Origin of the sequence: Ahrensia marina (assembly GCF_001293565.1) — a bacterium.
Classification (GTDB): Bacteria; Pseudomonadota; Alphaproteobacteria; order Rhizobiales; family Rhizobiaceae; genus Ahrensia; species Ahrensia marina.
This window is the reverse complement of record NZ_JXMU01000007.1, coordinates 173,015-227,281: the sequence shown is the minus strand read 5'-3', so window position 1 is coordinate 227,281 and position 54,267 is coordinate 173,015. Positions and strand designations below refer to the sequence as shown.

Annotated in this window: 46 protein-coding genes; 17 read left to right on the top strand and 29 right to left on the bottom strand. The window is 49.4% G+C overall.

The window, feature by feature from the left end; genetic code table 11:
* Positions 1-60: 60 nt before the first annotated feature.
* From SU32_RS06395 to SU32_RS06385, 3 genes are all read right to left on the bottom strand, one after another.
* Complete coding sequence (locus SU32_RS06395; RefSeq protein ID WP_053998512.1) at positions 61-933, bottom strand: C40 family peptidase; 873 nt, start codon at positions 931-933, stop codon at positions 61-63.
* Positions 930-1,280 (bottom strand): MarR family transcriptional regulator, encoded by a 351-nt coding sequence (locus SU32_RS06390; RefSeq protein ID WP_053998511.1) that lies wholly within the window; start codon positions 1,278-1,280, stop codon positions 930-932. Before SU32_RS06390 ends, SU32_RS06395 begins: the two co-directional genes overlap by 4 nt.
* A gap of 89 nt (positions 1,281-1,369) precedes the next feature.
* Positions 1,370-2,740 (bottom strand): leucyl aminopeptidase family protein, encoded by a 1,371-nt coding sequence (locus tag SU32_RS06385; protein ID WP_483756988.1) that lies wholly within the window; start codon positions 2,738-2,740, stop codon positions 1,370-1,372.
* Positions 2,741-2,879: 139 nt separating this feature from the next.
* On the opposite strand from SU32_RS06385, the gene SU32_RS06380 reads away from it, so the two are divergent.
* Entirely contained in the window at positions 2,880-3,704 is an 825-nt protein-coding gene (locus tag SU32_RS06380) for a tetratricopeptide repeat protein (RefSeq protein ID WP_053998509.1), read from the top strand.
* A gap of 126 nt (positions 3,705-3,830) precedes the next feature.
* On the opposite strand, the gene SU32_RS06375 is transcribed toward SU32_RS06380, so the two are convergent.
* The 12 genes from SU32_RS06375 to SU32_RS06325 all read right to left on the bottom strand — a co-directional run bounded on the left by SU32_RS06375 (position 3,831) and on the right by SU32_RS06325 (position 16,307).
* A complete protein-coding gene (locus SU32_RS06375; RefSeq protein ID WP_053998508.1) occupies positions 3,831-4,832 on the bottom strand; it encodes a type II secretion system F family protein in 1,002 nt (333 codons plus the stop codon).
* 12 nt (positions 4,833-4,844) lie between these two features.
* Positions 4,845-5,858 carry a type II secretion system F family protein gene (locus SU32_RS06370; protein WP_053998530.1) on the bottom strand — a complete coding sequence of 338 codons (1,014 nt, stop codon included), beginning with the start codon at positions 5,856-5,858 and terminating at the stop codon, positions 4,845-4,847.
* The gene (locus SU32_RS06365; protein ID WP_053998507.1) at positions 5,858-7,375 is read right to left on the bottom strand and encodes a TadA family conjugal transfer-associated ATPase; all 1,518 of its coding nucleotides are present in this window, start codon (positions 7,373-7,375) and stop codon (positions 5,858-5,860) included. The genes SU32_RS06370 and SU32_RS06365 overlap by 1 nt, the downstream gene beginning before the upstream one ends.
* Positions 7,376-7,403: 28 nt before the next feature.
* Positions 7,404-8,687: a CpaE/TadZ family protein gene (locus tag SU32_RS06360; protein ID WP_053998506.1), complete on the bottom strand. Its 1,284-nt coding sequence runs from the start codon at positions 8,685-8,687 to the stop codon at positions 7,404-7,406.
* Between the two features lie 51 nt (positions 8,688-8,738).
* Positions 8,739-9,386, bottom strand: coding sequence for a CpaD family pilus assembly protein (locus SU32_RS06355; protein ID WP_053998505.1), 648 nt, complete (start codon positions 9,384-9,386; stop codon positions 8,739-8,741).
* 15 nt (positions 9,387-9,401) lie between these two features.
* Positions 9,402-10,913 (bottom strand): type II and III secretion system protein family protein, encoded by a 1,512-nt coding sequence (locus SU32_RS06350; protein WP_245625494.1) that lies wholly within the window; start codon positions 10,911-10,913, stop codon positions 9,402-9,404.
* A gap of 47 nt (positions 10,914-10,960) precedes the next feature.
* Complete coding sequence (gene cpaB / locus SU32_RS06345; RefSeq protein ID WP_053998503.1) at positions 10,961-11,761, bottom strand: Flp pilus assembly protein CpaB; 801 nt, start codon at positions 11,759-11,761, stop codon at positions 10,961-10,963.
* A 151-nt stretch (positions 11,762-11,912) separates the two neighbouring features.
* The gene (locus tag SU32_RS06340; protein ID WP_342670076.1) at positions 11,913-12,443 is read right to left on the bottom strand and encodes an A24 family peptidase; all 531 of its coding nucleotides are present in this window, start codon (positions 12,441-12,443) and stop codon (positions 11,913-11,915) included.
* Positions 12,444-12,587: 144 nt separating this feature from the next.
* Entirely contained in the window at positions 12,588-12,749 is a 162-nt protein-coding gene (locus SU32_RS17070) for a Flp family type IVb pilin (RefSeq protein ID WP_082376502.1), read from the bottom strand.
* A gap of 223 nt (positions 12,750-12,972) precedes the next feature.
* Complete coding sequence (locus SU32_RS06335; protein WP_053998502.1) at positions 12,973-13,557, bottom strand: DUF922 domain-containing protein; 585 nt, start codon at positions 13,555-13,557, stop codon at positions 12,973-12,975.
* A gap of 3 nt (positions 13,558-13,560) precedes the next feature.
* Positions 13,561-15,369, bottom strand: coding sequence for a translation elongation factor 4 (lepA, locus tag SU32_RS06330; protein ID WP_053998528.1), 1,809 nt, complete (start codon positions 15,367-15,369; stop codon positions 13,561-13,563).
* Between the two features lie 134 nt (positions 15,370-15,503).
* Positions 15,504-16,307: a C40 family peptidase gene (locus tag SU32_RS06325; protein ID WP_053998501.1), complete on the bottom strand. Its 804-nt coding sequence runs from the start codon at positions 16,305-16,307 to the stop codon at positions 15,504-15,506.
* Positions 16,308-16,470: 163 nt separating this feature from the next.
* Here SU32_RS06325 and mbfA point away from each other — a divergent pair, with 163 nt between their 5' ends.
* Positions 16,471-17,454 (top strand): iron exporter MbfA, encoded by a 984-nt coding sequence (mbfA, locus tag SU32_RS06320; protein WP_053998500.1) that lies wholly within the window; start codon positions 16,471-16,473, stop codon positions 17,452-17,454.
* Between the two features lie 24 nt (positions 17,455-17,478).
* Here the strand turns inward: mbfA and SU32_RS06315 are convergent, their stop codons facing one another.
* The 9 genes from SU32_RS06315 to dnaK form a co-directional block, all read right to left on the bottom strand.
* Positions 17,479-18,093, bottom strand: coding sequence for a transglutaminase-like cysteine peptidase (locus tag SU32_RS06315; protein ID WP_053998499.1), 615 nt, complete (start codon positions 18,091-18,093; stop codon positions 17,479-17,481).
* A gap of 205 nt (positions 18,094-18,298) precedes the next feature.
* Complete coding sequence (locus tag SU32_RS06310; RefSeq protein ID WP_053998498.1) at positions 18,299-19,567, bottom strand: polyhydroxyalkanoate depolymerase; 1,269 nt, start codon at positions 19,565-19,567, stop codon at positions 18,299-18,301.
* 462 nt (positions 19,568-20,029) lie between these two features.
* The gene (locus SU32_RS06305) at positions 20,030-20,323 is read right to left on the bottom strand and encodes a DUF1330 domain-containing protein (RefSeq protein WP_053998497.1); all 294 of its coding nucleotides are present in this window, start codon (positions 20,321-20,323) and stop codon (positions 20,030-20,032) included.
* A gap of 16 nt (positions 20,324-20,339) precedes the next feature.
* Complete coding sequence (gene pyrF / locus SU32_RS06300) at positions 20,340-21,044, bottom strand: orotidine-5'-phosphate decarboxylase (protein WP_053998496.1); 705 nt, start codon at positions 21,042-21,044, stop codon at positions 20,340-20,342.
* Between the two features lie 123 nt (positions 21,045-21,167).
* Positions 21,168-21,752: an NADPH-dependent FMN reductase gene (locus SU32_RS06295; RefSeq protein WP_053998495.1), complete on the bottom strand. Its 585-nt coding sequence runs from the start codon at positions 21,750-21,752 to the stop codon at positions 21,168-21,170.
* A gap of 66 nt (positions 21,753-21,818) precedes the next feature.
* Positions 21,819-22,430, bottom strand: a complete 612-nt coding sequence (locus SU32_RS06290) for a class I SAM-dependent methyltransferase (RefSeq protein WP_053998494.1) — start codon at positions 22,428-22,430, stop codon at positions 21,819-21,821.
* A gap of 70 nt (positions 22,431-22,500) precedes the next feature.
* Positions 22,501-23,109, bottom strand: coding sequence for a class I SAM-dependent methyltransferase (locus tag SU32_RS06285; protein ID WP_211097690.1), 609 nt, complete (start codon positions 23,107-23,109; stop codon positions 22,501-22,503).
* Positions 23,102-24,235, bottom strand: a complete 1,134-nt coding sequence (dnaJ, locus tag SU32_RS06280) for a molecular chaperone DnaJ (RefSeq protein ID WP_053998492.1) — start codon at positions 24,233-24,235, stop codon at positions 23,102-23,104. Before dnaJ ends, SU32_RS06285 begins: the two co-directional genes overlap by 8 nt.
* Positions 24,236-24,459: 224 nt before the next feature.
* Entirely contained in the window at positions 24,460-26,394 is a 1,935-nt protein-coding gene (gene dnaK, locus SU32_RS06275; protein ID WP_053998491.1) for a molecular chaperone DnaK, read from the bottom strand.
* 292 nt (positions 26,395-26,686) lie between these two features.
* On the opposite strand from dnaK, the gene SU32_RS06270 reads away from it, so the two are divergent.
* The gene (locus SU32_RS06270) at positions 26,687-28,402 is read left to right on the top strand and encodes a tetratricopeptide repeat-containing sulfotransferase family protein (protein ID WP_053998490.1); all 1,716 of its coding nucleotides are present in this window, start codon (positions 26,687-26,689) and stop codon (positions 28,400-28,402) included.
* Positions 28,403-28,464: 62 nt separating this feature from the next.
* On the top strand, positions 28,465-30,168 hold the full coding sequence (locus tag SU32_RS06265; protein WP_053998489.1) for a tetratricopeptide repeat-containing sulfotransferase family protein: 1,704 nt from the start codon (positions 28,465-28,467) through the stop codon (positions 30,166-30,168).
* Here the strand turns inward: SU32_RS06265 and SU32_RS06260 are convergent.
* Both SU32_RS06260 and SU32_RS06255 read right to left on the bottom strand, forming a co-directional pair.
* Positions 30,152-32,371, bottom strand: coding sequence for a transglycosylase domain-containing protein (locus SU32_RS06260; RefSeq protein ID WP_053998488.1), 2,220 nt, complete (start codon positions 32,369-32,371; stop codon positions 30,152-30,154). The genes SU32_RS06265 and SU32_RS06260 overlap by 17 nt on opposite strands.
* A gap of 128 nt (positions 32,372-32,499) precedes the next feature.
* A complete protein-coding gene (locus tag SU32_RS06255) occupies positions 32,500-33,882 on the bottom strand; it encodes a M20/M25/M40 family metallo-hydrolase (protein WP_053998487.1) in 1,383 nt (460 codons plus the stop codon).
* 452 nt (positions 33,883-34,334) lie between these two features.
* Between SU32_RS06255 and SU32_RS06245 the strand changes: the two genes are divergently transcribed.
* The gene (locus SU32_RS06245) at positions 34,335-37,721 is read left to right on the top strand and encodes an SIS domain-containing protein (protein ID WP_053998485.1); all 3,387 of its coding nucleotides are present in this window, start codon (positions 34,335-34,337) and stop codon (positions 37,719-37,721) included.
* A gap of 26 nt (positions 37,722-37,747) precedes the next feature.
* Here SU32_RS06245 and SU32_RS06240 read toward each other — a convergent pair whose 3' ends face one another.
* Positions 37,748-39,964 carry an AGE family epimerase/isomerase gene (locus SU32_RS06240; RefSeq protein ID WP_053998484.1) on the bottom strand — a complete coding sequence of 739 codons (2,217 nt, stop codon included), beginning with the start codon at positions 39,962-39,964 and terminating at the stop codon, positions 37,748-37,750.
* 262 nt (positions 39,965-40,226) lie between these two features.
* On the opposite strand from SU32_RS06240, the gene SU32_RS06235 reads away from it, so the two are divergent.
* From SU32_RS06235 to SU32_RS06225, 3 genes are all read left to right on the top strand, one after another.
* Positions 40,227-40,709, top strand: coding sequence for a pilus assembly protein N-terminal domain-containing protein (locus SU32_RS06235; protein WP_201454891.1), 483 nt, complete (start codon positions 40,227-40,229; stop codon positions 40,707-40,709).
* 135 nt (positions 40,710-40,844) lie between these two features.
* A complete protein-coding gene (locus tag SU32_RS06230; protein WP_053998483.1) occupies positions 40,845-41,393 on the top strand; it encodes a TadE/TadG family type IV pilus assembly protein in 549 nt (182 codons plus the stop codon).
* 25 nt (positions 41,394-41,418) lie between these two features.
* Positions 41,419-42,033 (top strand): TadE/TadG family type IV pilus assembly protein, encoded by a 615-nt coding sequence (locus SU32_RS06225; RefSeq protein ID WP_053998482.1) that lies wholly within the window; start codon positions 41,419-41,421, stop codon positions 42,031-42,033.
* 28 nt (positions 42,034-42,061) lie between these two features.
* Here the strand turns inward: SU32_RS06225 and SU32_RS06220 are convergent, their stop codons facing one another.
* A complete protein-coding gene (locus tag SU32_RS06220) occupies positions 42,062-42,967 on the bottom strand; it encodes a phosphate/phosphite/phosphonate ABC transporter substrate-binding protein (protein WP_160316295.1) in 906 nt (301 codons plus the stop codon).
* 118 nt (positions 42,968-43,085) lie between these two features.
* On the opposite strand from SU32_RS06220, the gene SU32_RS06215 reads away from it, so the two are divergent.
* The 9 genes from SU32_RS06215 (at position 43,086) to SU32_RS17215 (ending at position 53,124) form a co-directional block, all read left to right on the top strand.
* Complete coding sequence (locus SU32_RS06215; RefSeq protein WP_053998480.1) at positions 43,086-44,333, top strand: phosphopentomutase; 1,248 nt, start codon at positions 43,086-43,088, stop codon at positions 44,331-44,333.
* Positions 44,326-45,207, top strand: a complete 882-nt coding sequence (gene mutM, locus SU32_RS06210; RefSeq protein ID WP_053998479.1) for a bifunctional DNA-formamidopyrimidine glycosylase/DNA-(apurinic or apyrimidinic site) lyase — start codon at positions 44,326-44,328, stop codon at positions 45,205-45,207. The genes SU32_RS06215 and mutM overlap by 8 nt, the downstream gene beginning before the upstream one ends.
* A 56-nt stretch (positions 45,208-45,263) precedes the next feature.
* On the top strand, positions 45,264-46,037 hold the full coding sequence (locus SU32_RS06205; RefSeq protein ID WP_053998478.1) for an enoyl-CoA hydratase: 774 nt from the start codon (positions 45,264-45,266) through the stop codon (positions 46,035-46,037).
* 189 nt (positions 46,038-46,226) lie between these two features.
* Positions 46,227-46,493, top strand: a complete 267-nt coding sequence (rpsT, locus tag SU32_RS06195; RefSeq protein WP_053998476.1) for a 30S ribosomal protein S20 — start codon at positions 46,227-46,229, stop codon at positions 46,491-46,493.
* Between the two features lie 722 nt (positions 46,494-47,215).
* Positions 47,216-48,841, top strand: a complete 1,626-nt coding sequence (dnaA, locus tag SU32_RS06190; protein WP_053998475.1) for a chromosomal replication initiator protein DnaA — start codon at positions 47,216-47,218, stop codon at positions 48,839-48,841.
* Between the two features lie 215 nt (positions 48,842-49,056).
* Positions 49,057-50,175: a DNA polymerase III subunit beta gene (gene dnaN, locus SU32_RS06185; protein ID WP_053998474.1), complete on the top strand. Its 1,119-nt coding sequence runs from the start codon at positions 49,057-49,059 to the stop codon at positions 50,173-50,175.
* Between the two features lie 41 nt (positions 50,176-50,216).
* Positions 50,217-51,386: a DNA replication/repair protein RecF gene (recF, locus tag SU32_RS06180; RefSeq protein WP_053998473.1), complete on the top strand. Its 1,170-nt coding sequence runs from the start codon at positions 50,217-50,219 to the stop codon at positions 51,384-51,386.
* On the top strand, positions 51,379-52,125 hold the full coding sequence (locus SU32_RS06175; RefSeq protein ID WP_053998472.1) for a molybdopterin-synthase adenylyltransferase MoeB: 747 nt from the start codon (positions 51,379-51,381) through the stop codon (positions 52,123-52,125). The genes recF and SU32_RS06175 overlap by 8 nt, the downstream gene beginning before the upstream one ends.
* 78 nt (positions 52,126-52,203) lie before the next feature.
* Positions 52,204-53,124, top strand: coding sequence for an NADH-quinone oxidoreductase subunit E (locus tag SU32_RS17215; RefSeq protein ID WP_144421046.1), 921 nt, complete (start codon positions 52,204-52,206; stop codon positions 53,122-53,124).
* Between the two features lie 50 nt (positions 53,125-53,174).
* Here SU32_RS17215 and SU32_RS06160 read toward each other — a convergent pair whose 3' ends face one another.
* Positions 53,175-54,182, bottom strand: coding sequence for a 2-hydroxyacid dehydrogenase (locus tag SU32_RS06160; protein ID WP_053998469.1), 1,008 nt, complete (start codon positions 54,180-54,182; stop codon positions 53,175-53,177).
* Positions 54,183-54,267: the final 85 nt, after the last annotated feature.

Sequence of the window (54,267 nt, the reverse complement as noted above, 5' to 3'; positions counted from 1 at the left end):
GACATGCGGCAAATCAAAGGGTTAGAGCGTGAATGCGATTCAGCGAAACGCAGACACGCTCTAAGGCCTGCGCAGCGTCGTGGGAAACCCGTAAAGATAACCAATGCGCTCGATTGCATCTTCAAGCGTTTCAATTGCCACATTCATTGTGTGCCCATTGGCATGAATGAGCTCCTGCTCATCGCGCATAATACCGACATGGCCTTTCCAGAACACAAGATCACCGCGCTGCAAGCCACCGTTCATGGTTGCAAAACCAAGTTCCGTGCCGATACCTGCTGCCTGCATATCGGAATCGCGCTGAACCTTTTTTCCGGCCAAAAGCAGAGACAATTGAACAAGGCCGGAACAATCAATACCGAAAGCGGATGATCCGCCCCATAAATATGGCGTGTGGATCAGCGTTTCAGCAATGGATACATAGTCATCGACGGGTTGGTCGATCGGCAAAAGATGTCGCGCGACATAGAATTGACCATCGGCACATTCCAGATAGCGCGTGCCGCGTGTTTCGGCCTCACCAATAATTGCCAATGCAGTGCCCAGCGACAAAGTATTACTGCGCGGTGCTTTCATATCTGCTTCAGGATAGGAACATGTGCGCGGTACACAAACCAGATGTGTTGAAGGCGGTGCCGTTATATCGCGCTTGGCAAGCTGGCTATCATCGACATATCCAACATAATTATCACGCAATGACTGGCACCAGGCCCAGCCTTCCGCCACATCAAACACACGGACAATATCGCCGTAAATGAGCTGTGTATCTATGCCGATGGATTTATCCGGTGCAGGTCGCATATCAACGACAGCAGATTTTACGCGGCGCCTTTCCCCACGCACAAATTTGCCCGCGGTTATTTTTCCTTTGAGCGTTTCGGATGCGAGATCATCACGAAATGCATGAATCCGCCTATCCAGTTCCTCGCTCAATGCGGCAGCTCCTTACCTTTCGCGATAATATTGTCAGCAAAGCGTTCCAGATAGTTTGCACCCTCAACCGTTCTCGAAATGATAACATTCCGGCGATCGCGCGGGTCGCGTTGACGCCGCACCAGTTTCATCGCTCCCATCGTGTCCAGCGCGCGGGTAATGACCGGCTTAGAGACACCTAAATGCGCAGCAAGACCGCGCACCGTATGCGGCGGTGGATCAAGATAAATCGTCAGCAAAATTGCTGCCTGCCGCATCGTTAAATCAGGCGCGCTATCACGCACTTCGGCAAGGTTGACGGAGTGCCAAAGCGTAAGCGCTTGGCTCGGTTTTAGATTTATCGGCATAAAAGCTCAGCCATGTACCATTACGGGGCCGAACTAATATGCGCGAATGATAGACCTTTACGCAAGCATAAGCGGATTAATGCACCGCTTTATGTGTATCGTTTCTGCAATGATGCGAAGATCGCACGAATGCACTGTGCCTCACCGCCTATAGGAGAATGAGGCTTCTTACTTGGGTTCCAGCCAAAGATATCGAAATGCGCCCAGCTTATCGCTGGTTCGACAAAGCGCTCCAGGAACAGTCCGGCTGTAATTGAACCGGCAAAGCCATCGGTGGTGACATTATTAAGATCGGCAACATTTGACGCCAGAGCCTTATTATAACTCTGCCAGAGCGGCATACGCCATAACGGATCCCGTTCAGACAGGGCAGCTTCGTCCACTGCAGAAGCAAAGCTTTTATCATTGGTATAATAAGGCGGCAACTCAGGCCCAAGCGCCACACGCGCTGCTCCGGTCAGTGTTGCCATATCGATGACAAGGTCCGGTTTTTCTTCACAGGCCAGTGCCAGAGCATCGCCAAGCACGAGACGGCCTTCAGCATCTGTATGGCCGATTTCTACCGTTAAACCTTTTCGGCTTCTCAATATATCGCCCGGCCGGAATGCATTGCCGGCAATGGCATTTTCGACAGCGGGGATTAGAACGCGCAGACGCACGTTTAGCTTGGCGTCCATAATGATACGCGCAAGAGCCAATACATTCGCAGCGCCGCCCATATCTTTTTTCATATTACGCATTGAACTCGCGGGCTTGATATCAAGGCCGCCGGTATCAAAAGCGACGCCTTTACCAACCAGTGTTAGCTTCGGTGCTTTTTTATCGCCCCAACTCATGTCAATCAAACGCGGTGCTTTGGTCGCCGCACGTCCAACCGCGTGTATCATCGGGAAGTTTTTCGATAGCAAATCATCACCCTTGATGACTTTTATGGTTGCCTTGTATTTTTTGGCGAGTTTACGACTGGCACCTTCAATCTCGTCCGGCCCCATATCATCTGCAGGCGTATTGATAAGATCGCGGGCAAGGAAGCTTGATTGAACCTGACGCAAAATGTCATCACGGTTGAGCGCATCATCCAATACCAATTGCGGTTGGCGGCGGTTTATTTTTTTATAAACGTCAAACCGGTAACTCCCCAGACCGAATCCGATTGCAGCCAACCGATTATCAAGCCCCGCTAGCGATGCAAAAGAGAACGGTCCGTCAGGCAGTTTATCTGCCAATGCGCCGGTTACAAAAGGATCATCCCCTTCTCCAATCCCCAAAAGAGCTGAATCTAAGCCCTCACCGCTTTGCGCCGGTACCAGCAGCACATAGCCGACAGCACCATCAAATCCGTTCAAATCTGCCCATGATTTCGCATGTTTGGGTATCGCACCAATGTCTTTCTTTGAGACGCAGTGTACCGCCAGTACTTTCTCGTTTTTATGGGCTGCGGTTACAAATAAATTGTCCAATTTAAGGCTCCTACGTTTCAACTTCCACGCCATCGTCGGCTGTTAACCATCCATTAGGGTTAACAGAATATTGATTAAAATGAAGGGGCATTGAGTCCGGATCGCGTGGTTTCGCAAATTAAGCAGCAAGGAGATCATTATGGGGCTTGAAAAACGCACATTGGCATTTCCAACGGCGCGAAAACGTGCATTGTTATCTGTATTTAGTACATTTTTACTCAGTGCAACGATTGCAGGATGCGCAACAGATAGCCGTACAACGGGATCGATCAGCAGCCGCACCAAGCCAGTCGAACAAATGAATGCGGCTGAACTTTCACAATCAGTGGATTCATACGGCAGAATTTATGAACGCGACCCAAAGAACAAAGCCGTCGCGATGCAATATGCCTCAATCCTGCGCGCCAACAATCACAATGAACAAGCTGTCGCTGTCATGCGCAAGACAGCTATTTTACACCCTAACGACCGCGACGTTCTTGCTGCCTATGGCAAAGCACTTGCCGGTGCCGGACAGTTTACGGCCGCACTTGATGCTATTCAACGCGCTCAGGACCCGACGCGTCCCGACTGGCGTTTGATATCGGCAGAAGGTGCTGTTTACGACCAGACCGGTCGCCCCGAAGAAGCGCGCGCTCTTTATCAAAAGGCGCTTCAAATACGCCCGAGCGAACCATCAATTCTTTCCAACCTCGCCATCAGTCATTTGCTGGTCAATGATATGTCGACGGCAGAGCGTTATTTGCGTGAAGCAGTTCAACAGCCAACCGCTGACAGCCGCGTACGTCAAAACCTTGCTATGGTTGTTGGTCTGCAAGGCCGTTTCGATGAAGCAATGGCAATTGCCAAGCGTGAACTTTCTCCGCAGCAGGCACAGGCCAATGTCGAATATTTGCGTAAAATCCTATCGCAGCAAAACGCTTGGAACATGATCAAAGAAGAAGATAAAAAGAGCGCTAAATAAGAACCGTTCTTTTCTTCTATTCTGTAAGCCTAGAGAATTCTCATACGTAAAAAGCCCCTCTTCCGGAAATGCCGGAAGAGGGGCTTTTCGTTTGATTTAGTGATGTTACGGTTGGCTGCTTGTACCTTAGAAGATACCACCGCGCTGAGAAATCTGGATACCTGCCGGCCCGAGGATAACACCGAACAAGACCGGTAAGAAAAACAGGATCATCGGCACTGTCAGCTTTGGCGGCAGAGCCGCTGCTTTTTTCTCGGCAGCATTCAGTCTCATTTGGCGACTTTCATTGGCAAGCACACGTAGCGCCTGGCCCACAGGCGTACCATAACGCTCGGCCTGAATAAGCGCTTGCGAGACGCCTTTTACCGCTTCCAGTCCGGTGCGCATATGCAGATTCTCATAGGCCTTTTTGCGCTCTGAAAGAAATGAAAGTTCTGCGCCAACCAGCACCATTTCTTCTGCAAGCGCGGTGGATTGAGAGCCGATCTCAGTTGCCACCTTGCGAAACCCTGCTTCAATTGACATGCCGGATTCCACACAAATCAGCAGCAAGTCCAGAGCGTCCGGCCATGCTTTACTGATCGATGTTTTACGCTGTGATGCTTTATTATTCACATAAATGTTAGGCGCGTAAAAGCCCGCGGCAGCAAAGCCAAGGCAATATATGATTTTCATATTTGTTGCTTTGTCGGCAAAACCGCCCAGTACGAACGCATAAAAAAGTCCGGCTGAAAATGCTGCAAATGGCAAAACCAAACGCATGAACAGAAACAAATTCAGCGGACGTTGACCGCGAAAACCTGCGGCACGCAAATTCGCAACTGTCTTGTCATCAGCAAGTGCTTTTTTCAGATCCAAGCGTTCAACGATGGACCCAACACCGGTCTTTTTCTTGTCATCCACGCGCAAAGAAACGCGGCCGTTTTGCTTTTCAGATGCCAGACGCGCACGTTCGCGAGCGCGAATTTCATCACGCTCCGTTGCGACCGATTTCATCCGGTTCTTCAATTCATTACCGCCCAAAACAGGCGCTAGAAGTGTAAAAATAGTAGCAAAAACACTGATCGCGACCAGAACAGCAATCAAGAACTGACCGGAAGTTAGTAATTCTACAATATCTGAAGACATCAATTCGCTCCCTTACACTTCAAAGTTGATCATTTGTCGCATCACAAACACACCAATGGACATCCACACAGCGGACACGCCAAGGATCATGTACCCCGTGTTTGTCGTGAAAAGTAAGGCGATATATTCTGGGCTGCTAAAGTGAACCAGGACCATAACAATCGGAGGAAGCGCAGCAATAATTGCAGCGGAAGCTTTTGCCTCCATAGACATCGCGGCTACCTTCGCTTTCATTTGTGCACGGGACCGCAAAACAGCTGAAAGGTTTCCCAGCGCTTCAGACAAGTTACCGCCGGCTTGCGATTGAATCTGAATAACGATCGCAAAGAAGTTCGCCTCTGGGCACGGCATTGTCTGATACATGCGCAAACACGCTTCAGGTACAGACATACCCAGCTGTTGCGATTCAATTATGCGCCGGAACTCGGTCTGTACCGGCTCCCGCGCTTCGGTTGCAATAAGTCGCAATCCATCATTGAGAGGCAATCCGGATTTGATCGCGCGCACGATGATATCAATTGAGTTTGGAAATTCAGCCAGAAAGTTTTTAATACGGCGCTTGCGCAGATATGAAATCACCCAGCGCGGCAAACCCAGCCCTGCTGCAAATGCGATACCAATACAATATATTGGCGGAACGCCAAAAATCAGCGCCGTAAGCGCTGCGCCGCCACCAACGACCGCCGAGTAAATATAAAACATTCGGAGTTCGAGCTTCAAACCTGCTTGCAAGATTTGTGTTTTCAGGTTTGGTTTGGTCGTATTTTTTTCACGTGCTTTGTTGCGTTCATCAAGCTCGTTCAACGATTCAGTGATTTGTTTGCGGCGTTTCTGTCCTTCATTCGCACGGTCAACCTCGGCGCGCTTTGAAGCTGAATCTGTCTTTACGGATTTAACCTTCGACATACGTCGCTTACGGTTTTTCTCTGCCTGAAGGGATGGAAGCATTAACGCGTACATGACGCCGCCGATACCAAATCCGGCAAGCGCCATAACCGCCCATGCAATAGGTGTCAGACCGAAGATCATTCAATCACCTCCATTGCATCCAATGCTTCTGCGAGACGTTTTTCTTCGTTGAAGTAACGTGCGCGCTCCCACATTTGCGGCCGACCAACACCTGTTGAACGGTGCTTACCGATGAATTTTCCATCAGCGTCTTCGCCGGTTATGTCATACAACATCAAATCCTGAGTAATGATGACATCACCCTCCATACCGATAACTTCAGTAATGTGGGTAATGCGCCGAGAGCCGTCACGCAGACGCGCAGCCTGAATGATAACATCTACAGAACCGCAAATGATTTCACGCACTGTCCTTTGCGGGAGTGAATATCCGCCCATGGCAATCATTGATTCCATACGGCTTAGACACTCGCGTGGGGTGTTGGCGTGAATTGTACCCATTGAACCGTCATGGCCGGTGTTCATCGCCTGCAAAAGGTCAAACACTTCCGGTCCTCGAACCTCACCAACGATAATACGTTCAGGGCGCATACGTAGGCAGTTTTTAACAAGGTCAGTCATGGTGATCTGACCTTCGCCTTCCAAGTTCGGGGGGCGCGTTTCCAGGCGCACCACATGTGGCTGCTGAAGTTGCAGTTCGGCAGAGTCTTCGCATGTAATCACACGCTCGTCTCGATCGACATAGTTCGTCAGACAGTTAAGCAGTGTTGTTTTACCCGAACCGGTACCGCCGGAAATAACAACATTACAGCGCACCCGGCCAATGATCTGTAATATCGTCGCGCCTTCGGGCGAGATTGAACCAAACTTGGTCAACTGATCAAGTGTGAGTTTGTCTTTCTTAAACTTACGGATTGTTAGCGCCGCGCCATCAATCGCCAGTGGAGGCGCAATGACGTTAACACGAGAACCATCAGCAAGGCGCGCATCACAAATCGGGCTTGATTCATCAACACGGCGGCCAACTTGGCTTACGATACGCTGGCAGATTGAAAGTAATTGCTGGCCATCGCGGAAGCGAATTCCCGCGTCAACAACCTTGCCGTTGACCTCGATATAGGCCGCATCCGGTCCGTTGATCATGATATCCGCGATATCATCACGAGCGAGTAAAGGCTCTAGCGGACCATAACCAAGCACGTCGTTACAAATGTCTTCGAGCAATTCTTCCTGCTCGGAAATAGACATTGCATAGTTCTTAATCGCGATAATGTCGTTAACGATATCACGAATTTCTTCGCGCGCGCTTTCACCATCCAGCTTGGCAAGTTGCGAGAGGTCAATCGTCTCAATAAGTGCTGAAAAGACTTGTGACTTTGTATCGTAATAAGCATCGTCCCGATTTGAGCGTTTCTTTACCGGCGGCTCCATAGCGACAGGAGGCGCTTGCATTTTTGGACGCGGCGCTTCTACAGGTGCTTTTGGAGCATCAACGGACGGCGGCACAACTTCTGATGCTTGCTGTGGCTCGACTATATCTTCCATCGGTTTAGGCGCCGGTTCGCTTATAACGGGTTTTGCCTGCGGCTTAGCGCTTGCAAAGGATGAACCCCCGGATCCTTTTTTACCAAACATTGAATTACCCCGTAACTCGAACTTGAAACTACTTCTTCTTCAGTTTTGCCAAGATGCCTTTTAGGCCGCCTTTTGGTTTGACCGAGACAGCACCGCGACCACTGACAATATGGGCAAGCTCAGAGATCGTTGCGACAATCGGGCTGGCACTGTCGGACTCAGCAAGCATGCGCCCATTATTCGACGCCGTTCCGAACAAGTGAGGATCAAAAGGTATAATCGCTGACGCTTCCATATCTAAAGAATCCAAGAAGTCGTTGACAGCAATCTCAGGGCGCTTTGGTACGCCGACCTGATTGAGAACCAGTTTTGGTGCAAAATCATTCGGGCGCAGCTTTTTCAACGTGTCGATCATATTCTTGGTATTGCGCAGATTGGCCAGTTCCGGCGTTGCAACAATAACCACCTCATCAGCGCGGGAAAGCGTTGTGCGGGTCCAGCCGTTCCATACATGCGGAATGTCAAGCACCACGGAAGGCGCTGTGCGCTGTGCAACATCGATAAGCTGCGCGAAATCTTCCTGTCCAAAATCATAAACCTTATCCAGCATCGATGGCGCGGCCAGAAGCGAGAGATGCTCGGCGCATGTCGATAGAAGCCGGTCAAGATATACTTCATCTATTCGCTCTGGCGAAAATACAGCATCGGCAATACCTTGGGCCGGATCCTGATCGAAATTGATATTGGCTGTACCGAATGGCAGATCCATATCAGCGACAACAACTTCGTTTTGGAAAAGTGTAGACACTGACCAGGCGACGTTGTGAGCAATCGTTGAGGAGCCAACACCGCCCTTAGCACCAATGAAAGCCATTGTTCTGCCCAATGGATCGGCGTCAGGGTCGACAAACAATGTCGTAATCACCGCCATGAGATCGGCTATTGAAACCGGCGCGACGATATATTCCGAAATGCCATTGCGAACCAGTTCGCGGTAAAGCGCGACATCATTGTGATGGCCGATAATGACAACACGGGTGGAAGGATCACAAACTTCCGCGAGCTCGTTCAACCCGCTCATCAACTCATCAGGTCTGGCGGCTGTCTCAAGGATAATAAGGTTGGGTGTTGGTGCTGACTGATAAAACTCCACAGCGGCACCAATACCGCCCATATAGACCCGCATTTGTGCTTTAGCCATACGGCGATCTTCAGCCATACGCTCAATCGGTCCAGAAACCCCTTGTGTTTCACAAAAAGCCTGAATCGTGATGCGTGGCACTGGGCGCACATTTTGCAAATCATCCGGCTCGAAGCTGGAGCCCGGCGTGGCCGTCATCTCATTTTTATCTTTAAATGCAGCGTCTGACATTGTTTTCACCCTAGGGGTCTGGATCGTTAAATTTTCAAGCTCGGCAGCGGGTTATTTTCCTTGATAATCTGCAATAACTTTGCCGCGGTTTTCGGCATCAATCGGCGATTCTTTGCGCGGCCCAAGCAGGTCGCCCGGGTTTGCAATTTGCGCCGCCAGATTATTCTGTGTTGAACAGCCAAAGTCGTAGTAGTTTTCATTGGCCGATGTCATCGAAAGATCTTCAGGCCATTGACCGCACTGGCCGGTAGAAGCAGTTACCGAGCGAAATGATAAGCGGATTGGGGCGGATGCGCCGTGCTGAGAAGCGTCATAAGACTGGATTGCAATATTACTACGGTGTTGCCCGCCCTGCTCAATAGCTTGCACGACTTGACCTTGGACATAATTTGCAGCGGAACTGTTTGCAGAACCTGACGGCATAAGGACAACAATCGTGCCCGTCCCAGATGTTTGGAACTTCTGTGCGAAAGCCTGAATGTTGCTAATGGTTGCGTAGTTCAGTCTTTGTGCGCCAGAGGCGATGGGTATATCCAACACCTGCTCTTGTTCTGACAAGATAATCGGATGGCGCTTAGTGTAATCATTTCCAACGCTGCCCACGGTCATATTATCGTGTTGCTGCATACCAGCACAGCCAGAAAGAAGAGAGACGCACAGCACAGCCGCTGTTGATGCTAATATTTTACCGGCAAACATGTTTGCGTACTCCAATTACTTATAAATGAAACCAACGGCACCGTGGTAGCGACCGGTCGGCATTGTTTTATCTGTGCTGCCATAGATACGGTTTAGACGGCCGAGCAAGTTGCCAACTGAATCTGATGCCGGAGCGAAATTGTCTGTCGGCAATGCCAGCTCGGACGCTGCAACGGCACGCACCAAATACGGCGTCACCATGATGACCAGTTCAGATTCACTGCGAATAAAATCACGGCTCCTAAAGAGCGAGCCAATTACCGGCAATTTTGATAGCCCCGGAAAACCGCTCACAACCTGGCGAACATCATCGCGAATTAGACCGGCAATCATCATGGAACCGCCGGAAGGCAGCTCAACGGTGGTTTCCGCTTCACGGCGACGGAGTGACAACACATTGGTTGCCAACCGGTTGATGCCACCCGATAAAGGTACGCTGCCATCTGTGGTGGGTTCTGAAACTTCTGTTTTGATACGCAAGCTTATGCGTCCGGGTGAAAGAACAACCGGTGTAAACTCAAGCCCTACACCATAATCGATTTTGTCGAAGGTATAGGTTATGCCTTGAGTTTCATCATCAACCGTTTGCCCGGAAATAATATTGTAAGTACCACCAGCAAAAAATTTAGCAGGTTCGCCTGAAATTGCCGTCAAGGTGGGCGCCGACAGTGTTTTCATCACGCCGGCTTCTTCCATCGCCTTGAAATAGGCATTGATATTTACACTACCAATTGCACCCCCTAATCCCAAACCACTAGAACCGAGCGGCTTACCAAGTGCGCCCGCAATTGTTTCAGATATACCGCTATATGTGACACCTGAAGATGATCCACTGCCTAGCAAGTTAATACCGAGCTGCTTCATTACGGAGCGCTGGATTTCCGCGACAGTTACTTTCAGTGTAACCTGATCGCCGCCAGCGATTTCCAGAAGGTTGACGATCTGACTGTCTCCGCGTGAGAACAGTGCGAGGAAACTTTCTGCACCATTATTGGTGGCATCGCCGCCTTTAACAAAGATTTCTGCGAGTTTTGCAGCTTTTGCCGAATCTTGCGGTGTTTGCACGGTTCCAGTCAAAACAATGTTATCGTTGATAATTTCTGTTTTGATATTCGAACCCGCAATAAAACGCTCGAGATAACGGTCCAGACCAGCAACATCGCGTTCGACCTGCAATTGCAGGCTAACCATCTGGTTTCCATTTCTATCAAACACAAAGATATTGGTCTGCCCAACCTCTTTACCAAAGAGATAGATACGTCGCGCAGTACGTGTCACAGCATCTGCAACATCAGGGTTTGCAACAAGAATGTCTTGCGCATCTTCAGGAAGCTCCAACACCAGTGACTTGTCCAAACCAAGCACGACATTCTCAGTTCCCGAAGCACGCTTCTGAACTTTAATTATGTTTTGTGCTGCCGCCGTCGATGCGCCCAAAGGCATAAATTTTGACGGAACCGCACCGGCCATTACAGTTACGGTGCCGGCCAAGAGTAAGGTCTTGAAGCTTTTTGCGACTTTTGACATGGGGCTACTCTTTATGTTTTTGAATTCTTTGTTCGGTGCACTCATCATCATTGGCTTTGCACCTGTGTTTTTTCACCGTTCTTGATCAGATTGATCGTGCCACCGCGGGACCCACCTGAAATCAAGTGGTCTGCGCTTGGCTCCGAGCGGCCTGCCTCAACATCTTTTATGGAGCGTAATGCCAGCGTCAGGCGGTCGGCCATTTGCTGCGCAGCTGAGATGATTTTTGTTTGATTTGGTGTCAGTTCCAGCGTTGCTGTCTGACCGACCTGCACCAATTGTCCGTTTTCGTCTTCACGAATGGTTTGGTCGATCGCAAGCACACGAATATTCGCCAAAATTGTCTCAGTCGTAAATGAGTTATTGTTTTGATCACGTGTCGTCATAATGACGTCAACGTAGTCATCCGGCAGAATAAAGCCGCCCGCAGAAGTATCCGCGGCTATTGTCGTTGCGACAGCGCGTTTTCCTGCCGGTAGAATAGATGACATGAAGCTTTGGTCAGCGCCGAGAATCTTAATCGGGCGGACAGGTTCGCCCTGGATAATCGTGGAACGCACGATGGAACCTTCAAGCTCTGCTACAGCCTCAGGGCGACTGGATTGTGTAATGAAATCTGGAGCAATCGCTTCCACCGGCCATTGTTGCCAGGCTAGTCCGCCACTAATTTTACCGCCTGTCAGAATAGTTTCTTTTGCAACAAGCACCTGATCAAGTTCAATGGATGGTGCAGATGGTAAAATTTCTGCGACCGGTGCCGGTGCAGGCGCCGACAAATTCATCGCCAAATAACCCGCTCCACCCGCGGCAAGAACGGCAACTCCAAGAATAACAAAACGCATAGACATGCTGACACCTGCAAAATATTGGGGCGGACGAATCCGCTACAGTGTCAACATTCACACCTAATGGTGTAATTATGGTTAATGCCTTCGTTAGATTTATGCTTAACGTAAACTAAACAACGGCGACCAATATAAATCCTAGATCCAACAAGTTTTAGTTGGCGAAGTAGTTTAGCGCATAGACCATTGCCGGACTGTCCGGAAAAGCGAACAGCCCGCCGACGGCCAACGCAGCGCCATATGGAATTCCTTTTGCGTCGATCACTGTTCGAAGCACAGGCAGTTCACCGGCATAAACGGACATTGATGTTTTGCGCAGGATCAGAATGAGTATCGCAAGAACGCCGCCTGCGACAGCCGACATTAAAATGTAGTTCCACAAATGAACCGAGAAGCCCATCCAAAGTGCCGTCGAAGCAAGGAGTTTAGCATCCCCGCCGCCCATAGCACCCAAAGCAAACATGGCAAAAGTAATAGAAAGCACAAAAGCAAAGGCCATTAAGTGTGAACCGAAATCGGACCAGCTCAAACCAATAAAGGGCGCGACCACTAAAAATGTCCCAATAAGAAGAATAGACACCCTGTTGGCAATCGTCATTGAAAAAATGTCCGAGACAGCCGCGTAAATCATTGCGAACGGGAAAACGACAAAAATAATAGTAGCAATCACAGCTAAAGCCCTCATTTTCTTTGCTGTTACTTTATCGCGGGAGAATTAAATTCTCATAAACGCAACAGTAGATTCGATGGTCTTTAATGACACACTGAAACGGCCTGCCCTCCAAGGGAGGACAGGCCGCTTTAAAATTCTATACTGTAATCGGCTAAATTAAGAGCCTTTAACTTCAGTAGCGATAGAATCGAATTTCGCGTTCAGCTCGGTACCGAGTGTTGTCGCGCCTGTGATGATCGCAACAGCGATAAGAGCAGCGATCAGGCCGTATTCGATAGCAGTCGCACCAGATTCGTCTTTGATAAAGCGTGTAAACATAATGAGTTCCTTACTCGTCTAAATTAAAACAGCACACCGTCAGTTCTTGTTTGCTACTGATCGGATAAGCCCAAACTACCGTAAGGCTCTTGCCACCCGCTTAATGAACAAGGTTGCTCAAATCTTAATATCGATTTGTGTTCCGCTTGGTAAACAAAGTCTTGAAAACGGCAAACGGGCTTCGCCGTTCCAATTCATCGGCAAGACATACCTAGGTGGTGATTTAGTTGACAAGATCGAGTACAAGCCGTGCAATGTTCCCGCCTTCGCGCATTTCGGATTGCTCGAATGAACGGTTATCGACTTTGTATCGTGCAAATTCATTACCGACACGCTTTAGAACTTCATCACGTATTTTTTGACATGCCTTATCGTTTTCAACACGCAAACCAACTGTTGCATTGATTATATCGCTTGCAAGCCGCTTTACATAATCGCCATGAACTTCTTCATGCGCTTTGATGCCTTGGGCAAATGCCTGCCATTTTCGCGCCGCTACTCCACTTATTTTTTGGCTGGGCTTTGGCAGTGTATATGTGATGGTAACAAAAGGTAGCGCTGAAACAAGTTCGCAGGCATTACCTTTAGGCTGATAGTTACGACGCCATTTCAGATCCCAATTTGTCAAAGCTATCGTGCGCCGATTACCGGAAATAACCGGCCCGTTCTCGCCGATAGATTTGTAAAGTGCGAGTCCGGTCGTGCCGGAAACGCTGTAATATTTGATGTTCTCGGTCGCTTTCCAATCGGCCGCTTGCGCGTCCATCACCGGCATTGCTGCAAAGATGAACCACACAAACCAACGCATAGTTTAGCTGTCCACTTTCAAGACTTGAATAAACGCTTCCTGAGGAATTTCGACCCGCCCGAACTGGCGCATCTTTTTCTTTCCCTCTTTCTGCTTATCGAGGAGCTTGCGCTTTCGTGAAACATCACCGCCATAACATTTAGCCGTCACATCTTTCCGCATTGCAGAAATAGTCTCACGCGCAATCACCTTGCCGCCAATGGCCGCTTGGATCGGAATTTTGAACATGTGGCGCGGAATGAGTTCTTTGAGCTTCTCACACATAACACGGCCGCGCTTTTCGGCGGCAGAGCGGTGAACAAGCATCGAAAGAGCATCGACCGGCTCTTCGTTTACAAGTACGCTCATACGAACAAGGTCACCTTCGCGGTACTCGGCAAGCTGATAGTCAAATGACGCATAGCCTTTAGAAATCGACTTCAAGCGGTCGTAAAAATCAAACACGACCTCGTTTAGCGGTAAATCATAAACGACCAAAGCACGCTTACCGACATAAGAAAGGTCTGTTTGAATACCGCGACGTTCCTGGCATAGTTGCAGGATAGAGCCCAGATATTCGTCCGGCGTCAAAATCGTTGCCTTGATCCAAGGTTCTTCAATCGACCGTATACGGACAATATCCGGCATGTCAGCCGGATTGTGCATTTCGGTTTCTGTGCCGTCCGTCATATTCATTTTATAAACAACAGACGGCGCTGTAGCGATCAGTTCAAGGTTAAATTCGCGGCTCAAGCGCTCCTGAATAATTTCCAGATGCAGAAGACCTAGAAAACCACAGCGGAAGCCAAAGCCGAGAGCAGCCGATGTTTCCATTTCAAAAGAGAAGCTCGCATCATTCAAGCGCAGCTTACCAATGGCGGAACGCAAATCTTCAAAGTCATCGGCATCAATCGGGAACAAACCACAGAATACCACAGGCTGGGCTGGTTTAAAGCCCGGCAACATATTGGTGCAAGGGCGCTTGTCTTCGGTGATGGTATCACCCACACGTGTATCCGCGACTTCTTTGATCGAACCGGTAAACACGCCTATTTCACCCGGCCCCAGATTTTCCACCGGCACAAGTTTCGGTGTCATTACACCAACACGGTCCACCAGATATTTCGCATCCGTACCCATCATGCGGATGTTCTGGCCGCGTTTCATCTCGCCATCAATTATGCGAACCAAAACGACAACACCGAGATAGGTGTCATACCAGCTGTCAACGAGCATCGCTTTTAACGGCGCAGAGCGGTCACCTGATTGAGGTGCCGGAAGCTGTTTGACGATTGCTTCGAGAACATCAGGGATGCCTAATCCGGTCTTTGCGGAGATTTCTACCGCATCAGCGGTGTCCAGCCCAATGACCTCTTCAATCTGTTCTTTAATGCGCTCAGGCTCGGCGGCGGGCAAATCGATCTTGTTCAGAACAGTTACGATCTCGTGATCATTATCAATTGCCTGATACACATTTGCGAGCGTTTGCGCTTCCACACCCTGCGATGCATCGACAACCAATAGCGAACCTTCACAAGCGGCAAGCGATCTTGACACTTCATAGGCAAAGTCTACATGGCCCGGTGTATCAATAAGGTTAAGAACGTAATCCTGTCCGTCCTGTGCTTTGTATTCCAGACGCACAGTGTTGGCTTTGATCGTAATGCCGCGTTCGCGCTCGATATCCATCGAGTCAAGAAGCTGATCTTTCATGTCGCGCGCCTGTAGCGTGCCAGTCTGTTGGATCAAGCGATCGGCAAGCGTAGACTTTCCGTGGTCGATGTGAGCGACGATCGAGAAGTTACGGATATTAGATAATGGCGTGTTTGTCATAGGCTTCATATAGAGCGCAATTGCTGCGCATGGAAGTGGAGATTTTGCCTCAATAGCGGTTTCCGCTTACGCCCTTCAAGCAGATAAATCGACTAGCCGAAGCACACACGGCTTAACATTCAGCCGTCAGGTATTCAGCTTTTCGGCTCTTCCTTTTCATTGGCAGGAGCGCCCCATACCAGCCGTTTATAGTCAAAACCAAACTCCAATGTCGGTTTAACAACCTGAAAGTATGGCGACAGATCAAAATCACGCGGTGTGAACAGGGAGTGATGGCGAATGTGCATGATTTCCCGGCGCGAATAATCCGATGTTGCCCGTGCCCGGCCAGGTGCGGCTGTTATCTCGGGCAAAATCGGATAGCCGATTTGCTGATAGGCTTGCGCTATCAATGTCGAACAAATAGCGCGGGTCGGATCACCGGACCCGAATTCGATCATTCGTCTGCGCCATCGAACCGGCACCGGCGGCGTTGGCAGCAGATAACGCGCCATATCAAGAATATTTTTCGTGTCGTACTGCAATCCAATCTTGGAAATCATAAATTGCACCACCTCATCACGGTCCGCAGGCGTAAGTCCCGACGGGCGGCAAATGCGGGTGTTGAATGTTTTATAGTTTTCGAGCGGCTCGGCAGTGCAACCGCGACCAAGGTTAACCTCGATCAAGCGTTTGGCATGACCTTGTTCATTGCTCTCTTCTAGAGCATCGCCGATATATAAAGCGGCATGGCTCCATGTGCTTTGGGTGAGATACTTAATAGCCGCAGAAATTTTACGGTTTCCTTCGACAAGCAAGATGTCTCCGGGCTGGAGCGTACGATATAGCGTTTCGGGGTCAGAGGGCGTGTAAGGTTGGTAACCGGAAGTCTCGCGCTCAAGCCGCTGCGCAATCCACGTTCCAATGCGTGCTAATATCGACTCTTTTGCTTGTGTCACCGCTTCACTCCTTGCGGTTTAATGATTAGTCACGACCCGTATATGGCGTCAATGTCCGACAAATAAAGTCCAATCAATTTCATTTTATGCTGCCTCAGACTAGTTGACCTCCTGACATGAAATGCATATCTTCAGTTTAGAATTATTCTAAAGAGAGATTGCAATGCTAAGTCGCTTCTGGTCCAACACACGACGTGAATTTCACTCACTGAGCGAGCAGGAAATTCTTGCTCTTGCAATTTCTTCAGAAGAGGATGATGCGCGCATCTATCTCGCCTATGCCGACGGCTTGAGAGAAGATTATCCTGCATCCGCGAAAATCTTCGAAGAAATGGCTGCAGAAGAAGAGACGCACCGCGAAATGCTCCTTAAAATGCATAAGGCGCGGTTTGGCCCCGAAGTTCCGCTCATTCGGCGTGAGCACGTAAAAGGCTACTACGAGCGTAAACCCGACTGGCTTGTAAGACCGCTCGGCATTGAAAAAGTACGCGCAATGGCTTCACAGATGGAGCAGCAAGCGCACCGGTTCTATTTAAGGGCAGCACAACAAACAAAGGACGTCGACACACGTCTTTTGCTTGGAGAACTGGCCATTGCTGAAAGCGGCCACCAAACTACAGCGTCTCAACTGGAGGCCAAGCATACGCCAGATGAGGTTCGCGACGCTGAAGACAAAGCCGAACACAAGCAGTTTATACTGACCTACGTTCAACCCGGACTTGCCGGCTTGATGGATGGCTCTGTATCAACGCTGGCCCCAATTTTTGCCGTTGCTTTTGCAACACATGATACATGGACCACATTTCTTGTCGGCCTAGCCGCATCGGTTGGCGCAGGTATCTCAATGGGCTTTACAGAAGTGGCTTCGGATGACGGTGTCATTTCCGGTCGTGGTTCACCGATCAAGCGCGGCCTAGCCACCGGTATTATGACGGCAATTGGCGGCCTTGGACATGCTTTGCCCTACCTTATCCCGCATTTCTGGACTGCAACGACAATTGCATTCGCTATCGTTATTGTGGAGCTCTTTGCAATCACATGGATACAAAACAAATATATGGAAACGCCATGGGCACGTGCCATATTCCAGGTGGTCCTAGGCGGTGCGCTGGTATTTGCGGCGGGTATGCTGATTGGCAATGCCTAAAAGCAAAGACAGGTGATACAATGATTAGTCGCTCTTCTTTACAGAGCCAACGACTGTCATATCCGTATTTTCAATAGTAACCCAATGGCCTGCGTGGCGCTCTGACTGGCGTTTGAGGTATTCGTACGGTGTTTGGTCCCATACGCGAACCTGACTGTTCAAATTGTCCAGAACAAAATCACCGCGATCAGTGCGTACAGTCAAAACGGCATGTCCTTCGCCATCCGGCTTGCGCACAACTGTTATTAAGAGTGCCGAAGGAGAAATGCCTTCCTTCATTAGCATTTGCCGCTTGAGCAGAACATAATCTTCACAATCACCAGCGATGTCCGGATAGGCCCACACTTCTTCGCGGCCATAAATTTCCAGATCACTGCGCGGCTCAATCACCATATTGATAGCTGAATTGATGTTGACGATCTTCTTCCATAGGTCGCGTGTAAGATTTACCGGATTTAACGATGCCTCACGTTCCTGCTTGCACTCTTCCTTGTAGGCCAAGCAAAACTCATAATGACCGATAGGTTGTGACGTAATTTTTCCGGTGAGCATTGAAGATGCGTTGGCCATTGCGCCTGGCAAAACAACCACGCTGGCGGCCAGAATGCAGAAGTTGATTTTGATCTTCGATAGTCTCATGATTGTGACCGCAGGGCTCTTTTGTTTATTAACAAATGATTAACCAGACTATAGTTCGAACGCAATGCACACGAACAGCAAGGTTAAAATATGGTTAAAGCGTGGCAATACGGCACATAATAAAACACCGCCTGTTGGCGGTGCTCAAAAAGTCAATTCACAATAATTTCAAGCCATGTGGATAAAAACTGGCGTTAGCAACCAATTATGACACCGCGCGCAACTCAGGCTTCTTGCGCTCTTTGCGCGATTTAGACTTTGCCATAAATTCAAGAATACGCGGCGCAACCTCTTTGCGGAAGCGCGATCCATTAAACACACCATAATGGCCGACAGACGGCTGCTCATAATGCTGCTTGAACGCCGGCGGAATGTTTGAACATAGATCCTGCGCAGCCTCGGTTTGACCGCGGCCAGTAATATCGTCGTTTTCTCCTTCAATTGTGAAAAGAGAAACATTTTTAATGGCTGAAAGATCGACCCGTTCGCCACGGTGCATCATCGTGCCTTTGGCCAGTGAATGTTCGATGAAAACCACTTCAATTGTCTGCAGGTAAAACTCGGCCGTCAAATCCATCACGGCGAGATATTCATCATAAAAATCACGGTGCTTTTCTGCGCTGTCTCCGTCACCGCGCACGAGGTGCATGAAAAAATCTTTCTGTGCGATCATGTGGCGGTCAAGATTCATGGACATGAAGCCTGTCAGTTGCAAAAAGCCCGGATAAACCTTACGGCCAAGCCCCGGGTTGGGGAATGGCACATCCATGATAACATTTTCACGGAACCAATCGATATCTTTTTCTTCCGCGAGATCATTGACGGCAGTTGGATTGCGGCGTGTATCAATCGGCCCGCCCATCAACGTCATTGATAATGGCGAGACGGCATCTTTACGTTTTTCCATTACCGCGACCGCTGCAAGCACTGGCACGGATGGCTGACATACGCCGATGATGTGCGTGTCCGGTCCCATATGCTCAACCATCTCGATCAGATAGTCGATATAGTCTGAAAGATCGAAAGCACCTTCCGATACAGGAACATCACGCGCATCGACCCAGTCCGTTATATATACTTCCGCTTCGGGTATTAAGCGTTCCACAGTGCCGCGCAGCAAAGTTGCATAGTGACCTGACATTGGCGCAACAAGCAAAATTTTCGGATCATTATGACGCGGCTTTTTTAGTGCGCGGGAAAAATGCAGTAACTTACAAAATGGTTTTTCCCACTCAACCCTTTCAACGACGGCTATTTCCTGATCATCCACTACCGTTTGATGGATATTGAATGCCGGTTTGCCATAACGTCGTGTCGTACGCTCAAACACTTCGGCCCATGCAGCCACGGTGCGTGCGTATTTTGTTTGGGAAAAAGGATTGGCAGGGTTACGATAAAACATGCTCGTCGCCTCAGCCATTGTACGCCAAGGCTGCATAAGCGCATGATTCATTTCATAGAACTTGTAGAACATCTTTTCCTGCTCCTCAAAAAACACCCCGACGCACGATATAATCACTTTGTACGGTATTCGGATTTGCACAATCACCGTGTTGCACTGCAAAATCAAGCAGACTAATGTACTATTCCAAGCCTACAAGTCCCATTTTTTGAAGCATTTACGGATTAAGTGGCGCTTGTGTTCGTTCCTGAAGTCAAATCCGGCGACCACAATATAGCGTTCAAACATATTACAAATCTTAATATGGCAGACGAAAAACGTTTGAAAAACCGCATCTTAAATGGCGAAGCATGATAGGGTCTGCAAAACCTATTCTGTACACAGCTAACTTCACAGTAAAGATGGCGATTAGCAGCCCACGCCTTGCCTAAAGCTTGCCGGACCGTTTTTACCCCACAGAATTTCATACTTAAAAGGCCCATTCACACAGGAACGAGCCTCTCAAATTCTTGAAACATCGATTCTTAGCCAGAATCAGCCTGCAAAGCCCTCAACAACGATGATCTCACCGTCGGCGGCTTCCTGACGGATGGCACGGGCACGGCTGTAAGTTTCAGAATTATAGCAAGCTAAAGCTGTTTCTACACTGTCAAACTCAACCACGACATTGCGTGAGCGGCTTTCACCTTCCTGGGCGTGGATGTCGCCGCCGCGCACAAGAAACTTTGCACCAAACTCTTCGTAAGCGGGCGTGGCTGTCGCAACATAGTCCTTATAACGCTCCGCATCGTGAACATTTATGCGCCCAACCCAATAACCTTTTGCCATAGTACATTCCCTTTGATTACGCGCTTTGCGCCGTTTCAATCTGATTTAAAAACTGTCGTGCAGCCGTGCGTCGATCCGCAGCGGCCACAATCGGTCGGCCAACGACCAAATGACTCGCGCCGGAACGAATAGCCACATCCGGTGTTACGACACGTTTCTGGTCTCCCGCCTCGCCGTCGGCCAAACGAATTCCCGGCGTAACAACTGCCATGTTCTCACCGACAATCTCGCGCACCGGTTCTGCTTCTTCAGCCGAACACACGATGCCGCCCATGCCAATTCGGGCCGCCTGCCGAGCCCGTTTGAGAACCAAAGTCGCCGCATCATCATGATAACCGGCTTCGGACAAATCCTTGTCATCCATTGAGGTGAGGACCGTGACACCAAGCAGGGTCAAATCTGTTCCTTTGGCAGCTTCCACGGCTGCGGCCATCGCTTTGGGATAAGCATGTAAAGTCAGCATATCGACACCCAGTCGGGCGATATTTTCAACACCTTTTGCAATCGTGTTGTCTATGTCGAGCAATTTCATGTCGAGGAAAACAGATTTGCCAGCGGCTTTTAATTCACGCGCCAAATCCAATCCGCCGACAAATGCCAATTGATGGCCGATTTTATAAAATGAAACCTCATCGCCAAGGCTTTCAACAATTCCGGCAGCTTCGAGCATCGTCGGCACATCAAGAGCGACGATAAGGCGGTCTTTTGCATTTCCAGACATAGGGCAATCCTTCGCAGAGTTCACGAACGTTCAATTGCACAGCAAAGTTCGTGCCTCAAGATAAATGGCAGAAAAGTTATAAGAGAAACAACTCTGATACGGCGCAAAAAGAGATAAAGGCGATTAGGCTTTGCCACGCCCCGGTGTCACGTGCTCGAGCAATGAACGGCATGTCTTCTTTAGCAGTGATAAAGTTCTCTCATCGCTTGGCATGCCGTCTTCTCCAAAGCTTTGCTTTGCTCTGGCCACCGAACATTGCTCGGTTATGATCTGCGCGCCGACATTCATTAAAACCGAGCGCACATGATATAGCCCACGGATACCACCTAGCGCACCGGGTGATGCGGCACCAAGCGCAACGGTCACACCGGCATATGGTTTTAAATCATTATTACCATCTGACTTTGTTACAGACACCCAATCCAGAACATTCTTCAAAAGCGGCGTAATGGAAGAATTATATTCAGGGCATGCGATAAACATACCGTCATTTGCCTGAAATAGGCGGGCGAGTTTTACCGCATTTTGCGGCGCGCCATCGTCTTTTAGAAGGTCGGCGTCATATATAGGCAGTGGATAATCACTTAACGAGATTTCAGTGACGTCTGCCCCTTCGGCACTTAAAAGTTTCAGCGCCGCCTTTGCCAATTGAGTATTGTATGAGCCGGTTCGAAGTGAGCCGGAAAACACCAATATCTTTGCACTCATATCAAGCTCCAATTGCGTGTTGTAGGGACCAAGCACGCTGTAAATTTTAAAACTGTAATGTGGGGTTTAGTATTTGCGGTAAGTCCAGATCTTTGCAGGTGGCAAATTACGCAAAATGCGGCGACTGGCCGTCATTTCAATATTGCTATCAGCAACAGATATTGGAGAACGGCGCCCGTAAGTGATTTGTATTATCGGGCGGCCCGGAGCAATCCGCTTAAAAGCAGTCTCAAGGAACATGGCCTGATCTTTTTGCGAAAAGTTCAGCATCGGAATACCAGAGACGATACAATCGAATTGCTGATCGCCTAAATGTTGCAATGTCTGGTCAAGGTTGAGCGCATTGCCCTGAATAATAGTTGCCGCCGGATAGCGGGCTTGCCAATCATTGCAAAATGACTCGTCATACTCGATCGCGACAATGTCTTTCTCGGCAATGCCGCGCCGCAAGATTGCATCGGTAACCGGACCTGTGCCAGGCCCAAGCTCCAAAACCGGGAGCCCGCTATTACTTGAAATGTGAGAGGCTATTACATCTGAAACGACAGCGGATGTCGGCGCAATTGCACCTAAACGCTGAGGAGAACGAATAACGCCGCCAATGAAATGCAATTGTTTCATTACGCGCGAAGAAGATTGCTGCATACGTTTTTTAAATTCCCGCTCTTTGGCGCCCATTCGCCTGTATTCTAAATTGATGATGTAACTCCATTAAAATTCGATCTATCTGAAAAGGTTCCAAACTAAACTATGTTTTATAACTATATGTCCATACACGCGCAGGCGGTAAGTTGTTAAAAACCCATCGGCTCCGGCTGGTCAAAATCGACGCATCATCAACTTCAATCGGATTGCGGATGCCATAGGAAAATTGGATCAATGGCCGCCCACGCGGGATGTTTTCAAGCGCACCCATTAAAAATTTCAACCGCATTGCCGGCGCAAAGTTCAAAAGCGGAAGGCCTGAGATTACGCAATCGAATTTCTGACCATTCAAGTGAGCGAGTGTTTTATGCAGATTAAAAGCATCGCCTTGAATGACATTGACTTGCGGAAACTGAAGGTTCAACTCACGACAGAATTTGGTGTCGTACTCCACAGCATACAGATCATGCTCGGCAATACCTTTTCGAAATATCGCCTTGGTGATTGCCCCCGTACCGGGACCAAGTTCCAAAACCGGCAACGTATTCGGCGAAGTAATATAAGACGCCATAAGGTCAGCGGTTTCAGATGATGTTGGCGCGACAGCGCCAACAGTTTTAGGGGACCTTGCCCAAGCTCCGATAAAACGTACCTGATCCATCAATCGCGATGATTTGGATTTAGGATACGTCGCCGGGCTTTGCTTATTCACCAAGATCAAAGAAGTCCTTCATGCGTGAAAAGAACCCCGAAGATTGCGGGCTATTTTCTTTTGCAGATATTTCTTCAAACTCCTGTAGCAACTCACGTTGACGCTTGGAAAGGTTTTGCGGTGTTTCCACTGCAATTTGAATGTATAAATCACCCATCGCGGAGTGGCGCATGACCGGCATGCCCTTGCCTTTCAAACGAAACTGGCGGCCCGGCTGTGTACCTTCAGGCACTTTTACGCGTGTATTGGATCCATCGAGCGTGCCGACATCGAACTGTCCGCCCAATGATGCCGTTGTCATTGAAATCGGCACCTTGCAATAAAGGTCCGCACCATCGCGCTGGAAAAACTCGTGCGGGCGAACCGAAATAAAGATATAAAGGTCGCCTGTCGGGCCGCCGCGGAAGCCAGCTTCACCTTCACCGGAAAGGCGAATGCGCGTTCCATCTTCAATACCGGCAGGAATATTCACAGAAAGCGTGCGCTCTTCATTGACACGTCCCTGACCTGAACAGTCCGGACACGGGTCTGAAATAACTTCGCCGCGGCCATTACATGCCGGACATGTGCGTTCGACAGAAAAGAAGCCTTGGCTTGCGCGCACGCGGCCTGATCCCGAACACGTGCTACATGTTGTCGGGCTGGAGCCGGGCTTTGCGCCGGAGCCTGAGCAGGTGTCGCATGTTTTATTGGTTGGCACCCGAATAGAGGCTGTTTTACCTGTAAACGCTTCTTCCAGAGAGATTTCCAGATTGTAACGCAAATCCGCGCCGCGCGCACGTCCGCCAGCTGACTGGCGACGGCCGCCGCCCATCATCTCTCCAAAGATGTCCTCGAATATATCCGAGAAGCCACCGGCAGAAGCGCCGCCAAATGGGCTACCGCCACCCATACCGCCCTGCTCAAACGCAGCATGGCCATACCGGTCGTATGCCGCACGTTTTTGCGGGTCCTTGAGCGTCTCGTACGCTTCATTACACTCTTTGAACTTTGCTTCAGCAGCAGCATCTCCGGGATTTTTATCCGGATGATACTTCATCGCCATTTTACGATAAGCGCTTTTCAGCTCCTTATCGTCAGCGCGATTACCAACGCCAAGTGTTTCGTAAAAATCAGCCTTAGCCATGAATAATATGTCCAGCCTTCAATTTGATCCAGCGGCACCATTTAGCACGTTTCGCAATTAGGGCGATGCGCCAGAATGCACAATGATATCGCTGCTAACGTTCGTCCAGTACGCTCGAATTAAATGCCACACAGTCCGTTTTAAACAAGCAACGAGCAGTATTGCGCCGCAACTAACAAAACCCCGGCTCATTTGCCGGGGTTTAAAGATTACTTTATAGCAAGTTATGCAGACTTCTTGCTGTCTTCGTCGTCATCATCGCTGATGTCTTCAAAGTCAGCATCCATGACGTCGTCACCGGCAGCATCTGCTGCGGCATCGGCTTCAGCAGCAGCAGATTCTTCTGCTTGTGTTGCCTCATAAATTGCCTGACCAAGCTTCATAGATGCTTCTGCCAAAGTCTGCGTTTTCGCAGCAAGGGCTTCGCCGTCAAGCTCGTCTTTGCCGATCTCTTCTTTCAACTCGGCAATAGCATCTTCGATGTCAGATTTCTCTTCTTCGCTGATTTTATCGCCATGCTCTTTGAGAGACTTTTCAGTAGAATCGACAAGTGATTCAGCCTGGTTCTTAGCTTCCACACCTTCACGGCGTTTTTTATCATTTTCCGCGTTGGCTTCCGCTTCCTTGACCATTTGCTCGATCTCGTCGTCAGAAAGACCGCCAGACGCCTGAATGCGGATTTCGTGCTCTTTGCCAGTGCCTTTGTCGACCGCTTTAACATTGACGATACCGTTGGCATCAATATCAAATGTCACTTCGATCTGAGGGACACCGCGCGGTGCAGGCGGAATACCGATCAAGTCAAACTGACCAAGCATTTTGTTGTCGGCTGCCATTTCGCGTTCACCTTGGGAAACACGAATAGTCACAGCAGACTGGTTGTCTTCGGCTGTCGAGAATGTCTGCGACTTCTTGGTCGGAATTGTTGTGTTGCGGTCAATCAAGCGTGTGAACACGCCGCCGAGTGTTTCAATACCAAGTGACAATGGTGTCACGTCGAGAAGAAGCACGTCTTTAACGTCGCCCTGAAGAACACCGCCTTGGATAGCTGCGCCCATGGCCACAACTTCATCCGGGTTCACACCTTTGTGCGGGTCTTTACCAAAGAAACCTTTCACAGTTTCTTGGACCTTCGGCATACGTGTCATACCACCAACAAGAACAACCTCATCGATATCACCAGCTTTCAGGCCAGCGTCTTTCAATGCGGCCTTCATTGGATCAACTGTACGCTTGACCAGATCGTCTACGAGGTTTTCAAACTTCGAGCGCGACAATTTCATGGTCAGGTGCTTAGGACCAGTGCTATCGGCTGTAATGAACGGCAGGTTCACTTCAGTCTGTGAAGAAGAAGAAAGTTCGATCTTTGCTTTCTCGGCAGCTTCTTTCAAACGCTGAAGCGCAAGCTTATCGCCTTTCAGGTCAATGCCCTGATCTTTTTTGAATTCTTCGGCGAAGTATTCAACAAGACGCATATCGAAGTCTTCACCACCAAGGAATGTGTCACCATTGGTTGATTTAACTTCAAATACGCCGTCACCAATTTCCAGAATTGAAACGTCGAATGTACCGCCGCCAAGGTCGTAAACGGCAATCGTACCGCCAGATGACTTATCAAGGCCGTAAGCAAGCGCCGCCGCAGTTGGCTCGTTGATGATACGAAGAACTTCCAGACCGGAAATCTTACCGGCGTCTTTTGTCGCCTGACGCTGTGCGTCGTTAAAATATGCCGGAACAGTGATAACCGCCTGCTCGACCTTTTCACCAAGGTAAGCTTCTGCAGTTTCTTTCATTTTGTTCAGGATCATCGCGGAAATCTGAGCAGGTGAGTGCTTGTCATCACCGGCCTCAACCCACGCATCGCCATTTGAACCTTCAACAATTTTAAAAGGCACCATTTTCTGGTCTTTTTTCACTGTCGGGTCATCGAAGCGACGACCAATAAGGCGCTTAACCGCAAACAAAGTGTTTTCAGGGTTTGTAACAGCCTGACGCTTGGCAGGCTGGCCGACAAGGCGCTCGCCATCATCAGTGAATGCGACCATTGAAGGCGTTGTACGCGCACCTTCCGCGTTTTCGATAACTTTTGCATCCTTGCCGTCCATGACAGCGACACAAGAGTTTGTTGTACCCAGATCGATACCGATTACTTTTGCCATTATTAGACCTCTTTTTCAGCAGACTGCGCGGACCCGTTACGGCGTTCCTCAATACAGTCCCTAGTTGGCTTAAATATTATTGATGCTCAGACCCCCTGAACACCGTTGCGGCGTATATAAGAAAGCGTTTTTTCCGGCGCAAGGCTGCACAGCGGGTAAATTTTGCTGTTTTTGCAATAAAAACGCACGCGTTGAGACTTTTTCAAACGCATTTACACCGCCAAATGCAGTTTAGAACACTTACAGGCAAGGTTGATCCTTTACAACGGCCGGAAAAGACCGGAGTGAAGCAGTGACCTTTGTCGACAGTTCTTTCAAACAGGCAAAAGCGTTTGCCAAAGCAGGTAAATTTGCTGATGCGCGCGCGGTTTACGCAGCTGTAATCGAGAAATATCCAGCCAACCAACGCGCCAGAGACGGCTTTCGCGCCCTTGAAGCACAATTTATCGGTCAGAAACGCAGCTTAACAGAAGAAGAAAAGCGCACATTATTTAAAGCGATAAACGAGCGTCGACTGAATGACGCCCTTTCATTTGCTCAAACATGTATTCAAAACTGCGGTCCGAGCGTGTTCATCTATAATATTCTGGGATTGATATTTGACCGGGTGGGCGATCAGCGCCGCGCTTCGGAATATTTCGAGATCGCCGTAAAACTGCGCCCTGACGATCCTGAGATTTTGAGCAACTATGGCCAATGTTTAAAAGCAGCCGGCCGGTATGAACAGGCAAAGGAAATGCTGGAAACTGCACTCACCTTTGATCCCAATTCTGCTCAGGCATATAATAATCTTGGTCAGGTATTAAGAGAGACAGGCGAGGATGAGCGCGCCATCGCGTGTTTCCAAAAAACTGTCGAGCTTGACCCCGGCGCACCGCAACCGCTGTCCAATATCGCCACTGTTCTGCGCGAATCCGGTGACAAAAAAGGTGCCAAGCAATATTATGAGGCCGCGCTTGAAGTCGCTCCGCATTCAGGTGAAATCTTACGCAACTTGGCAATGCTTAATCCGGCCAAGCCGGATGATCCGCTTTTTGAAAAACTCGAAAAAGCGATCGAACAGCACGGCGATAATATTTATGAGCAAATGAATATCCGTTTTGCTTTGGCCAAAGCCAAAGATGACATCAAAGATTATGATGACGCTTTTAAAGAATTCAAAGCCGCCAACGACATTGGATTAGAGCAATCCCTTTATTCCAAAGAGCGGCATGACAAAGCATTTGCTGAGCTAAAACAGTGTTTTGAGGAGGATCACGCAGGGCTGGATGCAGTTGAGCCACTTGCCTCAAGGCCAATTTTTGTTCTTGGCATGCCGCGTTCGGGCACCTCATTGGTCGAGCAAATATTATCAACCCATTCTGATGTTTATGGCGGCGGTGAATTACCTTATATGGCAAGCGCAGTAGCCCCGGTATTTCCAAAGCTTCTGAGCAAAGAGCTTGCAGCGCCTGATGCATGGAACCACATACGCGGCGCATTTTTTCAGCCTTTGGAAAAAGAGCTGAAATTCCCGGTTTTCACCGACAAGATGCCTATGAATTTCCGCTTCACCGGCTTTATTCTCAAAGCATTTCCTGAGGCAAAAGTCATTCATACAAAACGTGACGCAATGGCAATTTGCTGGTCGATCTATCGCCGCATGTTCCCGTCAAAAGGCATTGACTACCAATGGTCACTGGAAGCGCTCGGTCACTATTACAACCACTATGTTGACCTGATGGAATTCTGGCAGCAGAAATTTCCGGGGCAAATTTACACCATCGACTATGAAACGCTGACCGAAAACCAAGAAGCGGAAACGCGCAAGCTTCTCGATATATGTGGTTTGGAGTGGCAGGACGCCTGTCTCGAATTTCATAAGAACAGCCGCGCGGTTCGAACAACCAGTAGCGATCAGGTTCGCAAGGCGATGTATAAAGCCAGTTCACAGGAATGGCAGAAATACGAAGCGCATTTGGGTCCGCTTAAACAGGCGCTTGGTTACTCAAAAACGGAGGCTGCTTAAAACAGATGACTTTCCGTTCGAACAGGAAGCCCAACTCCATTTAAACTAAACGAAAAGCACCAATGACCTTTGTCGATAAGTCTCTAAAACAAGCCAAGAGTTTGGCTAAGTCTGGCAAGCTGGAAGAAGCGCGCGCGCTTTATGAAGCCGTTTTGGAGCGCTTCCCGACCAATAAGCGTGCGCTTGAAGCTTATCAGTCACTTGAAGCCCCTTCCAAAGGTCAAAAACGCTCAGTCACACCGGATGAGCAAGCAAAACTCATTAAAGCTGTTAACGACAACCAGTTGCAAGCGGCGCTAAACTTCGCCAACGGGCTGATACAGCAATGCGGACAGAGCGCCTTTCTGTTTAATATTATAGGCAATATTTTTGAACGCGCAGGCAATTATGCCAACGCCATTTCAAATTATGAGGCCGCACTTCAGCTTAAACCGAACGATGCCAATATTCTGAGTAATTTTGCCAATACACTCAATATTATCGGCGACTATGAGCGTGCGCGCAGCGTTCTCACCCATGCAATCACATCGGATCCCAAATCTGCGACAGCCTATATGGCGCTCGGCAACACACTGCATGAATTAGGTGACATTGAAGAGGCTAAAAAGGCGTTTCAAAAAGCAACCCAGCTAAAGCCCGATCTTGCAGAGCCGCTTTCCAGCCTTGGAAACCTGTATTTTGAAACAGGCGAAAAGGAACAGGCTGAGAAATATTATCAAGCAGCATTAAAAGTGTCGCCTCACAGAGCGGAAATAGCGCGAAGCCTTTATTCACTTCGAAAAACACAGAAGGATGATCCGGCCTTCAAACATCTCTTATCAGAGCTTGATCATCACAAAAATCACCCTGAAGCTTTGATGAACATTCACTTCGCACTCGGCAAAGCCTTCGACGATGTAAGTGAATATGAAAAGGCGTTTGAGCACTTCAAACAAGCCAATGAGCTGGGTGCACAGAAGGCCAGCTACAATCCGAAAGAACAGGAACCTGTTTTTCAGAAAATCAAAGCTTGCTTTGCCAATGGCTGTCCTCAAATTTCACGGCAAGAACCGGCAAAGGCCAGGCCAATTTTCATCCTCGGAATGCCACGCTCAGGCACATCCTTGGTCGAACAAATTCTTGCCAGTCACAGCGATGTATATGGCGCTGGTGAATTACCCCATTTGGGCCGGGCTGTTATACCCCATTTGAAGAAGAATGCCGAAAGCACGGCCCCCGACCAGAATGTCCTTAGTGATATTCGCGCCAATTATCTTGCGAAAGTTAAAGCGCCGGATGGCGCCAGCGCATTTACAGATAAGCTGCCAATGAATTTTCGCTGGATCGGGTTTATTCTAACAGCCCTGCCGGAAGCAAAAGTTTTGCACATTAGGCGCGACCCAATGGCTATTTGCTGGTCGATTTATAGAACATGCTTTCCAACTGTTGCGCTTGCTTATCAATGGAAGCTGGAAACGATCGCTCACTACTATAGGCTGTATGAGGATTTGATGCAGTTTTGGGAGAAACAATTTCCTGACCGCATCATCACAGTTGACTACGATCAGCTAACAGAAAATCAAGAGCAGGCAACGCGTGACCTAGTGGCGGTTTGCGGCCTCGAATGGGACGAGAACTGCCTTGACTTCCAAAATGCAAAACGCTCGGTGCGCACCGCCAGTGCCGGACAGGTTCGCCAGGCCATGTATAAAGCCAGTTCACAAGCATGGTTGAATTATGAGGCGGAACTACAACCGCTGAAAGATGCTCTTAACGCCCCAGAATAATATCAACCAGTGAACGCGGCTTGTCATTGCCCGCAACATTTTCGCCTACCCCGACCTTTGGACGCGGGTTAGAGGCCGTTATCCTATTATCGAGAACTTGCTGCTCCAAATTCGCTGCATTGCTGCCGCCAACCGGCACAGAGGGGCGCTGAACCATCAGATCGTTAGGGCGCTGTTGCGGCACGATCGTAATCGGTTGATAGCCCGGCAAATCGGCAACCGGCACACCCTCATGTGCTTTGACCATGAATGAATGCCAAGCCTTCACCGGAAGTCCTCCACCGGTAATCCCTTTCATCGGCGAACCATCATCATTGCCAAACCATACGCCAGTTGTCAGATTGCGCGTGTAGCCGATGAACCACGCATCACGGTTGCTCTGACTGGTGCCGGTTTTTCCTGCTGCGGCGTGATTGAACTTTGCGCCGCGTGCGGTACCATTGCGCACTGTCTGCGCCATCATCGCATTCATCATGCCCGCAACATCAGCCGAAATCACGCGTGCCGACTGCGGAATATGCTCATAGAGCACCTTGCCTTCCATTGTCGTAATACGCTGAACCATATGCGGTTTGGCGCGATAACCACCGGTTGCAAATGGCGTATATGCACTTGTCAGTTCCAATAGTGTAACTTCGGAGGTTCCCAAGGAAAGAGAGGCATTTGCTTCCAGCTTCGACGTAATGCCCATGCGATGCGCTGTCTTGGCGACATTGCCCGCACCATTTTCCATGATCAGCTGAGCAGCGACCGAGTTTAGAGATTTGGAGAGCGCTGTCGTGAGTGTGACCTGACCGTAATATTTCCCGTTATAGTTTTCCGGTGACCATTTACCTATTCTGATCGGCGCATCATTGCGCACGGAATTCGGTGTCATTCCATTTTCAAGAGCAGCCAGAAACACAAATGGCTTGAAGCTGGAGCCCGGTTGTCTTTTGGCTTCCGAAGCACGATCAAATTGTGAATTGGCATAATCATAGCCACCAACCATCGCGCGAACGGCGCCTGTTCCGTCGATTGAAACCAACGCGCCCTGGCTAACCTTTAACTTTTCACCATTTTCAGCAATCAGCTCGCGTATTGCCTCTTCGCCGAATTTCTGAAGTGATAGATCGACAGTCGTATCAACGATGACATCTTGCTTGATCTCACCGATAAGTTCCTGAACCTGATCCATCACATGATCTGCAACATAGTTTTCAGAACCGGTCCAATAGGCCGCAGCCTTGGTGGTCGGGCCTGAAAGCGCCGCAGTCATTTCTGAATCAGACACCATGCCTTGTGCCCGCATTGCAGAAAGTACAATCTGCGAACGTGCCTCGGCGGCTTGCGGGTTTTTGGCTGGCGATAAACGCGATGGCGCCTTGACCAAGCCTGCCAGCAATGCCGCCTGCGGCAATGAAACATCACGTGCGCTTTTGTTAAAATAACGGCGGCTGGCGGCTTCAACGCCGTAAGCCCCCGAACCGAAATAGACACGATTCAAATACATTTCCAAAATCTGGCTCTTGGAATATTTTTGCTCCAACCATAGCGCCAGCAGCAATTCCTGCACCTTGCGGCCCATAGTGCGTTCCGGTGAAAGAAAGAGATTCTTTGCAAGCTGCTGGGTAATCGTAGACCCGCCCTGCACCAAGCGGCCAGACATAACATTGCGCATCATAGCACGGATAAAACCAATTGGATCAAATCCGAAATGCGAATAATAGCGACGGTCTTCAATCGCTATGATTGCCTGTGGAATATAGGGCGACATGTCATGCAACCCTACGGCGGCCCCTCCGGTGGTTCCGCGATTGGCAACCAAGGCACCATTGACTGACACGATTTTTACATTTGGCGGACGATCTGGAATTTGCCATGTCGATGCGGACGGCATTTGCGCGCCGTAATAGGCAACAATACCGACAATCCCGATACCGCCCCAGATACACATAATGAAAGACCAATAGAACAGTCCGCCAATAAAACCGCGGCCACGGTTTCGCGAACGGCCTTTCGCACTCCGGTTATTCTTTCTGCGCTTTGTGCCTGATTTTGCCTTTGCAGGTGCCTTACGTGCTGTCGCTTTTTTGGTGCGTTTTTTGGGTGGGCGCGCCGCACGATCATCATCCGTTACAGAAAAATCTGCCGCAGCTCTTTTTGACGGGTGATCGGCAAAACGCGGCTCGACGCGTTTTTTCGGCTTTTTACGAAATATCATCAGACCAGAATCACCGTACTCACTGCAAAATCGGTATTTCCGTGTGACTATAAAATATGGCGTTTAAAGGGGCGTTAACGGCAAGTTTATGCAACTTGCCGCTTTTTAATGATCTTGATGGAGATCAGTTAGCCAAGTGCGGCGAGAATACGTGCCCAAGAACGCTGGCCTTTGTGGAATGACTTCAAGTTATATTTCTCATTCGGCGAGTGAATACGATCGTCAGATTGTGCAAACCCGACAAGAAGCGAGTCCATACCCAGCAAGGTCTGAAAATCCCCGACGACCGGGATAGACCCGCCCATTCCGATCATTACCGCCGGTTTTGGCCATTCTTCAGACAGAACATCTTTGGCTTTATTCAATAATTCAGAATCATAAGGCAGTTGAATTCCCGGCGAAGCGCCATGCTCTTTGAATTCAACAGAGCAATCTTCCGGCACGCGATCTTCAACAAATGCACGGAAATTTCTGCGGATAGCATGCGGATCCTGATCACCGACCAGACGGAAGGAAACTTTTGCCGATGCCTCAGCCGCGATCACTGTTTTAAAGCCTTCTCCGGTATAACCACCGGTGATGCCATTTACTTCAGCTGTCGGGCGCGCCCAAGCCAGCTCCAGCGCTGAACGCCCTTCTTCTCCTGACGGTTTTGAAAGACCGATTGCACCCAAAAAGTCCTCATCTGTACGGCCCAGCGCTTTCCAGCTCTCCAAAATCTCCTCTGGTGTTTCTTTAACACCATCATAAAACCCATTGATTGTAACGCGGCCCTTATCGTCATGAAGGTCAGCAAGAATTTTGGATAAAATATGAATAGGGTTGGCAGCAACACCGCCAAAATAACCTGAATGAAGGTCGCGATCCGCAGCTTTGATGATGATTTCCTCACCCAGCAAGCCACGCAAACCGGCAGAAATAGCAGGTGTGTCAGTATCCCACATATTTGTATCGCAAACCAAAGCACAATCAGATTTCAGTTCTTCGGCATTTTCCTTCAAAAACGGAACGAGCGATGGTGAGCCGCTTTCTTCCTCACCCTCAAACAGGATCGTGACCCGGCAGGGCAAGCAGCCTTCCACTGCTTTGAATGCGCGGCATGCCTCCACAAAGGTCATCAATTGTCCTTTATCGTCAGAAGAGCCGCGTCCTGTAATGACCTTCTGCCCGTCAACTTCCTTGATTTTTGGCTCAAACGGCGGATCAACCCACAAGCCCAGTGGATCGACGGGCTGCACGTCGTAGTGACCGTAAAACAATACATGGGGCGCATTTTCAGATGGGCCTCCATGATGAGCAACAACCATCGGATGACCTGGCGTATCGCGAACACTCGCGTCGAAACCGATGGATTTAAGGTCTTCAACCAGCCATTCAGCCGCTTTACGACAATCTGCTTTGAAAGCCGGATCCGTCGAAATTGATCTAATCCGCAGAAGTTCGAACAAATGCGTCACACTGCTGTCCAGTTGGGCATCGATATGTTCAAGAACTGAATTTGGGGCGGACATGAAGCTCTCCATATGGTTTGTCTAATCTTTGGCATACATGAGCCGGACGCCGACGTTTGTCAAAGACTGAAACCGTGGATTACATAAAGAAAAGCCACCGTGTGAATTTCTTCACGGTGGCAATATTATCAATATTCTGGAATGACGGGAAGTGGGGTATGCGTCATCCAATTTGTGCGACAATGGGGGTTATCGAGACAAATTCGGCATTTTCTGCCGCTATACTTTATACAAACCCCAAAAAATGGCGGAATAAGGGCGGGCACAGACCCTTGAACATCCAATACAAAGCCTTGCGTAATGGTAACCTAAATTACAATATTGCAAGATCATGTGAAAAAGCGCGCTCTGATTTTTCTTGAGTGATTTGTCAGCGCCATATTTATAGTTATAAGCACCCGCAAGGACGGGTATTATAGTTTAACAACTCTCAGTTATAAGGCGCTATCTAGATGTGCGGAATTGCCGGCTTTATCAGCAATAATTTTTCTACTGAAACGGCTAACCTTGAATGGTTGCTAGACCTTGCACAAAAAAGCAAAACGCTGCCCGATGGTGCTGATGCCGCTGAGGGGTTGTCGTCTATCGTGGCTGTCCTTGAGCAACGTTTCAGCGATCTGATGGCAATATCCACACTGCGCGCAGTCGTTCTTGACACCACAATCGAGGACAACATTCGCCAATTATCCGACACGCTATCGTCACACGAAAAAACGCTCACCGCTCTATCACAAGCAGGACGTACCGATCTTGATCCGCTGATCGAAAGCCTGCGCGATTATAGCTGGCAGCTTCATGCCGAAATAGCAGACCATGCAAAAGCTGCAGGGAAATTGGCTGTTAAAGCCGATCTGAACACCGGCACAGCTTTGCATGTCGCCATTGCCTCGGAATATGTACTTCGTTCTATCGACAGACTTGAAGTGCGCGGACGCGATTCTGCGGGCATTGCAATTCAAATCAACGTTGATGAAAACGCTGTTTCGTCGATGAACGGCGGTTTAACGGCAAGTTATAATGAACGCCGCAAAGACACACATGCCGGAGATATGTCCATTTATCAGGAAGCCCGCAATGATGGCGGACTTAGCCTGACCTTTGTCTACAAGACAGCAAACCTCGTCGGGCGCCTCGGTGATAACGGCGCGGCCCTGCGTGCTTCAATTGCTGGTGATGCCGTTCTGTGGTCGATTGCCGCCCATGCAATAAGCGCAAGCATTTTATCGCACACACGCTGGGCATCGCATGGTGTTATCTCTGTCGCCAATTGCCACCCGCACAACCCTTCCCTTTCAAGTGATATGCCAGACAGTACGGAGACCCAACTTGGCGCGATGTATGCGCTCAATGGTGATGTGGACAACCACATGGAACTGCTGGAAGAGTTTGTAACCAAGCGAGATCTGGCCGTTGATACCGCGATTACAACCGACGCAAAAATCATCCCCATAACCGACCGTATCTCTGCAAGCATGGATAATGACCGGTTGGAGCAGTTCCGTGCAGCAACACGCAGGCTCGATGGATCTGTTGCTATCGGATGCATCGACCCATTCCACCCCGGGACGGTATTTCTTGCACAAAAAGGTTCAGGGCAAGGATTGCACGCTGCACGTCTGAAAGATGGTTGGATCTTTGCATCAGAGGTGTACGGTCTCTGCAATGCCGCTTTAACAAGCTATAATCTTGCACGCTCAGTGGCAGGTGGCTCCGTCATAAAGCTTACCGGAAACAGCGACATAATTGATATGCGCACTGTGTCTGACGGCAAGTCCGTCGAAGTGAAGGCGGAGAACAACCAGATCTTCGCACGTGACATATATCGCGGCGCATTCGATCATTTTCTTGAAAAGGAAATCAATGACGGCCCTGCAAGCGTGGCAAAAACGCTGCGCGGGCGCTATCGGCGCGAAGGGTCGTTTATTGCCTTCAACGACCTGCCGACAGACATCTGGCAGGGCTTGCGTGAAAATCTAAAAGGCGGCCTGTCGCGCGTCTATGTAATCGGCCAAGGTACGGCCGGTGTGGCCGCGGTTGGCATTGGCCATTTGATCGAAAAAGCACTGGGGCGCGATGCGCGCCGGAAAATTCCGGTAATGGCTATCCGGTCATCCGAGCTGTCTGCTGACATTGAAGCCTATAATTTTGACCGCGCCTTGGTGATTGCCGTCTCCCAATCAGGAACGACGACTGACACAAACCGTGCTGTTGATCTGGCCAGAGAACGCGGTGCATTTGTTCATGCCATCGTAAACCGCCGCAATTCCGATCTCGTGCGCAAAGCAGACTCAGCATTATTTACATCTGATGGTCGCGATGTGGAGATGTCTGTTGCCTCGACAAAGGCGTTCTACAGTCAAATCACTGCCGGCAAGCTAACAGCCATGTTTCTGGCAGACCAATTACAGACAATGACCGATGTTGAGCTTGCCTATGAAATTGGCGAGTTGGAAAAACTACCGGCGCATGTTGCCTCCGTTCTGGCCAATGAAGCACATATCGCAGAATGTGCTCACAGCCTTGCGCCCTATGCGCGTTATTGGGCTGTTACAGGTTCAGGCGTAAATCATGTGGCCGCGCTTGAGATCCGTATCAAATTGTCCGAGCTTTGCTACAAATCCATTCCTGTCGATTACACCGAAGACAAGAAACATATCGACCTTTCAACAGAGCCGTTAACACTGGTTATCGCAAATGACCTGCCGGGTGATCTTGTTGGCGATGTGGTCAAGGAAGCGGCCATTTTCAAAGCCCATAATGGCCGGCCTATTGTCTTTGCAACGGAAGGTGCAGATGCGGACGCTTTTGGTGATTATGCCGAACGCGTTATTGCCTTACCGAAAATTGGCGGCGATCTGGCATTTGTTTTGGCCACAGTTGCAGGCCATTTGTTCGGCTTCCATGCGGCCCGCGCAATTGATGTTGGCGCACAGAAACTAAAACTCATCATGGTCGAACTTGAATTGCTTGCAATGGGCGACAATGCTGCCGATGTTGAGAAAATCATTGATATGGTTGATGCATTTACCGAAGAGGCAATCGAAGGGGCCTTCAACTCCGGTCTCGGTGCAAGCCATACAGCCACAATCGCCAATATTTCGCGTCAATTGATGGCCAACAAAGGCAATGAAGCCGGACTTAAGGCTGTGGCCGAGGCGGCAAGCGAGCCTATCCGCAAAGCATTTGAAGAGACATCAAGACCGATCGACACTATCCGCCATCAAGCAAAGACCGTCACAGTCGGCACAAGCCGTCCGGAAGATGCGCTTTCGCCTGCGGTACGCGATGCGCTGGGCTCACTGGCTTTGGCAGACAGCCGTTTATCATTCGACAACCGCAAGACGCTCGCCTCAGTGTCGCGCGTTGTTGACGGTGTCAGATGGATTGCGTTGATGGACCTTGCACAAGAGCGTGACCACACAATTGTAAAGGCCCCTCAAGACGTTGATCTCCCCCCCGCTATTGCCGCTTACCAAAGTGGTAAAGCACCCATTGGCGTTATCGGCGCAGCACTTGATACACGCCAGCTGTCATGTGGCTACATCAACAAGGAAGCGGTTATTGCTGTTCCGGTGACAGGACTTCACAGCGCGGAAATTGATCATGTTCTTTGTATCGCAGTTGATATGGTTGCCCATGCAAGCCGTGAGCAGAAGACAGCAATCATGCATGTGCTCGACACATATCAGCACACATTGCGCCAATGGGAACAAACATTCGGTACGGATGCCGAAGCCAATCTTCAGCGCCAGATTGCACGCGAAAAGCCTGAAACCGTATTGTTCCATCCCTCAGCTATCGATCCGCTGCTCAGTGATGAAGGCAAGCAGAGCGCCTGATTATTCGGGCGATCTACTGCTTTCAATTAGCGTTCAATGTGCTCTGCAAGCGCGCAGAAAACATGATAGAACGTACTTGATGGCATATCGGGGGCAGTCACCCTGCCCTCGGTGTTAATTGCGTCATACCAACCGCCGTCGATCGGACCGTTAAGGTAGCGCGTGAGCAATACATCCAACATCATTTTGCGGTGACTTGCTGCAACCGAAAGCCCGTTTATTTCAAAAATAATGGCAGCCTTGAGTGCTTCGGTTTGAGGCCAGCATCGCGCATTATCGCTTACGCCTGTCCCATCGGGCTGCATATAATCTGCAGCCGCACCGGTTTGCTCATGATGACCGAACGCACGCGCCGCCGCATAAATTGCTCTGGCTTTAGCTTCAAGGCGCGGCGTTGAGCGATATGAGTTATAGCGCATCAACAACCACGCCCACTCATAACTGTGACCTGGCTCGACAGACAGATCAGCATCTCCTTTTGCTATGGCTGACCAGTCATCATTAAAACGCTCAGTCACCGTTCCGCTTATGCGATCATAGTAATGCCGCTCGAAGAGCTGAACCATTGCCTGCGCTCTATCCAGAAAGCGCTTATCGCCCGTTGCATCATACCAGCCGAGCATTGCTTCAAGGAAATGCATATGGGGGTTCGCGCGGCGCGGCAAAGAGCCTTTCGAATCCTCAAAATAGCCGCCATTGACGGTATCTGCTAAGTGGCTATCCATATAAGCCAATGTTTTGTCGGCCCATTTACGCGCTTCCGGCCAAGCCTTAGCGCGGTAAAGCCATGAAAGACCGAGCAAGACAAAACACTGGTCATAGGTGTCGCGCGTATCATCCAACACCGTACCGTCAGGATTATAAAGATGGATAAAACCACCATCTTCATGCCAACCGGTATTTATCAGCGTATCGAAACAGTGCCGCAGAATTTTGTCTGAATCGCCCTTCCAGCCAAGCAGCGAAGCGTGAGAGAAACAGTAAATCTGTCTTGCGATCACCCGCAGGCGTTTTTGCATATGCGGGGCTGGCTCGGCATCAAAGGTCAGCGCTTCGTGAACGCCGCCATTTTCATAATCGATCCCTTTTTCAGCCCACAGAGGCAAAGCTTTTTCGAAAAGCCATTGCTGGATTTGCTTTTTCGGCCAATGCCGCTTGCGTGTATAGGCATAATCAGCCTTGAAGACCGTCGTCACATCCTTGACGAGATGCGCCTTCTCAGTGCGTGCAACAAGAACCTTGTTATCTTCAGCGATTACTGTCAGCCCCTCAACGCCCGCAATAGCAACCAGCGCATCATCAGCGCGAACATAGTTATTCTTAGCTTCTATATTGATAACATCGCCATAGAGCGCGTTTCCATCGCCATCTTTACTGGCTGCTTCGTAAAGCTGGGTCCATGACCCAAGGTCGTCCCAATCAAAGCTGGCAGGAATAACGCCTATATTATCGGCCTTTTCCATGATGGCGTAATCCATCGAGAGCTTGGGCGCGATATTAAAATTATCATGGTCCAGAAACACAAAAGGGCCATCTGTTTCGGCCAGCTCAACAGCATTTTTCGCTTTGTCCCAGATTTCAGGTTGAAGCCTTTCAAACTCCTCCACCATCCGGCCAACACGGAATAAAAACATACCCGCGTTCCAGAGAAAATTACCTTCCGCCACATATTTTTGCGCTGTTGTGTAATCAGGCTTCTCGCGGAATTTTTCTACCCGGAACCCTTCTTCAAATACTTCACCTTGCTGAATATATCCATATTGTGTTTCCGGCCGCGACGGGGCGATACCCAATGTCATAATAGCATCTGTCTTCGATGCGGTACGGGCAGCTTTTGCAATCGCATCCAGAAAAACTTCATGATTATCAATGCGCGCATCGGACGGCAAAACGACAACCAACTGATCATTATTGCGAGCCGCTACAAATGCTGTAACCGCAGCGATCGCCGCTGCTGTGTCACGTACGGAAGGTTCCAATAGAATATTGCTAGGCTGGGTCTCAAACTCTTTTAAAGCGCCATGAAACATCTGCTCGAGCTGTGCATTGCCGAGCACGATCGGCGGTGCAACCGCAAGACCGTTATGGATGCCAACCGGAATACGGGAAGCTGTATTGGTCAATAAAGAGCGGTCATTGAAAAGTGCGTGAAACTGCTTGGGCTTTTCGTCCCGCGACATTGGCCAAAGACGTGAACCGGCTCCGCCACATAAGATAACAGGTGTGATCGAAAGCTCGCTCATGGATTGCTCGAATAGTTAGATGCCAAAACTTAATCGGCCCAACAATACGGCGTAAGCGTAAACCAAACACAAACAGCGACCTTGCGCTGCAAAATAGAGTGCCAGCCTAGTGCTTCGTTTGAAGCAAGATTCTCAGACCGCTATGCAGATTACTGACTATACCGACAGATTATCCTCTATAATTCACTCAAAAGCGCTATGGTTAATGCTTCCTTCAGTTTTCTGCGCAATTTTAGCTATCAGATATGTTTGGAGTTAAGTCATGATCTCGCGTGTTAAACTATTCTGTATGACAGCACTGATAGCTGGTACTCATTTTGTGGCTGCAGCCCATGCGGCAGATTATGTAGCAGAAACTCAACCAGTAGCGCATTCAAATGCTGCTGCAATTAAAGTCGAGTTGAACAATGCAAAGATTGTAAAACTATCACGCCCTGCAACGACAGTAATTGTCGGAAACCCCGAGATAGCAGACGTAACCATTCAGGATGCAGAAACACTTGTTCTAACGGGGCGCGGATTCGGGCGTACAAACCTTGTTATCCTTGATGAATCAGGAACACCTATATTGGACGAGCGCATCGCTGTAAGCCGTGACACGTCATCAATTTTGCGGGTTTACCGCCGCGCGGAAATAGAAAATCTGTCGTGTGAACCTGAATGTGAAGGCGCCTACCTTACCGAAGCTGAACTACAGGCCATCGCGGCGACGAGTGAAGCAAACGATTCAGGCGATGATGATTAACTCATAAGTGCCTTGAAGTGTTTAGACGCAGCACGTGCCAATCTGGTGCGTGCTAGACATTCTATTCGTTTATGAAAGAAGTTTTAAAGATTTTTGCGCTACGCTTCACCGAACCCTGAAGCAGGAGCAGGCAACGTGCGTAGGTTTGGAAAAATTGGCAGGCTTGGTTTCGCCTTAAGCCGGTTTAAGCATAATAAAGACGGCGCAACAGCGATTGAATTCGGTATTCTCGCTATTCCCTTTATTATGATTGTTTTTGCTGTTCTGGAAACATCGCTTTCATTTACGGCACAACAGGTAATGGCCAATTCGGTTGATCAGGCCGCGCGAAAGGTGCGTACCGGTCAAATCGACCCAAAAACCACGAATAAAGAACAATTCCGCGCGATGATCTGCAACGATCTGGAGATAATGGTATCATCCGGTTGCCCTGATCTTGAGTTCGATCTGAAATCTTATGCCAAATTCTCGGATGTGCCGAAAACGATTCCGATGGAAAATCCAAAGAAGCTGGACACAACCGGCTTTACCTATGCACCCGGCGGTGCCGGCACCATCAATCATTTGCGTGTTTTTTATCGCTGGCCGGTCATTACCGATATTATGAAATCACATATTTCAGGCTTGGAAGACGGCAAAACCCTTCTTTACTCCTCCTCCACTTGGCAAAACGAACCATTCTAGAGTCCGCAATTTGAGAACATTACGCATGACAAAAACAATCAGGCAAAAACAGTTCCGCGGCGTTTTTAATGGATTTCGCAAAAACAAAAGCGGTATGGCTGCAGTGGAATTCGCGCTTATCGTTCCGCTTCTTTTGGCAATGTATCTTGGTACGGTTGAAATCTCTACGGGAATTACTGTCAACAAACGCGCAGCACGTGTTGCAAGTACCGTTGCGGATCTGGTTACACAACAATCAGAAGTGGACAGAAAAACGCTCGATGCGATGTTGGAGATCGGCGCGGCAATTATGTTTCCTTATACCGCTGACCAGCCCAAAATCACAATTGTGGGCATAGATGTGGATGAAGACCACCCTGAAGGCGGAGAAATCATCTGGTCGCGCCGTTATAATAAGGGTAAGTTTGACAATGGACTTGGCTCCGGCAACGGTACTAAAATCGGCGTACCCAAGCGTTTGATCATCGATGAAACTTTCCTCGTTAAAGTTACGACTGAAATCGAGTACCGGCCTATCGTAACTTGGGCGCTTGGTTCGAAAACAGACTCAAACGGCAACACCTATACTGCGATCGACATGTCTGAGGAGTATTGGTTGCGCCCGCGTATCACCGATACTGTTAAATGTAGTGACTGTTAAATTCAGCTTTTAGCCTTTTTGAAAAGGCCTATTGCTCCGCCAAGGCCCGCACCATCTGGCTTGCCACACTATAATCTTCTTTCGATACCGCCTGCATAGCGCCGCCAAGCTCAGGCGAAATGGCATCATATGCCAGCGGCTCCTTTTCATTTATTGATACAAGAGCGTCTCTAATCGCGTCTATGGCTTCTTTAGGCAGATTTTTGCGTACAGTATGCGGCCCATATAGAACCGCCTCCGAACGCCATAAAACGGCAGGTTCCAACTCTGAATCTTTTCCCACATTATCTAAAAACTCATTCTCATATCGCTTTTCCGTGCCTTGCGTTGCGTGCTCCCAAGCAAAAAATCCATCAACTTTTCCTGCCTGAAAAAGTCTTACTGCTTCAAACTGGCTTGCTGTTTGGACAATGTCCGCACCACTTTCACCCAGTTGTTTTTCTGCAGGCCGGAAAAAAGCATGAGGCAACATAAAGCCTGTTAACGAAGAAGCCGGTCCCACAGCAATTTTCCGCCCCTCAATATCGTTTAAGTCGGCCATAACTTTCTGATTGGCAATCAATACCGAGCGAACACTATCGGCACCATTTTCAGACACCGGAGCCGCTATCGGCACAACACATGAGCAAAAAGCATCGAGCGTTGCAAAACCCGCTGTTGGCAATATCGCATATTCGATACGTGAAGCGGCGACAGCATCGATGAGCGCGGACGCATCATTAGCCTGAAAAATTTCAACCGGCATATTCAGCGCCTCGGCAAGATGTTTGCGAAACAGGTCAAAACTGCCTTTGCGTGGCGGCTCACCGTGAAGAGCAGAAATGCCGACGCGGAACACACCCATGTCACTGCGCCAGTCAGCCAAAGCCGGCGCAGTCAACATCGCTGACATCAATAAAGATATAGATACTGTTTCAATTCGTTTTCTACTCATCGACGACCTTTGAGCTTTAAACATTGGTGGACCGCAACCATCTGGAACCTATATAAGGATTTATTTACTATGGGCCAATCAACAGACTCTTAAAGCCCGCTTAATATTAGGACTCAATATGGCCAGAGCGTTTCTTTTTGTCATGGACTCAGTCGGATTGGGCGGCGCTAAAGATGCTACTCTGTTCAATGACGAAGGTTCAAGCACTGTTGGCCATATTCTGGAGCACACCGAAAACGGTAAAGCTGACAAAAAGGGGCTGCGTGAAGGATCACTTCATTGCCCCAATCTGGCAAAGTTAGGTTTCTTTCATGCACTGGAGCTTGCGAGCAACCATTCCCTTGCCTGCACAAAACAGGCATCATCTCTGGTGGGGTTCTGGGGTGTGAGCGATGAAGTCTCCAACGGTAAGGATACGCCGTCGGGACACTGGGAAATTGCCGGATTGCCCGTTACGTTTGATTGGGGCTATTTCCCTCACGAAATTCCAACATTTCCGCAAACGCTTCTCGATGATATTTATAAAGAAGCCGGCACTGAAGGTTCGCTGGCAAACTGTCATTCGTCAGGGACTGATGCGCTCACGGCTTTCGGCGAGGAACATATCAAAACCAAGCTTCCAATTTTCTATACGTCATCTGATTCTGTGTTTCAGATCGCGGCGCACGAAAGCCATTTCGGATTAGAGCGATTATATGCTTTGTGCGAGATCGTGCGAAAGCTTGTCGATCCTTATAATATTGGGCGGGTCATCGCACGACCTTTTAAGGGCGAGACAGCAGAGGATTTCGTTAGAACGGGCAACCGCCGCGATTATTCTGTTCTTCCGCCGGAACCTACCTTGTTGGATAGACTGACCGCAACGGGAAAGCAGGTCATCGCGGTGGGTAAAATTGGCGATATTTTCGCCCACCAAGGAGTTAGCGACGTAAGAAAAGCCAATGGCAATGATGCCCTTATCGATGCCACACTGAAAGCCATGAATGATGCACAAAGCGGTGATCTGGTTTTCACAAACTTTATCGATTTTGACCAGCTTTACGGTCACCGCCGCGATGTACCGGGTTATGCTGCCGCTTTGGAACATTTTGACAGGCGATTACCGGAGATGATTGCGTCTCTTAAAGACGGCGACTTAATGGTCATTACAGCAGACCATGGGTGCGATCCGACATGGACAGGCTCCGATCACACACGCGAACGTATTCCTGTCATCGGATTACTCAAAGGATCAGATACGAGCGGCGCAGAAATAGGTATACGCAATTGCTTTGCGGATATTGGCGAGACGATTGCCGATCATCTGGGTTTAACATCCGGCCCATACGGAACCTCTTTCATGGACAAGATTAAACCGAATGCCTGAATTACCAGAAGTTGAAACAGTCAGGCGCGGCCTTGAACCCACAATGCAAGGCGCGGTCATGGAGCGCGTGGAATTGCGCCGTCCCGATTTACGGTTCCCGTTTCCCGACAATATGGCCGCCCGACTTCAAGGCACAACGGTAAACAGCCTTTCGCGCCGTGCCAAATATCTCATGATCAACTTTGATAATGGACTGGTCCTAGTTTGTCATTTAGGCATGTCCGGATCTTTTCGAACCCACAATGCGCATATGGTACAGCTTTACCATGAGCACACAAAACTTGAAGCGCACGACCATGTCGTCTTTCACATAAAACAAGCCAACGGCGATCAGGCACAGATTATCTACAATGACCCGCGCCGCTTTGGTTTTATGTTTATGGGCGAGACGCACCTTATACACGAGCATCCTCACTTAAGCGGACTAGGCCTGGAGCCGACTGGTAACCAGTTAAGCGGTGATGCACTTGCCTTGATGCTCAACGCTAAAAAGACAACATTGAAGTCCGCCCTGCTTAATCAAAAGCTCATTGCAGGACTTGGCAATATATATGTGTGTGAAGCGCTATGGCGATCCGGTCTTTCGCCTTTGCGCCAAGCAGGCACTTTGACACGTAAGAAAGGCACAGCAACAGCGCGCTGTCATGCGCTTGCAGGCCATATCCGTGAAGTCATCGCCGATGCCATTAAAGCAGGAGGGTCATCATTGCGCGATCACATGCAAACCGATGGCACACTTGGCTATTTCCAGCACAGTTTTGCGGTCTATGACCAAGAGGGTGCGCCTTGTAAAAAAACCAGTTGCGATGGCACCATCAAGCGCATCGTCCAAAGCGGGCGCTCGACTTTTTACTGCTCAACATGCCAAAGATAATGAGGCACAGCGTTTGGCAACACACTTAATTTAGAGCTCACAAAGAAGGAACTCCAATGGCCTATAAGAATATAAATGTCGAAAAGCGCGGCCGTGCGGGCCTCATCACGCTTGACCGGCCAAAAGCACTCAATGCGCTAAACTCCGCTTTGCTTGAAGAACTCAGCAAGGCGCTTTCCGAATTTGATGAAGACGCAAAAGTGGGCGCCATTGTCATCACAGGGTCGGAAAAAGCTTTTGCGGCCGGCGCCGATATTAAGGAAATGCAGGAGCTGGATTTCGCTGAGGCTTTTCTGGCAGACACGATGGCGGGCTGGCTTGGAATTCCGGCCATTCGCAAGCCGATCATCGCGGCAGTCTCCGGTTATGCGCTTGGCGGCGGATGTGAACTCGCCATGATGTGTGACTTTATCATCGCGGGCCGCAGCGCCAAATTCGGCCAACCGGAAATAACCTTGGGTATTCTGCCTGGTATTGGCGGCACTCAAAGGCTTGCGCGTTTTGTTGGCAAAGCAAAAGCAATGGATATGATTTTAACCGGCCGGATGATGAATGCTGACGAGGCAGAGAGCTGCGGGCTTGTATCGCGCGTGGTTGCCGATGGAGAGCTTTTGGAGGAGGCGATTAGCACAGCGCAAAAGATTGCCGATTATTCCCTTCCGTCAGTCATGCTTGCCAAAGAAGCGGTCAACCGCGCTTATGAGACAACGCTCGAAGAGGGGCTGCGCTTTGAACGACGCGTCTTCCATTCAACTTTCGCGCTGGAGGACCAAAAAGAAGGAATGACAGCTTTTATTGAAAAGCGTTCGCCTTCGTTTAAAAACCGCTAGTGAACAATTGTCGCTGCATGATACTTCAATGTGCAAAAACCGTTGACGTACAAGAACATTGGTATTATAGCAGCTTCAACTTGGCGGCCATTGGTCGCCATACTGTTTTTTTGCGCCACATTCGTTTCATAAAGATTCGCAAGCTGGCTAAGGTTTATTCGTTCAAGTGAACGACAATTTGAGGCAACTATGGCAAACACACCATCCGCTAAAAAAGCGACACGCAAAATCGCTCGCCGCACTGAAGTAAATTCTGCGCGCCGTTCCCGTGTTCGTACATTCCTACGTAAGGTTGAAGAAGCAATTTCTTCAGGCGATAAGAGCGCCGCTGCTGAAGCTCTTAAAGCTGCGCAGCCTGAATTGATGCGCGCGGCAGGTAAAGGCGTTTACCACAAGAACACAGCATCACGTAAAGTGTCGCGCTTGGCGTCACGCATTAAGGCAATTTCAGCTTAATTTCTGATACATATTTTCTTACATTAAACCCGGCCATTTTGGTCGGGTTTTTTGTTGCGCCGCACTCTTTCGAACATCACAATAAATAGCCGGCAAACACTCTCCTAAGGTAACCAGTCAGGCTTTTCACTATGTCATTGAAATGTCACACTGAATCCGGATGAAAAATATTTATTATTAAAAATCAACAGCTTAGAATGACGCACACTTAACAAAAGGCCCTTCAAAGTGAGTCTTTCAGACCATGTAAGAGTCAAGCTAATTTTTATAAATTTTTTTCTGAGCAGGCCCAACCAAACCGCTTAAAAAAGAAATTGTGGAATCCCAAACATTTAGCCAAAAACGGCCTTGGTGAGTCCGATTTTGAGGTATTTATCAAGCCTTTTGATTCGTTAAATTTGAGTAAACGCGTCTTGATCACAACCTGCTCTTAGCGGTATATCTCTATCCACAGAACGAGAGACCTTAACGGGGCATTCAGGGTGGGGATCCTGAATGAGGCGAGCAAAAAATTTGCTTGCACGAACAATGAGCGCTTCTCTGCCTGGATCGGTTACATTCGATCATTGCCACTAATGATATGCAGTTTAACACGTGAAATCTACGATTTTGCGACCGGATTTCTGCATCCTAAATTTGGAGATCATGCGCCGATGGGGGTCGGCAAGAATAAAAAGAAACGGCTGATAGCGGCAATAAATTAAATAAAGGAACTTCGCACAATGCATTTAAACGGCGCAAAGAAATCGGATAAACCAGAGACTATGAATATCGGAGAACTGGTTTCCAAACATGTCCGGATTTCGCAGCCCAAGGAATGCGGTGCGACAGAGGGGCTCGGTTCGATGACAGACGCAAAAGCTGCAGAGGAAGCGGCAATTCAGGACGAAACATTGGACGTGTCCAATAAGCAGCAATCACGCATTTTTGACCGTGTTTGCCAACTGCTCAAAGCCAAGATCGGCGCTGAGGTCTTTCAAAGCTGGTTTGGACGCGCAAAGCTCGAGCAATCCAGCAGCAGCGTTATCACCATATCGGTTCCGACCCCCTTTCTGCGCACTTGGATCAACAGCCACTATCTTGATGACATGCTGGCACTTTGGCAAAAAGAAGAGCCGAGCGTCCTAAAGGTTGATGTTGTTGTACGCAGCGCCGTTCGCGCCAATGCGAGCAAAGCTGTCGCTTCCAAAGAGCAAATGGCAAAAACAACAGCGCCAAACAGCAAGCATCCGGTCATGCCAGGATCAATGCTGAACAAGGCAGCTATTATGGGTACCGCACAGGAACAGGCTGCGCGTGGCACTGTTCTCGGCTCTCCCATTGATAGCCGTTATACATTCGATAACTTCATCGAAGGCCCGTCCAACAATGTCTGTCTTGCTGCTGCCCGTACCGCCGTTGATAAAGGTGCAAATGCAGCACGCTTTAATCCGCTTTTCTTCTATTCTTCAGTGGGGCTTGGCAAAACGCACCTTCTACAAGCGATTGCCAATGCAGCGAAAGCAAAAAATCCGAACCAGCGCGTTGTATATCTGACTGCTGAATATTTCATGTGGCGTTTTGCCAGCGCTATCCGCGATAGCAAGGCACTGGTATTCAAAGACGCCCTTAATGAAATTGATCTTCTTATCATCGATGACATGCAGTTTCTTCAGGGCGAGAAAATTCAATCTGAGTTCTGCCACCTGATCAATACACTGCTCGATAGTGCAAAGCAGGTTGTTGTGGCGGCTGATCGCCCGCCTTCAGAGCTTGAATCGCTTGACCCGCGTGTTCGCTCACGCCTTAAGGGTGGGGTTTCCTTGGAAATTGAAACACCTGATTATCAAATGCGCCATGCCATGCTTCAAAAGCGCTTGGAAGATGCGCGCAAAGACGATGCCACACTCAACATTTCCGAAGATGTCCTGCAACATGTCGCCAAGACAGTCTCATCAAGCTTCCGTGAACTCGAAGGTGCTTTCAACCAGCTGATTTTCCGCCAATCATTTGAGCAGAACATATCACTGGACCGTGTTGACGATATTCTTGGTCATTTGACCCGCGCGGAAGAACGTAAAAAAGTGCGTATTGAAGATATTCAGCGCGTGGTTGCCCAGCACTTTAATGTCCCGCGCAACGAGATGCTCTCAAATCGGCGCACACGTACAGTGGTCCGGCCACGACAGATAGCTATGTATCTGTCAAAGATCATGACACCGCGCTCATTGCCTGAAATCGGACGGCGTTTTGGCGGTCGTGATCACACCACTGTGCTTCACGCTGTGCGCAAAGTTGAGCAGATGAAGACAGCAGACACCAACCTTTCCAAAGAACTGGAATTGCTGCGCCGCCTGATCGAAGAATAAGCTTTGGCAAAAAGATAAGGCCGCTCCCAAGGGGCGGCTTTTTCAATTGATGCGTTTAGACCAGTTTTCCCCAAACTTTGCTTTTTTAGCGCCTTTGCAAGCCCGCTCAAGCTTGCATTTAGGCTGGTAAAGCGCCACATTCAGCGTCCAAACGCCTGCGTGGTTTTCATGACTGCGGGCGATCATTATTCTGAATTGACCAATGGACGAACGCCATGCGTGTGACACTCGAGCGAGCAAATCTTCTCAAATCACTTAATCATGTTCACCGTGTTGTAGAACGTCGCAATACGATACCAATTCTTTCAAACGTGCTTTTAAATGCCGAAGGCGCCAGCCTTGAAATGAAGGCAACAGACCTCGATCTGGAAATTACTGAAGCAACGCCTGCCCAAATTGAACAAGCCGGCGCAACAACAGTGCCCGCGCATCTTCTTTATGACATTGTGCGCAAGCTGCCTGACGGCTCTGAAGTTATGCTTTCAGTTGACCCGGAAGGTTCAACAATGACTGTCGCTTCCGGCCGTTCAAATTTCAAACTACAATGCTTGCCGCAATCTGATTTTCCCCAGTTGGCCGCAGGTGAATTCAGCCACACATTCCGCTTAGACAGCGCCACGATGCGCCGTCTCATCGAACGCACACAGTTTGCAATTTCAACGGAAGAAACCCGTTATTATCTGAACGGTATCTTCATTCACAGCGCCGAAAATGACGGTAAGATTGTGCTGCGTGCAGTGGCAACAGACGGCCACCGCCTCGCCCGCTGCGAAACAGAAGCACCGGACGGTTCGGAAAACATGCCGGGCATTATTATCCCGCGCAAAACAGTTGGCGAGTTGCAAAAGCTTGTCGACAATCCCGATGTTGCAGTGATCATCGAACTTTCAGACAGCAAGATTCGTATGACAATCGGTGCCGTGGTTTTAACGTCCAAGCTGATCGACGGAACGTTTCCTGATTATCAGCGTGTTATCCCGCAAGGCAATGACAAAGCCATGCAGGTCGAGCGCAAAACATTTACGGACGCGGTTGACCGTGTGTCGACCGTCTCCAGTGAACGTGGACGGGCAGTTAAACTCGCCCTATCCGACGGCACACTGACATTATCGGTCAATAACCCCGATTCAGGATCGGCAACCGAAGAGCTCGCCGTCAGCTATGATGCAGACCCGATGGAAATCGGCTTTAACGCCCGCTATTTGCTGGATATCGCAAATCAACTATCCGGCTCTGACGTTAAGTTTCTGCTGGCTGACGCGGGATCACCAACGCTAATCGAAGACACGAACGACGCGTTGGCACTTTACGTCTTGATGCCAATGCGCGTTTAGAACGTTGCTATTGGTCGCTGGAAATATAAAGGCTAATTTTAATGCTCGGCGACCATGCTCAGGTTTGGCTTTCCCAAATCAAACTGACATCGTTTCGTAATTACGAAACGCTCAATGTCAATTTATCAGACCTGCATGTTGTTTTGACCGGCGCTAACGGCGCAGGCAAAACCAATTTGATGGAAGCGGTCTCTTTGATGTCACCGGGACGCGGACTGCGCCGCGCACCGTTAACATCTATGCGCCATAAGGCGGCTGCCGACGGTTTTTCCGTTTTCGCGACCCTGAATAAAGATGATGAGGATTATGCGATCGGCACCGGCACGGCTGGCCTCGACCCGAGCGCAACTCCCGTTCGCCGCGTCCGCATTAATGGTACGCAGATGAGAAACGCAGACGAACTGCTCGATCTTTGCCGCGTGACATGGGTTACGCCATCAATGGATGGTTTGTTTACCGGCCCGACCGCTGATCGTCGCCGTTTTCTGGACCGTATGGTGCTGGCGATTGATCCTGCCCATGGGCGCCGCGCCAGCAATTATGAAAAAGCCATGCGCAACCGTAACCGGCTTCTGGATGAGATCCCCAGTGATCAAACCGATCAATGGCTCAACGCTGCAGAAAGCCAACTGGCTTCGCTTGGTACGGCAATTATTTCAGCCCGTTATGAACTTATCTCATTGCTGACGGGCTTGATAAAACAGCTCAGCTCGGAGCATCAAAGTGTCTTTCCAACGGCCCATTTGGCCCTTGAAGGCGAGTTGGAGGCAATGGCGGCCGAAGGCTTAAACGGCTTTGACCTTGAGGAAACGTTTAAAAAGCAACTGCATGATCTGCGTTACCGCGACCGTGCGGCAAAGCGCACCCTCACCGGTCCGCACCGTGCCGATCTTGTTGTCCGGCACGTTGAAAAAGATATGGACGCCGGGCTTTGCTCGACCGGAGAACAAAAAGCGCTTCTGATCGGCCTTGTGCTGGCTCACGGCATGCTGACACGAACAGTTTCCAAGCTTGCTCCTATTATGCTGCTTGATGAAGTTGCCGCGCATCTTGATATAGACCGCCGTGCTGCTTTATTTGACCGTATTCACGCAATTGGCGGACAAGCATTCATGACCGGAACGGACCGCAATCTGTTTGATGCACTTGGTACGCGGGCGCAATATTTAACCGTCGATAACGGCACACTCCAAAGAGAAGAAAATGGCTGAGGGCACGGTTTTAAGCGGTGAAGAAATCGAGCGCTATGCGCGCCACATTGTCTTGCCTGAAATAGGCGGAGCCGGACAACAACGCATTAAAGCATCCCGCGTTTGCATTATTGGGGCCGGCGGGCTTGGCAGTCCGGTTGCACTATATTTAGCGGCGGCCGGTGTCGGCAGAATAGGCATTGTCGATGATGATGTCGTTTCGCTGTCCAATCTTCAGCGCCAGATAATCCATGCAACAGATCATATTTCAAACAAGAAAACTAGCAGTGCGAAAAGCACAATTGCCCGCATCAATCCACATGTTGAAGTCATAGCGCACGAGGAACGTTTGGATGATCAAAATGCCAAACGCATTTTTGAGCAATACGATATTATCGTGGATGGCTCGGACAATTTCACAACACGCTATCTTGTTGCAGATCAGGCCGAAGCTTCACGCATACCGCTGGTCGCCGCAGCGCTTGGTCGGTTTGACGGATCACTGACAGTTCTTGCCCCTTACAAAGACGATAATCCGCGTTATCGCGATATTTTTCCTGAAGCCCCACCTGCAGGCAGTGTACCGACATGTGCCGAAGCTGGCGTTCTGGGTGCCGTTGCCGGTGTCATGGGAACCCTGCAAGCGACAGAAGTAATAAAGCTCATTACGCAAATCGGGACGCCTCTTATCGGGCAAATCTTACTCTACGACGCCTTGGAGTGCAGGTTCGAAAAAATGCGTTATAAGCGTAAAACTTGACGCAACGCGCCGTTTGGCTACATGTTAGCCGCAAGGTGTCGAGGGGCGGCGCCAAATGCATATATAAAGGGCATCGTAATGAGCTTAATGGCAATCAGTCTTATCATTCTGATTATTCTCATTCTAATTCTTCTCTACTTCTACTTTGGTAACGGGTCATCGGGAAATTCGGCTGAAGGGTCACAAGCATCCTCAACACCGGCGAAACCTGCAGCCCAATCCACAACGGAAGCAATCAGTTCCAAGCCAGTAGAAAAAGAAGCACAAACAAAGCCATCCGCACCGGCAGCTGGAACACCGCCAGCGGAAGCTGTTGGCTTGATGGCAGCAACACCGGAAAAAACACCGGCCAAACGCAAGGCACCGGCGAAAAAACCGGCGGCAGCAAAAAAGACATCAGCTACGAAAACAACATCTTCAAGCAAAGCTGCCAAGCCTAAGGCACCAGCAAAAAGCACCGCAGCAAAATCGACAGCATCGAAAGCCAAATCAACGGCAGCGCCTAAAACAACAGGTAAGGCCAGCACAGACAAAGCAGCAGCTCCCAAAACAGCGTCAGCATCTAAAGCAAAAACAAGCGCAAAGAAGCCGGCTGCAAGTAAAACGACTGCCGCAAAAACAACAGCGCCGAAAACCGCCACCGCTAAACCTGCAGCAGCCAAAGCAGGTACAACTGCGAAAAAAGCAGCACCTAAAAAGTCTGCAACAGCCAAACCAAAGGCTGCAGGCCCAGAGCGTTTAAGCAAGCCTGTTGGCGAAGCTGATAATTTGAAAATGATTGCCGGCGTTGGACCAAAACTGGAAAAAACACTTAACGGTCTTGGCTTCTGGCACTTCAGTCAAATTGCAAAGTGGAAAAAAACCGATATCGCTATCGTTGATGACGAGCTTTCCTTTAAGGGCCGCATCGAGCGCGATGACTGGATCAAACAGGCAAAAGCTTTGGCAAAGGGCGGTGAAGCCGAATACATAAAAGTGTTTGGCAAAAAGCCGCGCTAAAGCAAAATACACCACAAGAAAAGAAGGCACCGTTCAGGTGCCTTTTTACATTATATCATTGACGGAAGAACGCGGTCAGGTGGCCTGTCGCCACTCGCCATCATCCGGATGTTGATAATAATTTTCTCGCCCATCTCAATGCGGCCCTCAATGGTCGCAGAACTCATATGGGGCAGTAAAACCACCCGCCCCTCTTGAGCAAGCTTGCAAAGGCGCGGATTGATTTTTGGCTCACCTTCAAACACATCCAGTCCGGCACCGGCGATCCTTTCTTCTTCCAGTAAACGTATCAAAGCTTCTTCGTCGATAATTTCACCGCGCGCCGTGTTCACAACAAAAGCATTGGGTTGCAACAATTGAAGACGTCGCTCCGACAACAAATGATAGGTCGCTGGCGTATAGGGACAGTTCACGGATACAATATCCATATGCGCCAACATCTGGTCGAGGCTGTCCCAATGCGTCGCATCCAGTTCTTCGCGAATGCTGTCAGCAATCGGTTCGCGGTTATGATAGTGAATTGAAAGGCCAAACGCCTTGGCACGCCGTGCGACAGCAACGCCTATGCGTCCCATACCGATAATACCAAGCCGCTTGCCCCAGATCCGGCGTCCAAGCATCCAGGTTGGTGACCAGCCTTGCCATTGATCGTCGCCCAACAAGTGTGACGCCCCTTCTACGAGGCGGCGCGGCGCAGCCAATATCAGCGCCATGGTCATGTCCGCTGTGTCTTCATTTAGAACATTGGGCGTATTGGTAACAATAATGCCTTTAGCGTGCGCTGCAGCAACATCAATATTATCAACCCCGTTACCAAAATTGGCTATCAATTTTAGCTTGGGACCAGCTTCATTGATCAGGTCAGCATCAATCTTGTCTGTAACAGTGGGCACAAGCACGTCAGCTTCTTGCATGGCTTTCGCCAAAGCTTCTCGGCTTAAGGGCGCATCAGTGGTGTTAAGCCTGACATCAAACAGTTCCCCCATACGCGTTTCCACCGTCTCCGGTAGCTTACGTGTCACAATTACGGTGGGTGTCTTATTCAAGAGCGCTTCCATTATTCAATTAATTATTATCGCGTAGATCGCTCAACATGATGCAAACAATATCAGTTTGGTAATCATTTGTTGAGTACCCATTAAC

What these genes read in the sequence shown, in the direction of transcription:
- SU32_RS06245 (WP_053998485.1), top strand. Translation starts at nt 34,335, where the DNA reads ATGTGCGGAATTGCCGGCTTTATCAGCAATAATTTTTCTACTGAAACG.
- mbfA (WP_053998500.1), top strand. Translation starts at nt 16,471, where the DNA reads ATGCTAAGTCGCTTCTGGTCCAACACACGACGTGAATTTCACTCACTG.
- SU32_RS06160 (WP_053998469.1), bottom strand. Translation starts at nt 54,182, where the DNA reads ATGGAAGCGCTCTTGAATAAGACACCCACCGTAATTGTGACACGTAAG.
- SU32_RS06305 (WP_053998497.1), bottom strand. Translation starts at nt 20,323, where the DNA reads ATGGCAAAAGGTTATTGGGTTGGGCGCATAAATGTTCACGATGCGGAG.
- SU32_RS06355 (WP_053998505.1), bottom strand. Translation starts at nt 9,386, where the DNA reads ATGTTTGCCGGTAAAATATTAGCATCAACAGCGGCTGTGCTGTGCGTC.
- SU32_RS06380 (WP_053998509.1), top strand. Translation starts at nt 2,880, where the DNA reads ATGGGGCTTGAAAAACGCACATTGGCATTTCCAACGGCGCGAAAACGT.
- rpsT (WP_053998476.1), top strand. Translation starts at nt 46,227, where the DNA reads ATGGCAAACACACCATCCGCTAAAAAAGCGACACGCAAAATCGCTCGC.
- SU32_RS06215 (WP_053998480.1), top strand. Translation starts at nt 43,086, where the DNA reads ATGGCCAGAGCGTTTCTTTTTGTCATGGACTCAGTCGGATTGGGCGGC.
- SU32_RS06350 (WP_245625494.1), bottom strand. Translation starts at nt 10,913, where the DNA reads ATGTCAAAAGTCGCAAAAAGCTTCAAGACCTTACTCTTGGCCGGCACC.
- SU32_RS06360 (WP_053998506.1), bottom strand. Translation starts at nt 8,687, where the DNA reads ATGTCAGACGCTGCATTTAAAGATAAAAATGAGATGACGGCCACGCCG.
- SU32_RS06290 (WP_053998494.1), bottom strand. Translation starts at nt 22,430, where the DNA reads ATGGGCGCCAAAGAGCGGGAATTTAAAAAACGTATGCAGCAATCTTCT.
- SU32_RS06260 (WP_053998488.1), bottom strand. Translation starts at nt 32,371, where the DNA reads ATGATATTTCGTAAAAAGCCGAAAAAACGCGTCGAGCCGCGTTTTGCC.
- SU32_RS06295 (WP_053998495.1), bottom strand. Translation starts at nt 21,752, where the DNA reads ATGAGTGCAAAGATATTGGTGTTTTCCGGCTCACTTCGAACCGGCTCA.
- SU32_RS17215 (WP_144421046.1), top strand. Translation starts at nt 52,204, where the DNA reads ATGAGCTTAATGGCAATCAGTCTTATCATTCTGATTATTCTCATTCTA.
- dnaK (WP_053998491.1), bottom strand. Translation starts at nt 26,394, where the DNA reads ATGGCAAAAGTAATCGGTATCGATCTGGGTACAACAAACTCTTGTGTC.
- cpaB (WP_053998503.1), bottom strand. Translation starts at nt 11,761, where the DNA reads ATGTCTATGCGTTTTGTTATTCTTGGAGTTGCCGTTCTTGCCGCGGGT.
- SU32_RS06375 (WP_053998508.1), bottom strand. Translation starts at nt 4,832, where the DNA reads ATGTCTTCAGATATTGTAGAATTACTAACTTCCGGTCAGTTCTTGATT.
- SU32_RS06225 (WP_053998482.1), top strand. Translation starts at nt 41,419, where the DNA reads ATGACAAAAACAATCAGGCAAAAACAGTTCCGCGGCGTTTTTAATGGA.
- dnaN (WP_053998474.1), top strand. Translation starts at nt 49,057, where the DNA reads ATGCGTGTGACACTCGAGCGAGCAAATCTTCTCAAATCACTTAATCAT.
- SU32_RS06240 (WP_053998484.1), bottom strand. Translation starts at nt 39,964, where the DNA reads ATGAGCGAGCTTTCGATCACACCTGTTATCTTATGTGGCGGAGCCGGT.
- SU32_RS06315 (WP_053998499.1), bottom strand. Translation starts at nt 18,093, where the DNA reads ATGAGACTATCGAAGATCAAAATCAACTTCTGCATTCTGGCCGCCAGC.
- SU32_RS06365 (WP_053998507.1), bottom strand. Translation starts at nt 7,375, where the DNA reads ATGTTTGGTAAAAAAGGATCCGGGGGTTCATCCTTTGCAAGCGCTAAG.
- SU32_RS06335 (WP_053998502.1), bottom strand. Translation starts at nt 13,557, where the DNA reads ATGCGTTGGTTTGTGTGGTTCATCTTTGCAGCAATGCCGGTGATGGAC.
- SU32_RS06220 (WP_160316295.1), bottom strand. Translation starts at nt 42,967, where the DNA reads ATGAGTAGAAAACGAATTGAAACAGTATCTATATCTTTATTGATGTCA.
- SU32_RS06235 (WP_201454891.1), top strand. Translation starts at nt 40,227, where the DNA reads ATGATCTCGCGTGTTAAACTATTCTGTATGACAGCACTGATAGCTGGT.
- SU32_RS06310 (WP_053998498.1), bottom strand. Translation starts at nt 19,567, where the DNA reads ATGTTCTACAAGTTCTATGAAATGAATCATGCGCTTATGCAGCCTTGG.
- recF (WP_053998473.1), top strand. Translation starts at nt 50,217, where the DNA reads ATGCTCGGCGACCATGCTCAGGTTTGGCTTTCCCAAATCAAACTGACA.
- dnaJ (WP_053998492.1), bottom strand. Translation starts at nt 24,235, where the DNA reads ATGGCTAAGGCTGATTTTTACGAAACACTTGGCGTTGGTAATCGCGCT.
- SU32_RS06205 (WP_053998478.1), top strand. Translation starts at nt 45,264, where the DNA reads ATGGCCTATAAGAATATAAATGTCGAAAAGCGCGGCCGTGCGGGCCTC.
- SU32_RS06390 (WP_053998511.1), bottom strand. Translation starts at nt 1,280, where the DNA reads ATGCCGATAAATCTAAAACCGAGCCAAGCGCTTACGCTTTGGCACTCC.
- SU32_RS06255 (WP_053998487.1), bottom strand. Translation starts at nt 33,882, where the DNA reads ATGTCCGCCCCAAATTCAGTTCTTGAACATATCGATGCCCAACTGGAC.
- mutM (WP_053998479.1), top strand. Translation starts at nt 44,326, where the DNA reads ATGCCTGAATTACCAGAAGTTGAAACAGTCAGGCGCGGCCTTGAACCC.
- SU32_RS06265 (WP_053998489.1), top strand. Translation starts at nt 28,465, where the DNA reads ATGACCTTTGTCGATAAGTCTCTAAAACAAGCCAAGAGTTTGGCTAAG.
- SU32_RS06175 (WP_053998472.1), top strand. Translation starts at nt 51,379, where the DNA reads ATGGCTGAGGGCACGGTTTTAAGCGGTGAAGAAATCGAGCGCTATGCG.
- lepA (WP_053998528.1), bottom strand. Translation starts at nt 15,369, where the DNA reads ATGACAAACACGCCATTATCTAATATCCGTAACTTCTCGATCGTCGCT.
- dnaA (WP_053998475.1), top strand. Translation starts at nt 47,216, where the DNA reads ATGCATTTAAACGGCGCAAAGAAATCGGATAAACCAGAGACTATGAAT.
- SU32_RS17070 (WP_082376502.1), bottom strand. Translation starts at nt 12,749, where the DNA reads ATGTTTACACGCTTTATCAAAGACGAATCTGGTGCGACTGCTATCGAA.
- SU32_RS06340 (WP_342670076.1), bottom strand. Translation starts at nt 12,443, where the DNA reads ATGAGGGCTTTAGCTGTGATTGCTACTATTATTTTTGTCGTTTTCCCG.
- pyrF (WP_053998496.1), bottom strand. Translation starts at nt 21,044, where the DNA reads ATGTCTGGAAATGCAAAAGACCGCCTTATCGTCGCTCTTGATGTGCCG.